47 protein-coding genes, 1 tRNA gene and 1 pseudogene (2 of these 49 cut by a window edge) are annotated in these 57671 nt (G+C 41.5%); 14 read left to right on the forward strand and 35 right to left on the reverse strand.

Annotated elements, in window-relative coordinates; all coding sequences use genetic code 11:
* From ACOYVE_RS08505 to apbC, 6 genes are all read right to left on the reverse strand, one after another.
* Positions 1–548, reverse strand: partial view of an MtnX-like HAD-IB family phosphatase gene (locus ACOYVE_RS08505; protein ID WP_422881550.1) — the 5' portion only. It extends 178 nt beyond the left edge of the window; only the first 548 of its 726 coding nucleotides appear in the window; the start codon lies at positions 546–548; its stop codon lies beyond the left edge, outside the window.
* Positions 548–4138, reverse strand: a complete 3591-nt coding sequence (gene smc, locus ACOYVE_RS08510; RefSeq protein ID WP_422881552.1) for a chromosome segregation protein SMC — start codon at positions 4136–4138, stop codon at positions 548–550. Before smc ends, ACOYVE_RS08505 begins: the two co-directional genes overlap by 1 nt.
* Before the next feature lie 9 nt (positions 4139–4147).
* A complete protein-coding gene (locus ACOYVE_RS08515; protein ID WP_422881554.1) occupies positions 4148–6646 on the reverse strand; it encodes a sugar-binding domain-containing protein in 2499 nt (832 codons plus the stop codon).
* Positions 6647–6731: 85 nt separating this feature from the next.
* Positions 6732–7490 carry a triose-phosphate isomerase gene (tpiA, locus tag ACOYVE_RS08520; protein ID WP_014856508.1) on the reverse strand — a complete coding sequence of 253 codons (759 nt, stop codon included), beginning with the start codon at positions 7488–7490 and terminating at the stop codon, positions 6732–6734.
* 29 nt (positions 7491–7519) lie between these two features.
* Positions 7520–7756 (reverse strand): NifU family protein, encoded by a 237-nt coding sequence (locus ACOYVE_RS08525; protein ID WP_014856509.1) that lies wholly within the window; start codon positions 7754–7756, stop codon positions 7520–7522.
* Positions 7757–7768: 12 nt separating this feature from the next.
* Positions 7769–8857, reverse strand: coding sequence for an iron-sulfur cluster carrier protein ApbC (gene apbC, locus ACOYVE_RS08530; RefSeq protein WP_041356041.1), 1089 nt, complete (start codon positions 8855–8857; stop codon positions 7769–7771).
* A 174-nt stretch (positions 8858–9031) separates the two neighbouring features.
* Here apbC and ACOYVE_RS08535 point away from each other — a divergent pair, with 174 nt between their 5' ends.
* The 3 genes and pseudogenes from ACOYVE_RS08535 (at position 9032) to feoB (ending at position 12890) form a co-directional block, all read left to right on the forward strand.
* Positions 9032–9703: a metal-dependent transcriptional regulator gene (locus ACOYVE_RS08535; RefSeq protein ID WP_014856511.1), complete on the forward strand. Its 672-nt coding sequence runs from the start codon at positions 9032–9034 to the stop codon at positions 9701–9703.
* Positions 9700–10704: a metal-dependent transcriptional regulator gene (locus tag ACOYVE_RS08540; protein WP_081489496.1), complete on the forward strand. Its 1005-nt coding sequence runs from the start codon at positions 9700–9702 to the stop codon at positions 10702–10704. The genes ACOYVE_RS08535 and ACOYVE_RS08540 overlap by 4 nt, the downstream gene beginning before the upstream one ends.
* A pseudogene (gene feoB, locus ACOYVE_RS08545) lies at positions 10701–12890 on the forward strand (ferrous iron transport protein B). Before ACOYVE_RS08540 ends, feoB begins: the two are co-directional and overlap by 4 nt.
* On the opposite strand, the gene ppk1 reads toward feoB, so the two are convergent.
* The 5 genes from ppk1 to ACOYVE_RS08570 all read right to left on the reverse strand — a co-directional run bounded on the left by ppk1 (position 12891) and on the right by ACOYVE_RS08570 (position 18753).
* Complete coding sequence (ppk1, locus tag ACOYVE_RS08550) at positions 12891–15020, reverse strand: polyphosphate kinase 1 (RefSeq protein ID WP_014856515.1); 2130 nt, start codon at positions 15018–15020, stop codon at positions 12891–12893. It abuts the pseudogene before it with no gap.
* 11 nt (positions 15021–15031) lie between these two features.
* Positions 15032–15520: a deoxycytidylate deaminase gene (locus tag ACOYVE_RS08555; RefSeq protein WP_014856516.1), complete on the reverse strand. Its 489-nt coding sequence runs from the start codon at positions 15518–15520 to the stop codon at positions 15032–15034.
* A 283-nt stretch (positions 15521–15803) separates the two neighbouring features.
* Positions 15804–17018, reverse strand: coding sequence for a sensor histidine kinase (locus ACOYVE_RS08560; RefSeq protein ID WP_014856517.1), 1215 nt, complete (start codon positions 17016–17018; stop codon positions 15804–15806).
* A gap of 27 nt (positions 17019–17045) precedes the next feature.
* Complete coding sequence (locus ACOYVE_RS08565; RefSeq protein ID WP_014856518.1) at positions 17046–18314, reverse strand: adenylosuccinate synthase; 1269 nt, start codon at positions 18312–18314, stop codon at positions 17046–17048.
* A 97-nt stretch (positions 18315–18411) separates the two neighbouring features.
* Positions 18412–18753 carry an STAS domain-containing protein gene (locus ACOYVE_RS08570; RefSeq protein WP_014856519.1) on the reverse strand — a complete coding sequence of 114 codons (342 nt, stop codon included), beginning with the start codon at positions 18751–18753 and terminating at the stop codon, positions 18412–18414.
* Positions 18754–18908: 155 nt separating this feature from the next.
* Here ACOYVE_RS08570 and ACOYVE_RS08575 point away from each other — a divergent pair, with 155 nt between their 5' ends.
* Genes ACOYVE_RS08575 through ACOYVE_RS08600 form a run of 6 tightly spaced genes read left to right on the forward strand, consistent with a single transcriptional unit; the run spans position 18909 to position 25128 of the window.
* The gene (locus tag ACOYVE_RS08575; RefSeq protein WP_014856520.1) at positions 18909–19496 is read left to right on the forward strand and encodes an RNA polymerase sigma factor; all 588 of its coding nucleotides are present in this window, start codon (positions 18909–18911) and stop codon (positions 19494–19496) included.
* A complete protein-coding gene (locus ACOYVE_RS08580; protein ID WP_014856521.1) occupies positions 19493–20626 on the forward strand; it encodes a hypothetical protein in 1134 nt (377 codons plus the stop codon). The genes ACOYVE_RS08575 and ACOYVE_RS08580 overlap by 4 nt, the downstream gene beginning before the upstream one ends.
* Positions 20623–22644 (forward strand): PP2C family protein-serine/threonine phosphatase, encoded by a 2022-nt coding sequence (locus tag ACOYVE_RS08585; protein WP_014856522.1) that lies wholly within the window; start codon positions 20623–20625, stop codon positions 22642–22644. The genes ACOYVE_RS08580 and ACOYVE_RS08585 overlap by 4 nt, the downstream gene beginning before the upstream one ends.
* Positions 22645–22670: 26 nt before the next feature.
* Entirely contained in the window at positions 22671–23030 is a 360-nt protein-coding gene (locus ACOYVE_RS08590) for an STAS domain-containing protein (protein WP_014856523.1), read from the forward strand.
* Positions 23027–23461, forward strand: a complete 435-nt coding sequence (locus ACOYVE_RS08595; RefSeq protein WP_014856524.1) for an ATP-binding protein — start codon at positions 23027–23029, stop codon at positions 23459–23461. Before ACOYVE_RS08590 ends, ACOYVE_RS08595 begins: the two co-directional genes overlap by 4 nt.
* Complete coding sequence (locus tag ACOYVE_RS08600; RefSeq protein ID WP_014856525.1) at positions 23461–25128, forward strand: GAF domain-containing SpoIIE family protein phosphatase; 1668 nt, start codon at positions 23461–23463, stop codon at positions 25126–25128. Before ACOYVE_RS08595 ends, ACOYVE_RS08600 begins: the two co-directional genes overlap by 1 nt.
* Before the next feature lie 42 nt (positions 25129–25170).
* Here ACOYVE_RS08600 and secF read toward each other — a convergent pair whose 3' ends face one another.
* The 10 genes from secF to ACOYVE_RS08650 all read right to left on the reverse strand — a co-directional run bounded on the left by secF (position 25171) and on the right by ACOYVE_RS08650 (position 32930).
* Positions 25171–26232 carry a protein translocase subunit SecF gene (secF, locus tag ACOYVE_RS08605; protein ID WP_226990942.1) on the reverse strand — a complete coding sequence of 354 codons (1062 nt, stop codon included), beginning with the start codon at positions 26230–26232 and terminating at the stop codon, positions 25171–25173.
* Positions 26233–26329: 97 nt separating this feature from the next.
* Complete coding sequence (secD, locus tag ACOYVE_RS08610) at positions 26330–28210, reverse strand: protein translocase subunit SecD (RefSeq protein WP_014856527.1); 1881 nt, start codon at positions 28208–28210, stop codon at positions 26330–26332.
* A gap of 85 nt (positions 28211–28295) precedes the next feature.
* Positions 28296–28739, reverse strand: a complete 444-nt coding sequence (gene rplI, locus ACOYVE_RS08615; protein WP_014856528.1) for a 50S ribosomal protein L9 — start codon at positions 28737–28739, stop codon at positions 28296–28298.
* Positions 28740–28750: 11 nt separating this feature from the next.
* Positions 28751–28963 carry a 30S ribosomal protein S18 gene (gene rpsR, locus ACOYVE_RS08620; protein ID WP_014856529.1) on the reverse strand — a complete coding sequence of 71 codons (213 nt, stop codon included), beginning with the start codon at positions 28961–28963 and terminating at the stop codon, positions 28751–28753.
* A 17-nt stretch (positions 28964–28980) separates the two neighbouring features.
* Positions 28981–29469, reverse strand: a complete 489-nt coding sequence (locus ACOYVE_RS08625; RefSeq protein ID WP_014856530.1) for a single-stranded DNA-binding protein — start codon at positions 29467–29469, stop codon at positions 28981–28983.
* Positions 29470–29495: 26 nt separating this feature from the next.
* Complete coding sequence (rpsF, locus tag ACOYVE_RS08630; RefSeq protein WP_014856531.1) at positions 29496–29876, reverse strand: 30S ribosomal protein S6; 381 nt, start codon at positions 29874–29876, stop codon at positions 29496–29498.
* A 131-nt stretch (positions 29877–30007) separates the two neighbouring features.
* The gene (gene pth / locus ACOYVE_RS08635) at positions 30008–30586 is read right to left on the reverse strand and encodes an aminoacyl-tRNA hydrolase (protein WP_014856532.1); all 579 of its coding nucleotides are present in this window, start codon (positions 30584–30586) and stop codon (positions 30008–30010) included.
* A 7-nt stretch (positions 30587–30593) separates the two neighbouring features.
* A complete protein-coding gene (locus ACOYVE_RS08640; protein ID WP_014856533.1) occupies positions 30594–31229 on the reverse strand; it encodes a 50S ribosomal protein L25 in 636 nt (211 codons plus the stop codon).
* A 24-nt stretch (positions 31230–31253) separates the two neighbouring features.
* The gene (locus ACOYVE_RS08645) at positions 31254–32195 is read right to left on the reverse strand and encodes a ribose-phosphate diphosphokinase (protein WP_014856534.1); all 942 of its coding nucleotides are present in this window, start codon (positions 32193–32195) and stop codon (positions 31254–31256) included.
* Between the two features lie 75 nt (positions 32196–32270).
* Entirely contained in the window at positions 32271–32930 is a 660-nt protein-coding gene (locus ACOYVE_RS08650) for a hypothetical protein (protein ID WP_157867373.1), read from the reverse strand.
* A gap of 128 nt (positions 32931–33058) precedes the next feature.
* On the opposite strand from ACOYVE_RS08650, the gene ACOYVE_RS08655 reads away from it, so the two are divergent.
* On the forward strand, positions 33059–33280 hold the full coding sequence (locus ACOYVE_RS08655) for an FmdB family zinc ribbon protein (protein ID WP_014856536.1): 222 nt from the start codon (positions 33059–33061) through the stop codon (positions 33278–33280).
* 35 nt (positions 33281–33315) lie between these two features.
* Here the strand turns inward: ACOYVE_RS08655 and ACOYVE_RS08660 are convergent, their stop codons facing one another.
* From ACOYVE_RS08660 to ACOYVE_RS08725, 14 genes are read right to left on the reverse strand one after another with little or no spacing between them, the layout of a single operon-like run.
* Positions 33316–36480 (reverse strand): peptidase MA family metallohydrolase, encoded by a 3165-nt coding sequence (locus tag ACOYVE_RS08660; protein ID WP_014856537.1) that lies wholly within the window; start codon positions 36478–36480, stop codon positions 33316–33318.
* An 18-nt stretch (positions 36481–36498) separates the two neighbouring features.
* Complete coding sequence (rnr, locus tag ACOYVE_RS08665) at positions 36499–38598, reverse strand: ribonuclease R (RefSeq protein WP_014856538.1); 2100 nt, start codon at positions 38596–38598, stop codon at positions 36499–36501.
* Positions 38598–43085, reverse strand: a complete 4488-nt coding sequence (locus ACOYVE_RS08670; protein ID WP_014856539.1) for a hypothetical protein — start codon at positions 43083–43085, stop codon at positions 38598–38600. Before ACOYVE_RS08670 ends, rnr begins: the two co-directional genes overlap by 1 nt.
* Complete coding sequence (gene rfaE2, locus ACOYVE_RS08675; protein ID WP_014856540.1) at positions 43085–43561, reverse strand: D-glycero-beta-D-manno-heptose 1-phosphate adenylyltransferase; 477 nt, start codon at positions 43559–43561, stop codon at positions 43085–43087. The genes ACOYVE_RS08670 and rfaE2 overlap by 1 nt, the downstream gene beginning before the upstream one ends.
* Positions 43558–44556 carry a D-glycero-beta-D-manno-heptose-7-phosphate kinase gene (rfaE1, locus tag ACOYVE_RS08680; protein WP_014856541.1) on the reverse strand — a complete coding sequence of 333 codons (999 nt, stop codon included), beginning with the start codon at positions 44554–44556 and terminating at the stop codon, positions 43558–43560. The genes rfaE2 and rfaE1 overlap by 4 nt, the downstream gene beginning before the upstream one ends.
* 10 nt (positions 44557–44566) lie before the next feature.
* Positions 44567–45625: a hypothetical protein gene (locus ACOYVE_RS08685; RefSeq protein WP_014856542.1), complete on the reverse strand. Its 1059-nt coding sequence runs from the start codon at positions 45623–45625 to the stop codon at positions 44567–44569.
* Between the two features lie 42 nt (positions 45626–45667).
* Entirely contained in the window at positions 45668–46435 is a 768-nt protein-coding gene (locus tag ACOYVE_RS08690; protein ID WP_014856543.1) for a lipoate--protein ligase family protein, read from the reverse strand.
* Positions 46432–47211, reverse strand: coding sequence for an acyl-ACP--UDP-N-acetylglucosamine O-acyltransferase (lpxA, locus tag ACOYVE_RS08695; protein WP_014856544.1), 780 nt, complete (start codon positions 47209–47211; stop codon positions 46432–46434). The genes ACOYVE_RS08690 and lpxA overlap by 4 nt, the downstream gene beginning before the upstream one ends.
* Before the next feature lie 5 nt (positions 47212–47216).
* A complete protein-coding gene (locus ACOYVE_RS08700) occupies positions 47217–48632 on the reverse strand; it encodes a bifunctional UDP-3-O-[3-hydroxymyristoyl] N-acetylglucosamine deacetylase/3-hydroxyacyl-ACP dehydratase (protein WP_014856545.1) in 1416 nt (471 codons plus the stop codon).
* Positions 48632–49687: a UDP-3-O-(3-hydroxymyristoyl)glucosamine N-acyltransferase gene (lpxD, locus tag ACOYVE_RS08705; protein WP_014856546.1), complete on the reverse strand. Its 1056-nt coding sequence runs from the start codon at positions 49685–49687 to the stop codon at positions 48632–48634. Before lpxD ends, ACOYVE_RS08700 begins: the two co-directional genes overlap by 1 nt.
* A gap of 6 nt (positions 49688–49693) precedes the next feature.
* The gene (locus ACOYVE_RS08710; protein ID WP_014856547.1) at positions 49694–50194 is read right to left on the reverse strand and encodes an OmpH family outer membrane protein; all 501 of its coding nucleotides are present in this window, start codon (positions 50192–50194) and stop codon (positions 49694–49696) included.
* A gap of 11 nt (positions 50195–50205) precedes the next feature.
* Positions 50206–50736, reverse strand: a complete 531-nt coding sequence (locus ACOYVE_RS08715; RefSeq protein ID WP_014856548.1) for an OmpH family outer membrane protein — start codon at positions 50734–50736, stop codon at positions 50206–50208.
* Between the two features lie 30 nt (positions 50737–50766).
* Positions 50767–53256 carry an outer membrane protein assembly factor BamA gene (gene bamA / locus ACOYVE_RS08720; RefSeq protein ID WP_081489497.1) on the reverse strand — a complete coding sequence of 830 codons (2490 nt, stop codon included), beginning with the start codon at positions 53254–53256 and terminating at the stop codon, positions 50767–50769.
* A complete protein-coding gene (locus ACOYVE_RS08725; protein ID WP_014856550.1) occupies positions 53225–54058 on the reverse strand; it encodes an isoprenyl transferase in 834 nt (277 codons plus the stop codon). The genes bamA and ACOYVE_RS08725 overlap by 32 nt, the downstream gene beginning before the upstream one ends.
* Positions 54059–54267: 209 nt before the next feature.
* On the opposite strand from ACOYVE_RS08725, the gene ACOYVE_RS08730 reads away from it, so the two are divergent.
* The 4 genes from ACOYVE_RS08730 to porU form a co-directional block, all read left to right on the forward strand.
* Positions 54268–54341, forward strand: a tRNA-Glu gene (locus ACOYVE_RS08730).
* 57 nt (positions 54342–54398) lie between these two features.
* Positions 54399–55046, forward strand: coding sequence for an endonuclease III (gene nth, locus ACOYVE_RS08735; RefSeq protein WP_041356502.1), 648 nt, complete (start codon positions 54399–54401; stop codon positions 55044–55046).
* Positions 55043–55609, forward strand: a complete 567-nt coding sequence (locus ACOYVE_RS08740; protein ID WP_422881565.1) for an HDIG domain-containing metalloprotein — start codon at positions 55043–55045, stop codon at positions 55607–55609. Before nth ends, ACOYVE_RS08740 begins: the two co-directional genes overlap by 4 nt.
* A 170-nt stretch (positions 55610–55779) precedes the next feature.
* Positions 55780–57671 carry the beginning of a type IX secretion system sortase PorU gene (gene porU, locus ACOYVE_RS08745; RefSeq protein ID WP_014856552.1) on the forward strand. The gene runs 2014 nt beyond the window's last position, so 1892 of the gene's 3906 nt are visible here — the first part of the coding sequence; the start codon lies at positions 55780–55782; its stop codon lies off the right edge, out of view.

A 57671-nucleotide genomic window follows, 5' to 3' on the forward strand; every position in this document is an offset into this window, starting at 1 on the left:
TCGCAATATTGAGCCGGGCATAAATCGGAATAGCCGTCTCCGATATAAACGGTATAATCTTCGTCGTCGGAATAATTAATTATATGATTCCTTTTGCAATTTGCGCAGCGGTCGCACTCTTCGTCCGTATAAGGAAATTCCGGATAAAAACCGCCGTTATCGTCGAACACAAGTTTGTTCGAAAAACGCTCGACAAAAGACAAACCATTCCTATTCAAAATCCTGTCGATGTAGTAGTCGAGTCCGTCGCTTACTATTCTGATTTCATGTTTATCTGCCTTGCAGAAGTCGACGAAAGTTTTGAACGATTCGTCGATTTCCTGCGAATCGATGAAACGATCGAATTCGTTTTTGTCGATCTTTTCGATAGTGCGGCAAAGAAGGCGCCACGACTCTCGGGAATTGATTTTCCGATCGATCCAATCCTGCACTATTTCCTTGGCTTTTTCGGCGTCTCCGAATTGAAGGAATAAAATTTCTCCTACGTCTTTTTTGGTTATTGTGCCGTCGAAGTCGACAAATATTTTGAATGTCTTATTCGTGTTCATCAGCTTTGCGTCTCCGGAATTTCTTCGAATCTCACGCCGACGAGTTTCGATATTCCTTCTTCCTGCATCGTTACGCCGTACATGGTTTCGGCGGCTTCCATAGTTCTTTTGTTATGAGTTACTATTATAAATTGCGTATCCCTGCTGAATTCTTTTAAGAGTCTGGTAAACCGGTCGATATTGGCGTCGTCGAGCGGCGCGTCCACTTCGTCGAGAATACAAAAAGGAGAAGGTTTAACGAGATAAATTGCGAAGAGGAGGGCCGTGGCCGTAAGAGTCTTTTCGCCTCCCGAAAGCAATTCAATCGAAGTCGGACGTTTACCTTTCGGTTTAGCCATTATTTCTATTTTTGCTTCGAGCGGATCGACGCCTTCTTCGAGTTTGAGATCGGCTTCGTCGCCCGGATTGAAAAGCGTTTGGAAAATCGTTCTGAAATTCTCCCTTATTTTTTCGAATGTATCGAGAAACAGGTTCTGCGCCGTGTCGTTTATTTCATTGATCGTATTGATTAGATCTTTTTCCGACTCGATTAAATCGTCTCTTTGTTTATGGAGAAAATCGAGCCGCTTCTTTTCTTCTTCATACTCGGAATACGCCAGCAAATTGACCGGGCCGAGATTCTTCAGCTTATCCTTGAGGTCGTGAACTTCCTTCGATACCTCGTCGAAGTTAAATTCATGGAGGTCTTCGAATTCTTTCAGCTCGAGTTCAATACTGTAATTTTCGCGGATATGCTCTTTAAGAGCGTCTATTTTATAGTTGATTTCGCTTTCTTTTATGTCAAAGGAGTGAATAGCGTCTGAAAGTTCCTGCCGTTTATTCCGTAAATCGCGCAATTGATTTTCATAAGAAGAAGCTTCGTCTTTGATTTTTTTCAGTTCTTCGGCAATTTTGTTCTCTTCTTCTTTTACAGCATTTCGCTCTCCTTCGAGAAGGTCGAGTTCCGAAATCAAATCTTCGATGCGAGCTTTGAGTTCTTCGGTTTCAATTTCGTTCTCTTTAATCGAAGCTTCTCTTTTCTCGATTCCTTTGGCGGCGTTGATAATATCGTTTTCGTAACGTTCGATAACGGATTTCGTGTTGTTAATTTCGCCTCGCAGCCGTTCAAGTTCGAGTTTCTTGTCGTTGAAAGATTTTGTTAGCTGATTATATCTGTTTTCAAACTCTTTTAAGCTGGCTTCGAATTCGGAAATTTGAGATTCGATCTTTTCTTTAGCAGAATATAATTCCTCCAGCGAGTTATTGGTTTCGGAAATTTGCGACTGGAGCATATTCGACTTTTCAGCCAGTTCGGAAATCTCGTGCCGGGAATTTTCTATTTCTTCGTCGGCTTTTTTCTTCTCGAATTCGAGCTGAGAAATTTGTTTGTCGATATTCAACAAATCGTTCGAGATAAGGCGTTCTCTCTCGGAAAGATGTTTTAAGTCGATATCGGAAATGAGCGATTCTACATTCTCGATTTTTTTCTTAATTTCTTCGAGTTCTTTTTCGTGCGAAGGCAGTTGCTCTCTAAGATTTTCGAGCAATTTGCGTCTGCCGAAGAGAGTTTCGTCTTCTTTGGGAAGCGAGCCAGCTTCGACAATGCCGTTGGGAAGTATAATGTCGCCTTCGAGAGTGGCCAATCCGAAGTCCGGATAAGCGTCATGGAGACGCAATCCGGCGTCGAGATCTTTAACAATCCCGATATTATTGAGTACCTGAATGAAATACGGTTCCCATTTTTTATCCGTTTCGACAAATTGGGCAGCCCATCCGAGAAAGCCGTCTTCCTTTTCTATTTTTTTCGCGCGTCTTTTCTGAACGAAATTATTGAGCTTTCCAATTAGCGAATTGTTGTTTGAATTGTTTTTCAACAGATAAAATGAAGCTTTTCCGAGCTGGTTGGTTTTTAGGTATTCGACGGCTTTAACAAGTTCGTCGGCGCTTTCAATCAAGAGATTGTTGAGAACCGATTTCAAAGCCGCTTCGAGAGCAAACCGGAATTCTTCTTTGGTATTGCCCACGTCGGCAAAAAGGAGTTTCTCTTTAGCGCTCCATTCGTCGTTTTCAATCAGAATTTTTGAGCCTTTCGAAAGCCCCTCGAGATTTGTAATAAGAGTTTGTATAAAATCGATTTTTTCTTTCAGCGAAACGAGCAAAGTTTTCTTTTCAATTTCGGATTCCTTGAGCGCATTGAGTTGGGTCTCGAGGTCGGCTTTTTCTTTCTGGCGAATTGTAAGCTCAAGACCGGCTTGGTTTAATTTTTTCTCTGCCTCTTCTTTCTCGTTGTTGAGTTCTTCGATGAATCCGACAGTTTTGGCAATTTTATTCGTAATATCCTGAATTTTAGAATTCAGCCGTTCAATATTGGCAGTGTGGTTATCGAGCTCTTTTTTGAGAGCGGCAACATAGTTCTCCTTGTCCGAAATTTCCCGGAGAATTGTAAATCTTTTTTCCTGCAGTTCCTTTAATTCTTTTCTTTTGGTCTCGAGTTCCGAGCGTTTCTCTTCGATCGTTTTTTCGGCGTTGTTGAGTTCGTCGGCTCCAATTTCCAGCTCCGACTCGATTTTTCCCAATTTTTCGCGGGCTTCTTCTTTTGAAAGTTCCGTATCTTCGATCAAATTACGGAACTCGTCAATTTCGTTTACCAGTCGATCGTGATTGGAAGAGAGGGAATTAAGGCGTTCCTGCGAAACGGACAAGCTTTTTTGATTGTTGTGAATCGAATCCGTTATTTCGGAAATTTCTTTTCTTTTTTTCTGAAGTTCGGAATCGACCTCGTTAATTTTATTTCTGTAAGCAATTAATTGATTTTCGATTTCGCGAATTTGTCTGTCGATTTCGTCTTTTTGAATCTTAAAGGTTTCTATTTCCGAACGGAGCTTGTTTTTCTTTTCATAGTAAAGAGCAAACTCGCGTTCGGCAAGGTCGAGTTCTTTATCTCTGAGAACAGACTGAATTTGTGTGTACTGATTTGCCCGTTTAGCCTGACGTTCGAGCGAACGAACCGTTTTTTCGACTTCCGAAACTATATCGTTTACTCTTGTCAGGTCGGCTTTTACATCGTCGAGTTTTTTAAGGGATAATCTTCTGCGAAGTTTATATTTGTTAACTCCGGCGGCTTCCTCGAACAATCGCCTTCTTTCTTCGGCCTTGCTGCTCAAAATCGTTTCGATCATCTTGAGCTCTATTACAGAATATGCATTTGCGCCGATGCCGGTGTCCATAAAAAGATTTGTAATGTCTTTCAGACGGCAGATGTTTTTGTTGAGAAGATATTCGCTTTCGCCCGATCTGAAAATACGGCGCGTAATCGTAACTTCGGAATATTCGGTAGGAAGAATGCCTTTGTCGTTTACAAGCGTCAGCGACACTTCCGACATTCCCATCGGTTTTTTGGAACGGGTGCCGTTGAAAATAACGTTTTCCATTTTATCGCTGCGGAGCGTCGTTGTTTTTTGTTCGCCCAAAACCCAACGTATTGCGTCGACTATATTGGTCTTCCCGCAGCCGTTCGGCCCGACTATGCCGGTTATTCCGCGATTAAAATTTATTACGGTTCTGTTTGCAAACGACTTAAAACCGAATATTTCCAGCTTAGATAAAAACAATTCCGCCTCTTAGTGTAATAGTGTTTCGTATTCTTTTAAAGTGTTTATAAAGTAATCTATCGTCGAATTTGTTATCTGCAAATAGATAATTATAACGCTCGCTGCAGCTATAACGGATACAAATCCGTAGAAGTAAACTTTTAACGGGTGCACTTCGAGCAATACATAGACCGCTTTCAAAATTCTTAATAAAATCCAAACGCAGAGAATTAACAAAACCGCAATTGCTGCCAGATTGATCGTATCCATTGCCAATATTTTATACAGCACAAGTTCGACCGGCAATACTATCGTAAAGGGAAGAAAAGACCATACAATTCCGTAAAACAAAGTCTGAAAGTCAACCTTGTTTTTTAATGGCAGCGAAAACAACTTCAGCACGATCGAAAGAAAAGCCATTTTAACAAGGAAAAAGAGATACAACCATATTAGCGCCTGCTCGGGGCGCCAGGCGAGATAACTAATGAAATCGATTAACCTGTCGGAGCCGATATCGACGAGCAATTTTTCAAATAATATATTCGTACGCAGGTAGTAGAGAAGTATTGTAAAAAGGAGAGACATTGAGCCGACTTCGATAAAGAGCAGCAAATAAGTATGAATGCCCGATAAGATTCTGTGGTCTCTCAGATCGGCAAAGAAGTTGTAACTTCTGAAAAGCGCGCGGCTGCAGTCTTCCTTGAATTTTTTGCGCCAGTTAATTACAAACGCCATCAATATCGAAAGAGCAAGGGAAATCAAAATGAATATCGGTTTGTTCTCGCTTACGCTTACGCCGATAGGAATCGTAACATTGGATAAATTTTTTAATCTGGATTCGATAACGCGGTAGCTGAGGCTATTGGCCGCATCTGGCCGGTTGAACAAAGCAATCCTTGTATAATAATCGTCCGAATAACCGCCGTAAAAAGACGAGTGAGCGCTCCTAAAATTAAATACGGTATTTACGACGAATCCGATATCTCTTTTGAGAGTAAAGTCCAGAAATTTGTCGAAATAGTATGCCTGCGCCTGCGTTGAATTGTTTACCAGATATCCGGAAACATTTCCGTAATAATCCGGATATGTTGCCTCGCTTATAAAGTAAGGATGTTTTAGTTCGTCGAGGGTTGCTTCGATTTTTTCAATGGGATATGAATATAATTCAATTCCGTATAGGTCGAGATTTCCGGAAAATATGTCCGGTATCCCTGCAAAAGACGCGTATGTAACGTAACCTTTTTGTTTTATGTAGGATGCAACTTCATCGAGGAAGTTTTTAGTTCTTTCCGCATTCGGTAAAAATGATCCTCCGAAACCAGCGATAAAGATGTTCGAGTAGACAGAATAACTTCGGATCATCTCGCCGAGAACTGATTTGTACCTCATTCGGTATTCGTCGTCTGTAAATATTTCTTCCGGGACGGAATTTAAAGGCATTTCGATAAGCGGCAGCAGACCGACGGTTCTGCATAATGCAACAGCATAAGGATTTGGATACTGTCTGGCAAAGCGAACGGAGTTGAAACCCGCGTTTTTAATTCGAATAAGCTGTTCGTTTATTATTTCTTGCGCCGTTGCGTTATCGTATTCGCCTTCGTTGAAATAATAGGTAGCGCCCCGGATTGTAAATCGATTACCGTTGAGAAAAATTCCGCTTGCATCGGTTTTCAAATCTGCAATTGAAAAATTCGTAAGCGTCCTGTCGGTCAGGGAATCGTTGATAAATAAACTTGCTGTGATTACATAATAATCGGGATTATCGGGCGACCAGACAGCAGGATTTTTCAATTTGATGTTAAATGAATTCTTATTCTCGCCTGATTTTAACGGAGGCAAAGCAAATGAAAATTTTTCGGCTCCGTTAGGATTACGCGCCGGAGTAAAATCTAATTCCAAACGGTAATTCGAAGATGAAATCCTGCTGATTGAGATTGTCGCGGCAACGTCGACCGATATTTCAGTTTGAGCAAAATTTGTTTTGAATTCAATCTCTTTCAAAAAATCTTTCGGTTTTGCGGTCAGATATACGTTTCTGACGATGCCGCTGTAACTGCGCGGAGTTAAGAATTGTTGTTTAACGGGGATCGAAGTTTTTGAATCGAGTCCGGAGTAGATTTTTAACTTAAGTGTATTTTCCCCTTCGCGAAGGATGTCCGACGGTAGTTCTACTTCGAAAGGAATCCCGCCGGCGGACTTTTTGTAAATCAAAGAATTATTTACCGTAATATCTGCCGAGTAGCTAATCCCTTCGAAAAAAAGTGAGTAATGCTTGGTATCCTTATCAGAGACGTTAAAACTTGTTTCGAAATTAAGAGCGGAAACGCCTTCGAATACTGCGGGAATATTGATTTCGGTTTTGGATTCCTCGTCGGTAAATACTTTCCAGTTTTTATTTAAAAATCGGACGTCGCGAGTCTCGATAGATTCGATGATTTTGGAGCTCTTTTCCGAATAGAGAGATTTTATTAGGACGCCGGAAAAGGCGTTGGAGCTAGCTATAAATAAGAATATTATAAAGATATTCAAAGTTTTAATCATTGTACGGAAAGTATAAAAAATAAACCCTCAAATATAAAAAAATAAGGGGGGCATATCAATTTTGATATGCCTCTTATTGTGCGGATTCGATAATTTTTACGAACGAGTCTGCTTTAAGGCAGGCTCCTCCCACAAGAGCTCCGTCGATATCGGGCTGGGACATCAATTCTGCGGCGTTTTCGGGTTTTACGCTGCCGCCGTATTGAATAATAAGTTTTTCTGCGAATTCAGTTGAATAGAGCTCGCCGATCAGCTTTCTGATAAAAGCGTGAACTTCTTCGGCTTGTTCCGGAGTAGCGGTTTTTCCTGTTCCTATAGCCCATACGGGTTCGTATGCAATTATAAGATTTGCCAATTCTTCCGCCGTCAAACCTTCGAGTCCTTCTCGCATCTGAGTTTCGATAATTTTAAATGTAACTCCGCTTTCGCGTTCTTCCAATGTTTCGCCGATGCAAAAAATAGGATTCAATTGGTTTTCGACGGCTGCTTTAATCTTCTTGTTGATTAATTGATTCGACTCGCCAAAGATAGTTCTTCTTTCGGAGTGGCCTAAAATAACATATTGGCATCCGACGCTTTTTAACATAAGCGGCGAAATTTCGCCGGTAAAAGCTCCGCTTTTTTCATAATACATATTTTGAGCGCCCAATTTAATTTGGGTGTCTTTGATTAAACTGTTCGCGGCGTCGAGAGAAGTGAAAGGAGGGCAAATTATAACCTCGGCATTTAATGATTTCGACGCCAATAAGTTTTTGATTTCCGATATAAGAGCAACTGAAGAATTTAGGTCGTTATTCATCTTCCAGTTACCAGCAACAATTTTTTTACGCATAGAACAACCTACAATTTATGAATGGAAAATTAATTGACAGCTTCAACTCTTCTGATGCCGGGCACTTCGCGAATCAAAGCCCGTTCGACTCCGGCTCTTAATGTCATTTGCGACATTGGACATTCGATACAGGCTCCGGTCAATTTAACTTCCACAATACCCTCCGGCGTTACCTGAACCAATTCAATATCGCCCCCGTCGGCGCGGAGATAAGGACGTATATTCTCCAATGCCTGTTCTACTTTTTCTTTTAATGTATCGCTCATAACTAACCTCTTTTAATTTCCTAAAACAATTTTAGGAATAGAATTTTGAGAATTGGCTTCCACTTGTTTTGACAGATTACGGGCAATTTCCCGGATAATTTTTGCTTCTTCGGCACCGGGATTCGAAATTACAATCGGTTTGCCGTAGTCGCCGCCAACGCGGATATCGGGATTAATCGGAATTTTGCCGAGCAACGGCGCCGAAAATTCTTTTGATAATTTTTCGCCTCCGCCGCTGCCGAACAATTCATATTTTTTACCTGTATCCGGCGCGATAAAATAACTCATATTTTCCACTATTCCAAGCACCGGTACGTTTACTTTCTGGAACATTCGTATCGCTTTTTTTACGTCTACAAGAGAAATATCCTGAGGCGTCGTCACAATTACCGCTCCGCTCAAAGGAATCGATTGAACCAGCGTTAACTGAATGTCGCCCGTTCCGGGAGGAAGGTCGAAAATCAAATAATCAAGTTCGCCCCAGTTGACGTCCGTCATAAATTGTTTGATTGCGCCGCTTGCCATCGGACCGCGCCATATTACGGGTGAGTCCTCGTCTATCAGAAAACCGATCGAAATTGTTTTAATACCATAACTCTCTAGCGGCAGCATTTTACCCGTTTGAGGGTCCTGATAAATTCTGGGATTCTTATCGATTCCCAGCATAAGCGGAATACTCGGTCCGTAAACGTCAGCGTCAATTAAGCCTACTTTGGCGCCGTCTTTTGCCAAAGCCACGGCGAGATTAACCGATACCGTGCTTTTTCCTACTCCGCCTTTGCCGCTGGCTACCGCAATAGTATTTTTTACGCCCGGCATTAAAGGATTGGCAGCGGCATTAGCCGTATGCGCCGCCGATTTATTTTGAATGTCGACGTTTTCTATATCGGGCGCCGCCTTTTTAATTTCTGCTATACAATCTTCCTTGATTTTATTCTGATAGCTTGATGTGGAAGGGGGAAAGTCGATTTCAATTGTTACGGTCGAATCTTTAATCTCGATATTTTTTATCATGTTTGCCGATACGATATCTTGTTTTGTGCCGGGATCCAGCACATTACGCAACGCATCGAGTATGTCTATTTTTTTGAGTTCCGACATTAATACTCCGTTTTTAAGATACAAAAATACTAATTTTTGATTAGACAACATAATAAACAAATATTCCCTCCCGAATGTTCTTAAAAAAGTTAAAAGAGCAACCGACACAAAAATATTCAAGGCGCTTGACAATATAGTTAAGTAAGCTTAAATTGTAGTAAAATTTTTAATCTTATGACTACGATCTCGAAAGAAAATTATCTGAAGTTAATATATAATTTCCATGCGCGCGGAATTGCCGCCGCAACGTCGCAGATGGCTAAGGAATTGAACGTGTCGAATTCTGCAATCAGCGATATGGCAAAAAAGCTTTCGAAAGAAGGCTTGATTGAATACGAGAAATACAAAGGCATGAAGTTGACTCGGCGGGGCGAGCTCGAGGCATTGAAAGTGCTCAGAAAGCATCGCCTTTGGGAAATGTTTTTACAAAAAGCGCTCGAAATTCCGTGGAGCAAACTTCACGACGAAGCCGAGAGGCTGGAACATCATACTTCGGAATATTTAATCGATAAAATCGATTCATATTTAGGCTTTCCGAGGTTCGATCCGCACGGTCATCCGATACCTAAAAAAGACGGCACGATAGAAGGCGCAGATATGTTAATTCCGATGCTCGAATGTATAAACGGCAAAAAATATAAACTCAAACAGGTGGACGACAAAGACGGCGGTTTAATAAAATATTTATCCGACATCGATTTAATTCTCGATACGGAATTCGAATTCGTAGACCGCATTCAATACGACAATTCTATTAAAATCAGATACGGGGAAAAAGAAATCATTTTAAGCGAAAAAGTCGCAAGCAATTTGCTTGTGAAAGAATTAACCGAAAAGGGGGTATGATGACTCTTTATTTAATTTTACTGGCGGTATTAATACTGCTTGGCGTAGTTGTCGTTAAAAAAATGCGGGGCAAGAGGTGGAAATTTTCCGAAAAGGAATTAATTGAAGACACTCTCAAACATCTTTATAATTCCGAAGAAGCCAAAACGGATACCGATGAGAATACCCTTTCCAAAGTTTTGTCGATATCCGTCAAGCAAGCCGCTAGATTAATCAAAAAACTGGAAGAAAGCGGACTTACGGAAAATGTGGACGGCAAACAAAAACTTACTAAGAGCGGTCGCGCCTATGCGCTCAAAATTGTAAGAATTCATCGGTTGCTCGAAAAATATTTTGCCGAAAACACAAGTATAAACGAGACCGAGTGGCATAAAATAGCCGAAGCCAAAGAACATCAAATCGACGACGACAAAGCTAGAGAGCTTGCCGCCCGATTGGGCAATCCTTTGCGCGATCCCCACGGAGATCCGATCCCTACCGCCGGAGGAGAAGTCTATTCTCATAACGGTATCCCACTGTCGAAATTAAAAGTAAATGACTTCGGCAATATCGTCCATATAGAAGACGAACCTAAAAATTTATACAAGGAAATTTCCGATTCGGGAATTTACCCCGGAATGCAAATTCAAATAAAGGATAAGAAGAAGGACGGCATCGAAATAAAAGGCGACGGCAAACGTCAGTATATTTCTAACGAGGCAGCCGGCAACATTACAATAGTGCCTTTGAATAAAGAGGAGGTCGTTAAGCAGGATTACCTGCCGTTGTCGAGCCTTGAAGTTGGCGAAGAAGCCGAAGTAGTCGGCATCTCGAAAGCATTGAGAGGAATGCAAAGAAGGCGTTTGCTCGACTTTGGAATTGTGCCCGGCACGCGTATTCGGGCGGTATTGAAAAGCGTGGGCGACGATCCGGTGGCTTATGAATTGAGAAATACTTTAATAGCATTAAGGAAAAATCAGTCGGATTATATTTTTATAAGAAAAATCGGGAATGAGAAATGAATCCTGCACATGATAAAAAAAATCTGGTGAAGCTCGGTATCGACATGAGTGACGTCGATTTTATTATTGCGCTTGCCGGGAATCCTAACACGGGAAAAAGTACGGTCTTTAACAGTTTAACGGGTTTACGGCAACATACGGGCAATTGGCCGGGAAAAACCGTCGGAAGAACAGAAGGCGCTTTCAGTTATATAGGACATAAATATAAAATTGTCGATTTGCCCGGAACTTATTCGCTTCTCTCTACAAGCGCCGACGAAGAAATAGCTCGTGATTTTATTTTGTTCGGCAGACCAGATGTTACGGTTATAGTTGCCGACGCCACTCGGATCGAACGTAATCTGAATTTGACTTTACAAGTGCTCGAAATTACCGACCGCGCCGTATTGTGTCTAAATTTGATCGATGAAGCTAGAAGGCATAATATAAACGTAGATCATATCAAGCTCTCGGAAATTCTCGGTATTCCCGTTGTTCCGACGGCGGCTCGTCAAAAGGAAGGTATTCCTGAATTGCTCGAAACTATCCATAAAGTTGCAACGGGCGAAATAAAGTGCAATCCGTACAGGGTTAATACGGATTTCAGAAGCGTAGCGCCCGCAGTGGAAAAACTCGAAAATAAAATAAAAAGTTTGTTCCCCGATTTGCCGAATACGCGCTGGATTGCCCTGCGTCTGCTCGAAGGCGACCAGAAAATAATCGACGCTGTCAGAAGCGGCGATATCGGCAAGTTAATTTCAGAAGAGATTGAAGGATAAAATATGAAAAACGAACGCGATTTACTTATTGAAGAAGCCGAAAAACTCCGTTGGGAAATCGGAGAAAATTTACACGACTCGCTCCTGGAAAGCATCTATAAAAGCGCTGAAGAAATTAGCGGCAAAGTTGTAACCAGAAACGATACGGGCAAATTATCCCAAAAGAATATCGACCGGTTAATCGATAAGATTGTTACGAACAAATGGACCGGATTTCCAATCATGTTCATACTGCTGGCTCTCGTTTTTTGGTTGACAATTGTCGGCGCAAATTATCCTTCTTCTTTTTTGGCGACTATTCTGGTGGATACTCTGCATCCGGTCATCAGAGATTTTTTCGTTTCGATCTCTTCGCCCCAATGGCTCACAGGAACTTTGATCGACGGCGGATACCTGGCGGTTGCCTGGGTGGTAAGCGTTATGCTGCCTCCGATGGCAATCTTTTTTCCTTTATTTACTTTTCTGGAAGATTTTGGGTATCTGCCGCGCGTGGCGTTTAATATGGACGGAATTTATAAGCGAGTGGGAGCTCACGGAAAACAAGCTTTAACAATGAGTATGGGATTCGGCTGCAATGCCGCGGGCGTTATTGCCGCGCGTATTATCGACAGTCCTCGCGAAAGATTGATAGCAATTATTACCAACAATTTTTCGCTTTGCAACGGGCGGTGGCCTACGCAGATTTTGATTGCATCGATTTTTATAGGGAGTCTTGCGCCCCCGTATTTAGCAGGAATAGCTTCTGCCGGCGCCGTCGTCGGAATTGCAATTCTCGGAGTAGTCTTCAGCTTGATTGTATCCTGGGGTTTGACTCGTACGGTCTTAAAAGGCGAGCCCTCCGCTTTCAGTCTTGAATTACCGCCATATCGTCCGCCGAGAATTCTTCAAATACTTTATACCTCCTTGATAGACCGTACTATATTTGTTTTATGGCGAGCTGTTGTATTTGCATTTCCTGCGGGAATAGTAATCTGGGCGGTGGCTAATATTAATGTGGAAGGCGTCAGCATTGCCGAACATTTTATTCATTGGGTCGACCCATATGCAATGTTTATAGGGTTGAACGGCGTTATAATACTTGCATATATAATTGCTATCCCCGCTAACGAAATCGTAATACCGACAATATTAATGCTGACCGTTTTGTCGTTGAAAGTAAGCGGAGTGGGCGCCGGCGCAGGCGTTATGTTCGAAATGGATAATCCTGCTGACGTAGCCGAACTATTGAAACTGGGCGGATGGACTGCTTTGACGGGGATTAATTTAATGTTATTCAGTTTATTGCATAATCCATGTTCGACTACAATTTATACGATTTATAAGGAAACCAAGAGCGTTAAATGGACGGCTGTTGCCACATTGCTGCCGATAGCTATGGGAATATTGGTTTGCTATGCCACGGCGCAGTTGTGGTATCTCTTTGCCTGATTACTTGTTCTTTGCCCTTATTGGTTTTTTATGTTTTTTGGATACGTATTTAATTAAATATTCCTGATGGTTTAATGGTTTTTCCGTATACACCGGATGATAGAACACATATTTGCCCGTTGGCAATAATATTCTTGCTTTTTGATTGTCGCGCAGGCATGTTTTGAGAATTTCTTCTTTAATAAATTTCCGCAACTGTGGATTTTCTACAGGGAATGTAACTTCGACGCGTCTGTCGAGGTTCCTCTGCATTAAGTCGGCGCTGCTCAAATAGATTTCTTCCTGTCCGTTATTGTAGAAGTAATAGATTCTGCTGTGTTCCAAAAAGCGTCCTACGATGCTGACGACTCTAATATTTTCGCTCAAGCCGGGCGCTTGCGGTACCAGACAACAAATTCCTCTTACGATCAGATCTATTTTAACTCCCTGATTGGAAGCTTCGTAGAGAGCGGCAATTATTACCGGATCGACCAATGAATTTAGCTTGAATATCAATCTGCCTTTGCCGCCCGATTTTACGTTCTGAATTTCACGGTTTATGAGTTCCAGAAATGTTTGCCTTTTGTTTACCGGAGCGACGGACAACTTCCTGTACTTTTTTTGCTCCGAATATCCGGTGAGATAGTTGAAAATTTCCGAAACGTCTGCGCATATTTCTTCGTCGGCTGTAAAGAGCCCCAAGTCGGTGTACAATTTAGCGGTCGAAGTATTGTAATTTCCCGTGCTCAGATGCACATAGCGTTTTACGCCGTCGAGTTCTTTGCGAACCACCAGAGTCATTTTAGCGTGCGTTTTCAGACCGACCAGACCGTAAACAACGTGCACGCCCGCTTTTTCGAGTTCCCGCGCCCAGTAGATATTATTCTCTTCGTCGAAACGCGCTTTGAGTTCAACCAATACAGCCACCTGCTTTTTACTCTCGGCGGCTTCAATCAAATATTTTACGATAGGAGAATTTTGCCCAATTCTGTAAAGAGTTTGTTTGATTGCAAGTACGTCGGGGTCCCTCGAAGCTTCTTTAATAAAATCCACAACGGGCGTAAACGATTCGTACGGGTGATGAAGAAGGATATCTCTTTTTGAAATCATCGAAAAAATATTTTCTTCTTCTTCAATATTTAATGAAGGCACGGGATAAAACGGTTTGTCCTTAAGATGCGGAAGGGAAAGGTCGTACAATATCATCACGTCTGCAAGCCCCAGATTCCCGTCGATTATATGAACGTCGTTGCGTGTGATTTCAAGATTTTCCACAAGCGTATCGAGCATATAATCCGGCATGTTGCTTTCCACTTCCAACCTTACTACCGAACCGAATTTCCTGAGGCGAATATTTTCTTCGATCAATTGTAACAAATCGTCCGCCTCGTCTTCCTGAATTTCCAGATCTGTATTCCTTGTAATTCTGAACCGATATGCCTCAACGGCGTCGAGTCCAGGGAAAAGCATGTTCAGGTTGGATTTAATAAGGTCTCCAATCCATACGTATTTAATACTATTGCTTTGCTGTGAAGAAGAATTTTTGTCAATTATATGGTCTATTCTCAGGAGTCGCGGCAAAATGCTCGGTATTTTAACTCTGGCAAAATGTTTCTCGCCGTTCGGTTTCTTTACGAGAATGGCAAAGCTGAGACTTAAATTGGAGATATACGGAAAAGGTCTTCCGGGGTCGAATGCCAGCGGAGTAAGCACTGGATAGATTTCTTTCAGAAAATATTGATTGAGCCCTTTTTTTTCTTCTTCAGACAATTCGTTTATGTCGCAAATAAAAATGTTGTTTTTTCTCAGTTCGGGAAGTACGATAGTATGCCAATAATCGTATATTTGTTTGACCATCGGCTGGACAGTCTCTTCGATTTTTGCCAGTTGATCAATCGGCGTAAGACCGTCTATCGAGGTTTCGAAAACTTTTGCCCTGATCTGTTCTTTCAAACCGGAAACACGAATCATATAAAATTCGTCGAGATTCGAAAAGAAAATGGAGATAAACTTTACTCTTTCGAGCAGAGGCAAATTCGGATTGGTAGCTTCTTCGAGCACTCGCCTGTTGAATTCCAACCAGCTCAGTTCCCGGTTGAAAAAATTTTCGCTCTTGAAGTATTTCTTTATATATTCTTTTGTAAGCTTCATGTCTCAACTTTTTATTTTTTAACGGAAGTATAATTTTCGATGTCGTATTTAATAATTTTTTCGGGCATCGGCAATCTTTTCAATTCGACTTTCGCGCGTCTGAAAAATTCCTCTGCAAGAGTATCGTGATAATCCGAGAAAATTACAACTTCTTTTATTCCCGCCGTAATTAGCGCTTTGGCGCAATTAGTGCACGGCATATTCGTTACATAAGCGGTAGCGCCCTGCGTGCTTATACCGTGAGAAGAGCACTGCAAAAGAGCGTTCATTTCGGCGTGAATGGTTCTTACGCAGTGATTGTCGATAACCATACAACCGACGTCTTCGCAATGGTCGTCGCCGGGGATTGAGCCGTTGTATCCCGTCGATAAAATTTGTTTGTCTTTAACCAACACGCACCCGCAATGCATTCTCGGGCAGGTGGCCCTTTCCGAAACAAGCATTGCAACTTTCAAAAAGTATTCGTCCCACGAAGGACGCCTTCCGTGATTGCTGCCCATATTTAATTCCGTAAGATGAATAATGAAATGACAAATTTAACCAAATTCTGTTTAAAAAAAACACTGCTATGGTGGAGGGCGACACCATAGCAGCGAGGTTAGTTTTTAGGAGGGTTGTGTAAGTTATGTGTACTTGCTTAATATACATCAATGAGCGTGCCAAATGAAAGGTCACGCTAAAGTGTAAAATCCTATTCTTAGTCCGAATATTTTTCAAAAGTTATAAAAAGTCGTAATATTTTTTCTTAGGAATGAAAGCGCTATAATATATGATAAAAAAAGATTAAATAGTTCTTTTTAGAATTATTCTGAAGGTTGTGCCTTTGTTTATAACCGACTCTTTGACGAATATCTTACCGTCGTGATAATTTTCGATAATTCTCTTCGAAAGACTCAATCCCAAGCCCCATCCTCTTTTTTTGGTAGAATATCCCGGTTTGAAGACTTCTTTTTTGTTGCCGGGTTCAATGCCTTTGCCGCTGTCTTTAATATCGATAATCAGGGAACCGTTTTTTTGTTTGATATTGAATTCGATAATTCCGTTTTGGCTTTCAATGGCGTCGAGCGCGTTTTTTATCAAATTTTCGATTACCCATTCGAATAATTCTTTATTGAGGAGAGCTTTTAAGGATGGGTCGCCCTTTACCGATAAATTTATATTTTTCCCGATTTGAGGAAGGCGTCTTTCGAAATAACGAATTACACTTTCAATTATTTCGTAAGGCGATTCAACTTTTAACTCGGGTTTGGAGCCGATTTTCGAAAAACGCATTGTAATTTTGTTAAGGCGTTCGAGGTCGTTCGAAATTTCGTCGGCTATGTCGAGAACTTTATCGGGATTGTCGTAATTGATTCTGAGAATCTCATTCCAACCCATAAGGCTTGAAATCGGGGTTCCGAGTTGATGCGCAGTTTCTTTCGACATGCCCACCCAAATGCTGCTCTGTTCGTTCTTGCGTATGAAGTTGAATCCGGTGTAAGCAATCAGTATAAAGACGAGGGCAAAGAGAATTTGAAGATACGGGTAGAAACGCAATTTACGAACAACGTCCGAATCTCCGTAATAGATCAACTGAATGACGGTGCCGTCGGGGGCTTTTATTTCGATAGGAGGGTGTTCGCTTTCGAGTTCTTTTAATTTTTCAGAGAGGAGTTCGAGCAATTTTTCTTTCGGAATATCGGGTTCGAAGTAGATGTTTTTGTATCCGATGCCGGCTTCAGTGGAAACGATCTTCCCATTGGCGTCCGTTAGAATCAGAGGAAAATCGATTCTTTGTATCAAATTCTGGAATATAAACGTGATGTCGCTTCCGGATTCGTCCGGTCGGGCGATATATTCGAGGCTGTTCGCATATAACTGAATTATCTCTTTCTCGCGTTCCTGTAATTTATTGACCAGATGCTGTGTATAATACCATGTGCCGAGCGCAATTAAAGAGCCGATAAAGAGGAGAGCAAACTTTATTTTTACGGTAGTGGAATTTCCAAATTTATTCATAAAGTTCTTCCGTAATTGGAAGAGAAATTATAATTCAATGGTTTGGCTACGCGCCGGTCCGACGGAAATCATTTTGATTTCGAATCCGCTCTGTTGCGAAATAAACGTTAAATACTCTTTCGCTTCGGAGGGAAGATCGTCGTAATACCGGACTTTGGAAATATCCTTCTTCCATCCTTTGAGAGTTTCATAGACCGGCGTTACGCTTTCGAGCCTGTTAACATCCGTCGGATACGATTTAAGCTTCTTTCCGTTTATCTCGTAACCCACGCAAACTTTAATTTCGTCGAGATAGCTAAGCACGTCGAGCTTGGTGATAGCGGCTCTTTCGATGCCGTTTATCATTCTGGAATAGTTGACCAGAAAAGCGTCGTACCAGCCGCAGCGACGGGGTCTTCCGGTAGTCGCTCCGAATTCGACTCCGGCTTTTCTCAATTCGTCAGCCTGAGTTCCATCTAATTCGGTCGGAAACGGTCCCAATCCAACGCGAGTGGTATATGCTTTAACGATGCCGATTACAGAATCGATTTTGGTAGGAGGAATTCCCGTGCCCGTTGCCGCTCCGCCGGATGTCGGATTGGATGAAGTTACATAAGGATAGGTGCCGAAATCGACGTCGAGCAGCGTTCCCTGAGCTCCTTCGAGTAATACTGATTTGCCTTCGTTAATCGCATTGTTTAAGAGCGCGGACGTGTCTGTTATATATTGGTCGATTATCCGGTCGAACTCGGTATATTCTTTAATGATTTCGTCGACGTCGAGTTCTTCGCGGTTATATATTTTCCGAATAATAGTGTTTTTTTCTGCGAGGTTCAATTTTATTTTTTCTTCGAGCGCTTTCTTGTCGAGCAAGTCGACTATTTTGATGCCTTTGCGCGCATATTTATCGATATAACATGGACCGATACCTCTGCCGGTGGTACCGATTTTTGAGGAGCCGCTCTCGCTGAGGGAATCGAGAAGCTTGTGGTATGGCATAATCAGATGAGCGTTGTGACTGATAAACAATCTGCCTTTAATATTGATTCCCATATTTTCGAGCAAATTTATCTCTTCGAGCAAAGCTTTAGGGTCGATAACCACGCCGTTTCCAATCACGCAAATAATATTTTCCCTCAATATGCCGGAGGGAATCAAATGGAGGATATACTGTTTCTCGCCAACCTGAACAGTATGTCCCGCATTTGCGCCGCCCTGATAGCGGGCTACAATGTCGAACTGCTCGGAGAGTATATCGACTATTTTACCTTTGCCTTCGTCACCCCATTGGCTACCAACTATTACGGTAACGCTCATCCCAATCTCCGTTAATTATAAAAAGGTGGGTAAACCACAAAATATTTTCTTTCCCCTACCCCGGGGAGTAAAAAATAAAGACTGTATAAGAAAATTATTATTCGGAAAAACTTTTTACGGCTTCTTCTACCGATGGATAATGCTCGAATATTGTAATCAATTTGGTGATTACCAGCAGACTTTCGATTTTATCTGTAGCGTTGGCAAGTTTAAAATTGCCGCCGCCGTTTTTCATCGTAGTGTATCCGCTGATTAGCATACCGAGTCCGGAACTGTTCATAAATTTACAACCCGAAAGGTCGACAACTACATTTTTCTTGCCTTCCTCAAGGAGTTTGTGCAACAAGTCGCTGAATTCCTGGGCTTCAGGACCGCCCATAACGTTGCCTTTTAACTCGATTACTACAGCGCCGTATTTTTCATATGTTTTGATTTTCATGGGTTCTCCTTAAATTTTTCGCTGCCTTTGTTCTTCGGCTTGCAGTTTATTCACTATTAATAATTATATTAGTAACTAAATTATTGAATACTATTGTAAAAATAAAGAAATATTTCCTCAAGAGGAACATTAATTTTTTTTGAACGTCTAAAACTATGACTTTGCTTAATAATAATGAAGAAAAGAATGACAATCTGCGCGATGAAGACTTTGAGCTAATAGAAAAGTTTATTGAAGGCGACGAATCGGTGTTCAGAATTCTTGTTCTTAAGCATAAAGACAAAGTTAGAAATTTAGTGTTCCTTACTCTGGGCGACAATGACTTTGTTGACGATATTTCCCAGGACGTTTTTATAAGCGTTTATAATAAATTAAAAGATTTCCGGTTCGAATCGAAATTTACAACCTGGATATATAGAATAACCGTCAACAAATGTCGCGACTATCTGAGGAAGAAAAAAGTGCGCAGTATTTTTTCGCCCCTTGGAGATACCGACCGTCAGTACGGCGTTAAATCTTTTTCCGAAAATATCGATTTACAGAAGATCGTCAGAAAAGCGATCGAACGCTTGCCCGAAAACTTGAAGGTTCCGCTTATTCTGAGAGATATCGACGGATTCACTTATAAGGAAATTGCCGAACAACTTAATACGGAAGTCGGTACAATTAAATCGAGAATATTCAGAGCGCGCGAAGCGCTGAAAGTTATTCTCGAACCATATTATAAAGAAATGAACGGATGATGAACGAACGTCTGATAGAAAATATTAAAAAATTCCTGCCCGTTTTGCCTATAATTTTACTTACAATTGTTCTTATGCTGGTCTTCAAATTCAACAAGGAAAATATAGACGTGTTTATCGAAGAAAGACAAAACGATATAATTTCTTTTTATGCTGGAAGTCTCAAGCCGCTCTTCTACAAAACCCAGATCAGCAACGAGGACATTTTCAACTTCGCTCTCTATAAATACCTCCCGATTGATAAAGTTAATAACGAAGTCGTCTTAATATCCGACGATACCGCCAAGCGCGATGTAGTATATGAAATTAAAACTTTACCGGCCGAAGCTGATCAAAACCATTATAAGCAGTTTGTCGACTATCTGCAGTTAAATGCTGCTCAGCGACGTCAGGTCGATTCGTTGCTCGAATTTTATAAAAAACAAATTTACTATTCGATTCTTACGGGCGACAATCAGACCCTGGCATTTAATTCGAGATTGGCTGACTTACAGAAAACGCTGCTGGCTGATCTGATCAATTTTGCCAGGAGAATCAATAAGAGCAAAATCGATATATTGCTTGCAAAGAACAGGAACATACCGCATGAGTGGGAATTCATCGACTTTGTGAAAACTACGCGAAAAGTAAGAGACGACAGATTTCTGTTTATAACTCCCGATACGGTCTTTTTCGCTAAAGGAAATATCGATACTCAGGCTTTGGACAATCAGTTTATGCATACAGGAACTAAAGGGATACCCGCCGCAGGTAATATCAAATTCGAATTATTGAAAGATCATTCCGTATTCAATATCAAATTCGACTCCAGTAATTTTAAGGTAAGCATACCGTATTCGGACGATTACTACGAGGGAACAAAAGAATTCAGAGTCAAACTGGATAACCTTAATAAAGAATTGCAACGAATTCAAATTGATCTTCCAAAATTACTCGAAGCGGAAATTTCAGTAGAGAAAAAATTTAAGTACGACCAACATAATATCGACCCTTCGGAAATTATTAAAGCGACATTAAAAGCCGTTGGAGAAAAAGGCGAAGTCGACTGGGAAGAATTCGGAAGAAAAATCGACTCGATGGCGCGCAGTTATGCCGATTCGGTTTCCAAACAGAAAAAAGTGAATCCATGAATCTTAAGAACGTAATTAAATTTACAAGAAGCCGTAGTCTCGAAAATGCCGCAGTTGTGTCGGTTCTTCTTTTAATTTATAATTTTATATTTCCGATCCATTCCAATCCTATTGTCTCTTTGGTTAACGAAGTCCTGGTATTCCTCACGATTTTCTTTATCTATAATTACATTTCTCCGTATACCGAATTAAGAAAAGACGCTCCGCTCTCTCTGGTTTTGAACGCGGGAATACTGGGCGCTTTGGTCTTTTTCGTAATTTCATTGGCGAATTCGGCTATCGGCGACGGCAACTCGATTAAATCCGATACCGGCGCCGTTAACACTCTTTTTACGACCGTTCTGAATTACATTTTTATAATCGTCCTTGCATATATCTTTTCGACTTTCCGAACGCTCTATTACTTGCGACAGAAGAAAGATCAATCTCTCTATTTCAACACGATGTTATTCTTTTTCGTGATGACTTTCTTCTCGGAGTTTGCAAACTTCAGTTCGTCGTTGGACTTTATACACGACGCATTCTTTATAGTTACAATCGTATTAATTTCTTTGAACTCTCTTAAAGTATCCTGGATTGCCTTCCTTACAAAAAAACAGAAACTTTATTTGCTCCTGATCTCAATCATACTTTCGATTTTGTTCGGCTTTAATTTCGGGCTTTTGAATGAAAGCAATGTAATAAAAATGATTTTATTCAAACTGTCGGTAGGGCTTTATACCGTTTTCAGTCTGGTTATGATATACGGCATGATTTATTTCGGAGTTATATTTTTCACTACGTTGTTTCATCTTCCGACAGCCGAGGCATTCGACCGCCGTTCCGAAGAAATCTCTTCGTTGATGGATCTAACTAAACTGATAACTCAGGTTTTTGATTTCAAGGAACTCGCCGACTCCATCATTAATTTTACTACGAAGATTTGCAATTCCAACGCCGCCTGGTTGGTTACGATAAGCGAAGACGGAATAGAGGTAACTGCCGTCAATAACATCGGTTATGTGGAAGCTAGGCTGGCCGCCGAATTGTTCCTTAAGGATTCGGTTAAAGGAGTTTATTCGATTACCACTGCGGATGAAATAGACGAGCGATTCAACTTCCGTACGGTGGCGGTTGCGCCGTTAAACGTTCACAATAAATTGAGCGGTTATTTATTTACAGCGAGATTAAGCGAAGTTGACTTTGACAAAGACGAAAAAAACACGCTGCAAACATATGCCGATTACGCTTCTGTCGCGCTTGAAAATGCAAAGCTGATAGCCGAATCGATCGAAAAAGAACGTCTTGAGAAAGAGCTCGATGTTGCAAGAGACGTTCAACGGAAAATTTTGCCGGTGAATTTTCCGGTTTCCGATAATTACGAGCTTTCCGCGCTCTTTATTCCGGCGTTCGAAGTGGGAGGCGATTATTACGATTTCTTCGAACTTTCAGACAACCGGCTCGGATTTATTGTCGCCGACGTATCAGGTAAAGGAATCTCCGCGGCGTTTATAATGGCTGAATTGAAAGGTATTTTCGAATCGCTTGCTAAAATCGTAAATTCGCCTACCGAGCTTCTGATAAAAGCAAATGAAATTCTCAAAGACAGTCTCGACAAAAAAAACTTTGTTACCGCCGTTTACGGAATACTCGATTATAAGAACGGAATTATGAAAATAGCAAGGGCAGGGCACACGCCGATTATTTATTGCAGCGCAGGAAAAATATCCAGACTCCTGCCGAAAGGGATTGGGCTGGGGCTCGACTACTCCGCAAAATTTGAAAATTCTCTCGAAGAGTTGGAAATTAATTTGAAAGATGGCGACGTTTTTGTAATTTATTCAGATGGAATTCCGGAAGCTAAAAATTCAATGAACGAAGATTTCGGCTACGACCGTTTTGAAAATATTATTTCTTCGAATTGCAAAAAAAATCTCGACGGAATTGCAAACGAAATTGTTAAGGAAATTACATTGTTTTCGAAAGACCACACACAACACGATGATATAACTCTTGTAATCATCAGATGGAGTTCATAAAAAATTATTAAAACGGAGAATGATAAATGGCAGATTTTAATGTCGGCTTGAGGGACGCCGGTTCCGTTAGTATTGTTGAATTAAAAGGGTATCTGGACGCTCATACCGCCCCGGAACTTGAAAATATATTCAATAAATTGATTCGGGAAAATAAATTCAAAATCGTCGTAAATTTCAATCAACTCAATTATATCAGCAGCGCGGGACTCGGCGTTTTTATGGCTTATGTCGAAACTATGAGAGAAAACAACGGCGATATTAAATTTGCCAATCTTAAGGAAAACGTATACAATATTTTCGATCTGCTCGGTTTTCCCCTCCTTTACGAATTCTATAAAGACGAAAACGAAGCTATCCAAAAGTTTAACGAGCCGGGTAAATCTTGAAAAACAACAGATTGCATAAACAACTTAAAATAAACAGCGGCACGGAAAATCTGGCAAATGTCAGAAAATTTGTGAAAGATACCGCCTTGGAATGCGGATTTGGCGAAGACGATATCGAACAGATTATCCTCGCAGTCGACGAGGCATGCACCAATATTATAAAACATGCTTACGGATTTTCGCCGGACGGTATTATCGATATCGATGTGAAATTTAAGGACGATAAATTTACTATCGCTATCACGGACGAAGGCAAGGGTTTCGATCCGAAACAGATTCCGATTCCGGACGTTCAGGAATTTTATAAACAGAAAAAAGTAGGCGGGCTCGGGATCTACCTGATGAGAAAATTGATGGACGAAGTAAACTATTCCATTGAAAACAAAAACAAGAATCGGGTAACATTAGTCAAATATCTTAAGAACGCCTAATGGACAAGACCGATAATATCGGGTTGTTGAGAAATCTTTCGGCTTTGGTCGATTTCAGCAACCTTATTAATTCCAGCCTCGATATCAATTTTATCCTGAATAATATTCTTTTGACATGTATGGGAAAATTCCATACTACCAAAGGCTTGATTGTACTGTTCGACAGGGCAGGGAAGCCTAATATAAATATTTCAAAGGGTTTTCTAAACGCTCCCGAAATTCCGGAAGATTTATATACAAACGACGAAGCGCTCGATAATTTTATTCAAGATTGTCAATTCTCTATCCGAAAAGAAATCAATTCAACGACGGGCGCAATAGGAGTAATTTTTCTGGGTAGAAAATTAACCGGCAAAGAGTACGATAAAACTGATTTGGAATTTTTAAGCACTATTATAAATATCGGAGCAACCGCAATCGAAAATTCTTTGACTGTAGAAGAATTGAAAAGAGTCAACAGAGAACTCGATTCGAAGGTCAATCAATTGAGTTCGCTCTTCGACCTGAGCAAAGAATTCAGCGGACTCCTGAAAATCGAAACTATCGGCAAGCTGCTGGCATTTTCGTTAATCGGTCAAATGACCGTTTCGGAATTTGCGATAGTAATTTGCAGCGGGGAAAAACACAGGATACTCGAAACAAAATACGATCGAAACAAAATTGCTTTATTTCTCGACAAATGCGATGCCCGCAAAATAAACACGGTTATTACCAAAAGGCAATTTACGGAAGAGTTGATGCTTCTGACCGAGTTGGGCGTAGAACTGATAGTGCCAATGCAAATAAAAGGCGAAACCAAAGGTCTGATTATGCTGGGGGAGAGGAAGAATCGAAAAAAATATGAGCAGACGGATATAGAATTCATTTCTTCGCTGGGAAGCATTGCCATAATATCGATTGAAAACGCTTTGCTGTTCGAAACGGCGCTCGAAAAGCAAAGAATGGAAAAAGACCTGGAGACCGCAAGAACGATTCAAAAAAATCTGTTGCCCAAATCGATTCCAAAATTCGATACAATTGAAATTGCCGCTTATAACGAATCGGCAAAAATTGTAGGAGGAGATTATTACGATGTAATTCAACTCGATGAGGATAATGTGTTGATTGCAATTGCCGACGTATCGGGCAAAGGAGTCCCCGCATCGCTGTTGATGGCGAATCTTCAAGCGTTCCTCAAAACAATTTGCAAAATGAAATTGCCTCTCGATAAAGCGACTAATTTAATCAACGACCTGATTGCGGAAAATACTACTATGGGGAATTACGTTACTTTCTTCTGGTCGGTGTTTAATACCGAATCGAAAGAATTAACTTATGTCAATGCCGGGCATAATCCGCCGTTTTTAATTCGCAATGGAAAGATAACCAAATTAAAAAAAGGGGGCATGATTATCGGATTCCTGCCTACTACAATACCTTACGAATCGGAGACGGTTAAACTTCAAAAGGGAGATTACCTAATTTTGTACACGGACGGAATAACGGAGGCGATGGATAAGAATAATAAAGAATTTACGGATGAAAAATTCGAAGAGCTCGTTTGCCGTATGAAGGAAGAATCGCCTTACGAGGCAATGAAGATTATTAAAAAAAGTATCGACGAGCACGTTAAAGGCGCCGAGCAGAGCGACGACTTAACTTATATTGTTGCCAGAGTGACGAAATAAAAAAGCCGCCCGAATGAGCGGCTTATTGAATACCTACCATCGTTAGAATTCAATTTTTTTATCTGACCGGTTTACAGCTTCAAGCACAAATGCGCTTGCTATAAAAATCGACGAGTAAGTACCCGTAATCATACCTATTAACAATGCAAAGGCGAATCCTCTCAACACTTCTCCGCCAAAGATCAAGAGAACTAAAGTTGTTAATAAAGTAGTAAACACGGTTATCAACGTACGGCTCAACGTTTTATTTATTGCTCTGTTTATATTATCGATAATAGGGAGCGATTTATGTATTTTTATTTCCTCCCTGACCCTGTCGAATACGATCACGGTATCGTTTATCGAATAACCGACCAGCGTAAGGAATGCGGCAACAACGCTGATCGTAATTTCTAGATTTATACCGGGTAAGATCCCATATAGTGCCGCAAACAATCCTAATGTTATCAGAACGTCGTGGAACAATGCAATAACTGCTCCGAGCGCAAATACAAATTTAAAACGGAAACCCAGATAAATCAGAATAACAACCAGCGACAGCATCACCGCTATAATAGCGTCGGTTTTTAGTTCCTGACCGATTTTGGGTCCAACCTTGTCTTCTTTCAATACACTGAACGGGTTGTCGGCAAAATGTTCCGAAAGATTTTCTTTTATCCAATCGGCAATGCCGAGTCGGACAACAACGGCAGTGTTTTCCGGTTCTACAGAAGCTTTTGCCGTTTGGAAGCCGGCTTCAAAAAGCTTATCATAAATCAGGTTTGCGGATTGAGCATCGGGGAAATCATAAGTCAATGCCGTGTGAGTGGAATCAATCAATTTAATCTCAACGCCCGGCGCCGCTTTTTGAATTAGAGATTCGATTTTATCTTTAACAGTTGGAATTACTTCGGGCGGTAATTGTTGCAATTCGGTCCTTAATAATATTCCAAGAGAACCGCCGAATGTTTTTACTTCAACGTTGCCTAAACCGATATTTTCTACTGCATTTCTAACTTCGGCAATGTCTATCGGATTGCTGAATTCCAGCGCTACTTCTGTACCGCCTTTGAAATCAATGCCAAATTGTAATCCTCTTACAAGAATACTGATTAATCCGAACAATAATATTACCGAAGACACGATATAAAACGTTGTCCGTTTTGACATGAAGTTGATATTTAAATTCTCGAATAGTCGCATCTATTTGACCTCTCCTCAATTAACCAATATTGATTTTTTGTCCTTTGTTTAACATGTAATCGAACATCATACGCACAACAATCAACGCTGAGAACAAGCTAGTCAGAATACCTATCATTAACGTAAGCGCAAAACCTTGAATGGGTCCGCTACCGAATTGGTAGAGGATTATGCCGGTAAAGAAGGTAGTGATATTCGAGTCGATAATAGCCGAGAATGAATTTCTGTAGCCAGCGTCAACCGCGGCTCGAGCGGTTTTGCCCGTGTTCAATTCTTCCCGGATTCTCTCGTAGATAATCACATTTGCGTCTACCGCCATACCCATCGTTAAAACTATACCTGCAATACCCGGCAAAGTGAGCGTTGCCTGGAAGCCTGCCAAAACGCCGAGTATCAACAGTACGGTTACAATCAATCCGATATCAGCCAGCGTACCGGCTCTTCTGTAATAGAATATCATAAAAATTGCAACGAGCGTATAACCTAACCATAATGAATTGAAACCCTGGCGAATTGAGTCCTGACCCAAAGACGGTCCAACGGTTCTTTGCTCGATTATTTCCACCGGCGCCGGCAATGCGCCTGCTTTCAATACGATTTCGAGCAATTTAGCTTCGTCCAGATTCGGGATGCCGCTGATTTGAGAATTACCCGAAGGGATTTTGCTCTGGATGACCGGAGCCGAATAGACCACTCCGTCCAATACGATCGCGCACCTTTTGCCGATATTCGAACCGGTAATTCTTGCCCACTCGCGGGCTCCTTCGGCGTTCATTTGCATCGAAACAACCGGAGCGGAAGTAGTCGGATCGATATTTGCCTGAGCGTCTACTATAACTCCACCCGTCAATTCGGGAGTTTTGTTTACCATATACATGCGATAATATTTTTCCCCGTCGTCGCCTACTATCGGTTTGGCGTCGAAGAGGAATTCTACATTGTCGGGCATTACTTTTTTAACTTCTTCGCGTTGCAGATACGCATTTAATTTCGGTTTATCGCTTTCTTTTACGTATGCGTCGGGTATCCTTCCCTGAGGATCAGCCAATCGGGCGATTGCAAAGAAGGGGTGCTGTTTTGCAAATTCTTCTTCGGTTAACTGTTGGGTCGTATCTGCAACTTGCGCAGAATCAATACCTATCGATTTTGCGAGCACTTCGTCGATTCTGTTCATTATAGGAATAGCAAAGTCAGCATCTTTTACGAGTTTGAATTCGAGCAAAGCTCTGCCTTGCAATAGTCTCTTTGCTTCTTCTTCCCTTGCGACTCCCGGCAATTCAATTACTATCCTTCTGGAGCCCTGTTTTTGAATGTTTGGTTCCGATACACCGTACTGATCGACTCTGTTGCGAATAATTTCAATGGCTCGGGTAACTGCGTCGGATTCCTGTTCCTGGAGTCGGGCAATGATTTGTGCATCGTCTTCGCGTATAGAACCGAAATAGCGGCTCAGACGAATATTCTTTTCTTGCATTAACCTTGCCAGAATCGTCACTACATTTTCATCGGAAAGTTGAGATTCGGCTTCGGCTTGCTTGAGAATTTCAAAGAATTGTTCGTCGGGATCTTTTGCAAGCCTTTCGAGCAATTTGGCGGTGTTCACTTCCATAACGAGATACATACCGCCCTGAAGGTCGAGACCCAATTTAATTCTTTTTTCACGAGCGGAACGATATTCGGGAGTATTTGCCAGAATACTGTCTTTTTTAGCAGTAATTAATTCTCTTATTTCAGTTGGAGTTAAATTCGGGCTGCTCTCTTTAAGGCTATCTTCCAGATGAACCAGTGTTTCGGAAACGTCGACGTTGTTTTTATAATCCTGGTAAGTAGGGTAGAGGAGATAGAGCGAAAGAGCAAAAGCGCCGATTACTAGGAACAGTCTAAATCTTATTTCTTTCATCACGAGATCTTAAATTAGTTGATGAATTAATTTTAGTTAACGAACAAAATGTAGAAAGCCGGCTAAAAACGCCGGCTTTCAAAAACTATTCTCTTACTACCCAGGTTTTTACTGTTGCGGTAACGCTGGGATGCAGTTTAATGGAAACGCTGTAAATGCCCAAAGCTTTAATCGGTTCGGTAATTTCGATTTTGCGTTTATCTAGGTCGAAGCCCTTTTCTTTAAGAGCGTCAGCAATCATTTGCGTTGTTACCGAGCCGAATATTTTTTCTTCTTCTCCGACTTTTACAGGGATTGAAATGGATACTTTTTCCAATTCGGCAGCCAGCGCCTGGGCGCTTTCCAATTCCTTCGCTTCTTTTTTGAGAATTTGTTTTTTCTCTTCTTCGAGCGCTCGGATATTGCCTTTGGTTGCTTGATATGCAATCTGACGAGGAATCAGATAGTTGCGGGCGTATCCGTCTTTTACATTAACAACGTCGCCCACGTTACCCAACTGACTGAAATTTTTTCTAAGTATTACTTTCATCATTATCTCCTTTACTTAACAGCTTCGGATACAAATGGTAAAATAGCCAAGTGTCGCGCTCTTTTGATAGCTCTGACCAATTCTCTGTGTTGCTTTGCACTGAGACCTGTAATACGGCGGGGTATAATCTTTCCCTGATCGGTCAGGAACTTCTGGAGCTGTTTGGAATCTTTATAATCGATGTATCCTTCAATTACGCGTTTAACTCTTTTTGTAGTTTTCATTTTCTAATTAATAACTCCTAATTTTCTTCTCCGTTGATTAAATCCGATTCTTCATCGGTTAAGAATTTGTCGAAAGAATTGTCCTCAAAGCTGGAATCGTCGTTGTCGTCAACAATGCTGTCGTTGTCGGACGTATCTTCGCCGTTGTTCTGAGCCTTGTTAAATTTATTAAGAAATTGAATTCTCTTTGCTTTGATTTCGACGATGGTTCTGTTGCGGCCGTCTTCCGTTTTGAAAGTTCTGCTCTGCAACTCGCCGTCTATTAAAACGGCGCTTCCTTTTCTCAATCTGTCTCTGCAACTGTCTGCCAGTTTGTTCCAAGCTACTACACCTACATAACAAACATCTTCCTGCCATTGATTGCTGCTGTCTTTGTATCTTCTGTTGGCAGCTATGTGAAAATTAACAACAGGTGTATTGTTGGATGTTTGTCTGAAAACAGGATCCTTGGTTAAATTTCCTGCAACAATTACACTGTTAATTTCCGGCATCTTTAATTCAGCCATCGTAACCTCCATACTTAACTTGTTTTTTATTCTTTACTTTCATTGTTAGTTTCGGAGTCTCCGGAGTTTTCGTTCTCAGCAGACTCTTTTTTCTTGGCAATTGCTTCGAGAGCAAACTTATCGAGTAAAATAGTAAGGAAACGAATAATATTTTCGTCCAAGCGATAATTACGCTCGAGTTCTTTGATTAATTCAGTAGGAGCTTTAAAGCGGAAAATGGCATAATAACCGCTCTTGGCTTTTTGGATCGGATATGCGAGGCGTTTTCTGCCCCACTTGTCGATATCGAGTATTTCACCACCGTTGGATGTGATGATTTCTTCGATACGTTTTAAAATAGATTCGATTTGATCATCTTCTAGTGCGGCATTAAGAACAACCACACTTTCGTATGTTCGTATACGCATCTTTTCACCTCCCTTTGGACTTTTATGGCCCCTTAATTCTTTTAATTAAGGAGCAGGGTTAACAATTAAAATCAATTAGGCTTCAAAAATACAATAATTTTTTGAGCCGGGCAATATTTTTTTGCCCTGCGCTACTTTACATCTCCCCCGGAAGAGATTTTACTGAAATGGTCGAGCATGGCTTTGTATCCTCCCGCAACAAAATATTCGAGCAGTTGAACGGCTTTTTCGACCGATATATCGATAATTTTCAGTTCATTTTCGGAAAACGGGGAAAGGACATATTCTGACAGAGTCGATTCTGCCGGGTCTCCGATTCCGAATCTTAAACGGGGAAAATTAGTTGTTTCCAGATGTTCGATTATCGATTTCAAGCCGTTGTGCCCGCCGTCGCCGCCGCTACGGCGTATGCGCAGTTTTCCGGATTCGAGATAGATATCGTCCGTAATAACGAGCATTTCTTCTGTCGGGATTTCGTAGTTGCTCAGGAGATTTTTGGCGGCGAGACCGCTCAGGTTCATAAACGTAGTCGGTTTTACCAAAATAAAATCGGAAGACCCGATTGAGCCTTCCGATTTCAAATAGTTGTATTCGGGATTAAAATTGAGCTTTTGCAGTTTGGCAAAACGGTCAAGAACAATAAAGCCAATATTATGTCGCGTATTTTCGTATGCCTTACCCGGATTGCCGAGACCTATTACTGCGCGCAATTGAGATCTATTCCTCAGTTTCCTCTGATTTGCCTTTCGAAATCACTTCGGGTTCCATTGCTTCTTCTGTCTCTTCAGCCGGCGTTTCTTCCTGAACTCTTGCATGGACTATTGAAGCTATCACAACGTCGTCATTATGTTCGATTTTGTATTTATCCGTGACGATATCTTTAACATGTACGGATTCCCCGATTTTAAGATTTGTAATATCCACGCTAATATGTTCGGGGATATTTCCCGGCAGACATTTAATAGTAAGTTTATGCAATAACTGCTGGAGAATGCCGCCTTCTTTTACGCCGATTGAAGCGCCTTCGAGAACAACGGGTACTTCGACCTGAATTTCGTGGTCGAGAGAAATTCCCATTATGTCGCAATGAATCATTTTGTCGGTAACGGGGTCAAATTGAACGTCTTTAACAATTGCCTTGCGGGGCTGGTCTTCATCGATAACCAGATTGATAATGTGAGTTTCTGCAGTGTAGACTAACGGTCTAAGCGCCGACTCGGTTAAATAGACAGGAATCGGTTCCTGACCGCTGACATAGAATATTCCCGGTACGTTACCTGCTTTGCGTAATTTATTCACCGCGCCTTTGGTGGTAAGTACTCTGCGTTTTGCTTTGATTGTGAGTTCTGACATCGTTTATCACTCCTTTGTACTAATTTATTTATCTTTATCTATTTCGAATAATGAACTGATCGATTCGTTTCTGTTTGACCGGATTATAGCTTCGGCAAGAAGTTCCGAAGCCGTTCTTACTTCGATTTTGTCGCATTCGCGTTTTAGCGGAATACTGTCGGTTACGTATAATTTATTCAAAGGGGACGATTCGATTTTGGCAATGGCTTCGCCTGATAAAAGTGCGTGAGTTACCGCGCCGTAGATATTATTAGCGCCGTTGTCTTTCAGCGCTTTTACAGCCGAAACGAAAGTTCCTCCCGTATCGATTAAATCGTCAACAATAAGCACATTTTTCCCTTTCACATCTCCAATGAGGTGCATTACTTCAACCACATTGTGTTTTGGTCTTCTCTTGTCGATAACCACTAGTCCAGCGTTTAACCGGTTGGCATATGACCTTGCCAGTTTAATTCCTCCAACGTCGGGCGAAACCACTACTAAATCATCAATTTGATTCTTGAATAAATGAGTGAAAATCGGAGACGCATATAAGTGGTCGAACGGGATATCGAAAAAGCCCTGTATCTGCGCCGCATGGAGGTCCATCGTAATTACGCGGTCGGCGCCTGCAACGGTAATCAAGTTGGCAACCAATTTTGCCGTAATTGAAACCCGAGGCTGGTCTTTTCTGTCCTGCCGCGCGTAACCGAAATAGGGCAAAACCGCAGTAACCCGTTTAGCCGACGCTCTTTTAGCGGCATCGATCATGATCAGTAATTCCATTAAATTTTCGGCAGGGGGCTGCGTCGATTGCACAATATAAACGTCCTGTCCGCGGATATTCTGGAGAAATTTCACCCAGATTTCCCCGTCGCTGAATCGCCGGATATCGATTTTACCTTCCTTTAAGTGAAGATAATTGCATATTTTTTGCGTAAGCTCCGGATTCGATGTGCCGGAAAATATTAATGGTGCGTTTTCCAATTTCTCAGATTCGATTTATTCTTCTAAAACAAGCCACAAATATAATTAATTACTTAAGGTTAGTCAAACCGGGCATTAACGGACTCTTTTTGTAAATAGAAAAACAATCACAGTCAGCAAAACGAAAAGCGCTGCATAGTAAATCCAGGGCGGAGTTTCTTTTAATTTAAATGGTCTGTAAGTCGCCGTAATATATTTCCCGGTTCCGATTTCGTCGAGAGTATACCTCCAAGTAAGTTTATTTCGAGTAATTTCGGTGGCATTGTGGTTTAAAATTTCTCCCGGCAGGTAATAGATGAACGTCAGGGAAAAATTACCGCTTTCAAATCCGAAACCGGTAGCCACAGGTTTGATAAACTGAGAAAATACTTTTGTATTGTCGTCTATTTCTTTTATGCTAAGTTTTGAATCTCTGAATACAGGCGTGGCATTGAGTGAATCGAGATTAGTAAATTCAAATTCAACCTGGGCGTGGATTGTACTGTCGTTGTAATTACGATATGTTACCACGCTGGTCAACTTATTGAAGCCCGATGTAAATACCTTGCGCACGGAGTCCGGATTGAAAAGTCCCAACTGCTCTACGATTATCGAGTCCCTTTGAGAAGTCCATTTCATCCAATAATGAATGAACATTTTACCCGAGCCGTCCGTTTTAATTGTAGTTACCTGGGTGTAATTGAGACACCCGGTCGTCAAGAGTGATATAAACAGGAGCGCAATGGTTTTTTTCATAAATCCGGCAATTTTTTTCAGAATCAAATATGCAAAAATTCTATCTAATAAGTATAGTGTTTTTATCGGGCAATGTTTTTATTTTTAAAAGTTAATTTCACGGATTTTATGACAAATCGGGAGTAAATATGCCAACTTACGAATATAAGTGTAATGACTGCGGTTATTTGTTTGAAGAATTTCAAAAAATTTCAGACGAACCTCTCAGTACATGCCCAAAGTGCGGAGGCGCCGTAAAACGGCTTATCGGAGCCGGCGCTGGTCCAATCTTTAAGGGAAGCGGCTTTTATCATACGGATTATAAAGTCAAATCCAATTCTTCGGGAAAAGACAATTCGAAAAAAGACTGACGGCAAAGAGCTGCCTGTATAAAAGGCAGCTCTTTTTAAAAGTCTAATCCGATCGATAGGTAATATCTCGGTTTGGAGAAACCTTCCAGGTTCCATTTCCAGGCAATATCAATTTTCCAAAGGAATAGCATATAAACTCTGAATCCCACGCCGGCGCCGAGCAACAGATCGTCGGTTATCAATGTTCCTTCCTGGTTACGACCGAATAATTTTAAATTGGAATTGTCCGTCCATGCAGCGCCGGCGTCGAGAAACGCAGTTCCCAAAATATTCTGGAAAAAGAGGGGAAGAGGACCCGTAAGCAGGTATCTGATAATCGGCATTCTCAATTCCAGATTCAGAAGAGAATATTTTGTGCCAATCTGCTCGGCATAATCGTAACCTCTCATCGGCATGGCGGGCGATAAAAATGCAAAATCGGAAGCCGATTGCACGGGCACATCCTGCGTTGCGAAACTTCTGTTAATCCAGTTTTCCGTACCGCCCATAAAAAATCGCTGCGGATTGGCTCCGCCTGAATATCCGCCTGACAAACGTATTGCAAAAGAATTGTCGAAAAAGAACCTGAAATATTTTCTGTAATCCCAGTTAATCGAATAAAAACTCTGTTTTGTATTGAAAAATCCCGTATTACCGAATAATGTGACCGAATATCTGGCACCTTCGATCGGGGATGTGTAGCCCCATAAAGAATTGTCATGGACAAAGCTGACAGCCGGCACCGTATATGTCGATTTATCCACCGGTTCGAAATAGTTATCCAGATTCTCAGCCGAAACGCTCATTATGCTGAGTGAACCGTCCAGTCGATAAAAACGGTTGAACGGATAACTGAACGACGTAACCAATCCGAAATTGCGGAATCTGTATAATTCGTATCCGAAAAAGGTTGTTCGGTAAAGAAACCGCGCTGTATGAAAAGCTTCTATTCCGAAATCCATACGCTTTTCGAGGTAATAGTATGCAAGACCGTAATCGCTGTTTTTTAAGTCGACTTGCAAACTTGTAATGCCGATCAGACGGTGATTGCCAAGCACATCGCTGAATGAAAGAACAGTTGTGCCCAACAATCCGTAAAGCGTACTGTAGCCTGCGTTTGCGTAAATTAAATCGGGTGTGAAATTAACTTTATACCGGTTGACAAGATAATTGCCTTCGTCGTCGAGTTTTTCCGTAAATAATTTTTGCCTCATAATTACCTGCGTACTGTCGTTATTGTCGATTTGTCCGAAAACGTATCTGCTTAAATCATAAGAGGCAGTGTCTTGATCCTCGTTTTCTTTGTACTGTCCCACAAAAAATTTGGGAGAAGTCCGCTCGTCTGCGGAATCCTGCCGGGCTTCTTCCGCTAAATTGAGAGAATCGACTGCGACGGAATCTGTCAATACAAACACGTCCTTCCTGAACAGCGATTCCATATATTTCGTCGGTTTTAACGAATCTGCAGCTGGATTCATGTCAAAGGGATTATTCAACATAAAAAGATTATATCCCTGTTTATAGAGCGCGGTGAACACGAGTTTTTTACCGTCGTAAGAAATGGAAGGCTGACTGATTTCGCAAAGCGAATTCGTAATCGGATAGGCTTTTATATCGACAATCGATTCGGTAGAATCCGGCACAATTTTTTTACGGTAAATATTGTTGATACCGTTTCTGTCGGAAATGAAAAGAATTTCTTTGCCTTCGGGCGATACTTCGGGATACCTTTCGTTGCTTAAATCCCAGTCCGTAATTCTCTCAATTTTATATGAATCGACGTCGACCATGTAAATGTCGAGTTGATTGTAGTTATGACCGCTCATCATAAAATCGTCGGGAATCATATCGGGTTCTGTAAATTCCTGCCGGTCGGAAGAAAAAATTATTTTTGTGCCGTCGGGTGTCCATTTGGGATCCGTATCGCTGAATATGTCGTTGGTGACGTTTATCAGTTGTTTCTTTTCGAAGTCGTAGACGTAAATGTCGGATTGTTTTTCATTATGCGCCGAGAAGGCAATTCTGGAACCGTCGTGAGACCAGTCGACCGATTCAATGCCGGGGAGTCGGAAGGGTAGTTCTTCGGTTTCGCCCGTTTCCGTATTGATAACTGAAATTACGTCGTATCCGCTGCTCTTAGTCGAAAGCGCTATACGGATATTATCCGGCGCCCATGTCAGTGAAGGGTACAAAATATTCAATTCTTCGAAATCCGCCGCTTTACCGCTTTCGACCACTTTCTTTATAATTTTACCTTCGATTGCGTCCATAATATAGACATCGAGGAAAATATCTCTGTCGGAAATAAAAGCGATCTTATCGCCCTGAGGGGAAAGAGCGGGACTGGTGTTATAAAAACCGTACTGTTTCTTGTTGTCGGTTAATCTTTTGGCGAATTCGTCGGGATCTTTATAATAGGCAATATCGGGCCAATAATCTTTTTTGAGGCTTTTTTTCCATCTTTCATTCAATTCTTCCAGGTCGATACCCAGAGAAGCTTTCATTGCCGCTTCGAGCGAGCCGAGTCCCTGAATTTTATTTATTAACTCGCCAAGTTTTTCTCTGCCGTACGTATCGGCGATATATTTAAAAACCGATTGACCGCCTCTGTAGCCGAGGTATCCGCTTAATCCCTGTATATCCGGTAATACTTCGCTGATAATTGCATTTCTGATGAACATGTCGGTATAAGTTTCCCATCCCTGGGAAAAGTATTCGGCGGATCCTTCCATAAACCAATGCGGCAATTGGAGCGTAATTCCTTTGGAAATTATGTTTTGAATGGAGCCTCCGTAATACATATCCTGCATGACTGCGTGAACCAATTCGTGATGAATTACATGTCTGAATTTTTCGTAAGAACCTTCAAACGGAATAACGACTCTGTTTTTAAACGGCTCCGTAAAGCCTCCGACGCCCTGGCCGGTGTATTGATCGGTGACGTTGGTTTCCTGAAAATCGTTGTGTGAATTATAAAGTATTAATATAATCCGGTTGTTGATCTGATAATTGAAATCGTCTTCGATTCTTTTGAGCGCATCTTCCGCCGCATAAGCGGTAAATTCCGCAATTGTTTCTCCGCCGACGGCAAAATAGATGTCGAAATGTTTCGTTTGAATGTAGTACCAGTCGTATGTTTTATATTGAACCTTGTTTTGCCCGAATTGCGGGTAAACCACGGCTTGTACGAACAGCAGGAAAAAAAACATAAATTTTTTCATTGTCTCAGCTCCGGACAATTAATCGATTAAAATAAAATCAATTTCGCGTTTTTCTTCATCGAGTCGAATAAGTTGCACTTTTATTTTATCTCCGAGACGAATGCTTCTGCCTGTGCGTTTTCCGATGAGCAGATAATTCTTCTCGTCGAAGATATAGTAGTCGTCTTCCATATCTCTCAATTTTATCAGGCCTTCGGCCAGGGTGTCTTTTAATTCGACGAAAATGCCGAAGTTGGTTATACCGGATACAACTCCTTCGAATTCTTCTCCGAGTTTACCTTTCAGATACTCGATTTGTTTCAATTTAACCGACAATCTTTCGGCGCTTAATGCGTCGCGCTCTTTGGCGGAAATATGTTCGCAAATTTCCTCCAACTCGTCGATATGAAATTTTGTCTTTTTGTTTTTTAAGAAATCATAAATAAGCTTGTGCACCATCAGGTCGGCAAAACGTCTGATAGGAGAAGTAAAATGTGTGTAATATTTAAAGCCCAAACCGTAATGCCCTATATTATTGGTAGAATAGACTGCTTTAGCCATCGATCTGATTGCGACTTCGTTTATAACCGCTTCTTCTTCGCTTCCTTTGGCTGCATCGAGAAGTTTCTGGAATTCCATCGGTTTATTTGCCGCATTGGGGTCAAAAGAATATCCGAGTGATTTGACAAATCGAGCGAATTCATTAATCTTGTCAGGGTCGGGTACGTCATGAACCCTATAAATAAACGGATACTCGTCCGATTTTTTATGACGCGACGGTTTTACGTGACGAGCTACTATCTGATTAGCAAGCAACATGAATTCTTCCACCAGATTATTGCTCTCTTTTATCTCTTTGATAAGTATATCTACAGGTTTGCCGTTTTCATCCAGTTTAAAGACAACCTCAGGCTTGAAAAAGTTTATGCTTCCTTTCCTTATTCTTTTTTGCTTCAGTTTTTTTGCCAGTTTGTTCAGCAAAAGAAGCTCGTCTTTAAAGTCTCCTTTTCCGGTATCCAGAATTTCCTGCGCTTCGTCGTAAGTAAATCGTCGTTTGCTGTTGATGACAGTTTTAACAATTTCGTAACTCTCAATTTTTGCATTGGGAGTCATTTCAACTATTACGGAATAGGTAAGTCTGTCGGCGCCGGGATTGAGCGAGCAGATTATATTGGATAGTCTTTCCGGCAGCATCGGAATAACTTTACCTACGATATAGACGCTGTTGCCTCTTTCCAGAGCTTCATCGAACAGGAAGGAGTCGTCGTGGATGTAATGACTTACATCTGCGATATGAATGCCCACTTCGTAATTGCCGTTGGGCAGTTCTTCTACGGAAAGAGCGTCGTCGAAATCTTTCGCGTCGTCGGGATCGATCGTAAAAACGTTCTTGTTTCTGAAATCGACCCGTCTGGCAATTTCTTCCTCCGGAATTGTATCGGTTATGGAATTGGCTTCTTTGATTACTTTTTTCGGGAATTTGTATTTAAGTCCCAGCTCTCTGGCAATCGAGGCAATTTCGGTGTCGTACAGACCCGCTTTGCCCAGAACTTCAATAACCTGTCCTTCGGGATTCAGATTGTGGGATTTCCATACGATATTTCCGACAACAACTTTATCGCCGATTTTCGCGCCTTTTAGTTTCGCCTGCGGAATGTAGACGTCGCGGTGTATAGTCGGGTCGTCGGGTTCCACAAAAAAGAAGGAGTCGCTTTTTTTCAAAACCCCGACTATCTGATTGCGTTTCCTTTCAATAACCTTTGTAATTATTCCTTCAATATTTTTACCACGTTGCTTTTCGAGCAATTTAACCTCTACGAGATCGCCGTTCATGGCCGTATTGAGGTTTTTACCGGCGACGAAGACGTCGTTTCTTTTAATGTTTTTCAGAATAACGAATCCGTAGGCTCCGCTGTCGACTATTTGAAGTGTGCCAACCAAATTTTGGGGTTCGGAGGAATTGAGCAAATAGCGTTTACCCAATTTGGTTAAATATCCTTCCTCCGTAAGTTTGAATAAAATATGCTTTAATTCGGCATATTCGTGTTCAGAGGAAATATTTAATTTTTTTGCTAGATCCTTGGCTTTAATTTTAAGCCCGGGATGCTTCTTAAAGAAGGCTTTGATTTTGTTTTTCATTAGAATTCGAATTTATATTTGAGTGCCAGTTCATTAACTTTTTCGTCCAGTCCAGGAGTTTGAATGATCGGATCTTTTCGTTCCAATCGAATAAGGAAACTAGGATTGAACGGGTATTCTATTTTTATGTTTGCTTTATTAATGTTTTGGAAAATCTCTGTAGTTCCGCCAAAACTATAACGCAAGTTCTGAATTTTTCCGGAAAAACGAAACTTCGTTTGATCGCCGGTTCTGCTAATTTGTATATTATTAACCAGATCACCCACCGCCGAGTTCACAAAATTGGTCAGGAGCGAACCGAGGAATGAGGTGGCTGTGCTCTGGAAATCGCTCAGAATTCCCGCAGTCTCGGCTCTGTCCTGCGCGGTTAAGTCATTCTTGAATTTTCCGAAAAGTATAAAAGAAAAGGCGTCCGAGTAATCGTATTTGGTTTCCCTAACATTATTTTGAATGTTCTTTTTGCCCACGTAGATTGCAATGCTTTCCGGATTGTTTACCAGGTTTTTGCCGATTGCGGAGATGGGTCCTTTTATGAAAATTTTAATTGCCACTTCTTCCGGAGTTGCATCCGGGTCGGAGGGCGGTATGTAATCGTTAATATATGTCGCGGTAATATCCAGATAAGGTTCTGAGATGCTGCTTTCAAACCGGATAATTCCTTCGGCGTCAAAGGTTTTGAAGAATTCCAGTTTGGAGCCGTTTAAGAGTTCAAAGACTCCCTGGGCGCGCGTGTTGCCGGAAATGCTCTCGTAAGTCATATCCCCCCGCGTTTCAACAATCAGTCTTTGATTTGCAATTTGGGACAGAATAAAGACCATCTGAGCGCGGTCGGACACTCTGATCCCCAATGAATAGTCGACGTCTATCGAGGATTTCCGACCGCTCATTAAATCTTTGCGAAGTTTTTTCTCCTGTTCCAGAACTTCCTGAAATTTCAACAGTTCTTTGTCGATTTTCGATGAGTCGACCAGGAAAACAATTCGATAATCGTTGTTTTGCGTTCTTCCGGTTTCTTCACCGAGCGTGTAATATAAATTGGCATTATTAACCAGAACGTTTCCCCTTATGAAAATACGGTCGTCGCGCCACGTTAATAGCCATTCCGGATCGGTTTCGATAGTAAGGTTGCCGTACATTTGAGGGCTAACGGTTTTGGAATTCTCATTCAGTACGGCTAATTTACCCCTGGCATTGACGGATAAGTCTTTCAATGAAAATCCTTGCATCAACATGGTTCCCTTGCCGTTAATAGTACCACCGTCCTTGACGCCGCCGGCATTCGAGATATAGAGTGTGTCGATTTCGATTTTTTGATCCTCGAGCCGGAAACGAAGCCCGAAAGAATAGTTGATATTGTTGGCCATAAATTTAAACGAGCCGTCGTTCACGGATAAATTACCGTAGTAGCGTGGATTGTCAATACTGCCTCTGAGTTTAATATCCGATAGAAGCAATCCGTCCTGATTTTCAATGCCCGGAAAAATTTTACCGAGCGTTTTCAGATTAAAATTATCGGAGTAAATATTTATTTTCATTTCCTTATCCGCCGGCACTCGCTCGTCTACCTTCGTAAAAGCAAGGTCGTATGGTATCGTTCCATTAATGGTCATTGCGGGCTTATTATAATTATAAGTAGAATCCGTAAATATCAAATCGGCGCTAATAATTTTATTTCCGTAATTTAATTTGCCTTCCATCTTACCTAGATTATAGCCGGAATAATAGATCGATTTAAGATCAATTTTCGAATCGATTAACGGGGAATTGAGATTGCCCCGGATATCCGCGTAAAGACTGCAATTAATATTAAGAAGCGGGTCCTCGCCCCCGAGAAAATATGCGCTCATTATTTTCCCGGACAGTTTATTGAGCTCGATAGAGATATTCTGATTGCGTTCGTTGTCGATATATCCTGAAGCGGCGAGGTATGTGGTGTCGCTCCATAAATTCAGATTTTCAAAACGGAAATTTTTATCGTCATAAACGGCTCGGATTGTGTCTTTGTTTTTCCACTCAATATCTTTATACCTGATCATAAGGTTGTCTATATTGAAATATTTGGTGGTAGGCGACGTAGTAAGATAGCCTTCGGCATGAGCCGAAGCGTAATCCTCAATGTCTGCCGATAAATTATAAAACAATTTGCTCTGATTGAATACGAGGTCGGTTGTAATATTTTTGACATTCGTGCCGCTGTAAAATCTTTTCGATGAAAACGACGCTATTCCGAATAATTTATCGAACGAATTGTAATAATTATTCCTGATGAAATTGACGTCTGCTTCAACATCCGACAGATAGATTGTCGATTCTTTGTCCAGTAGAATAATATAATCGAGATTCATCGACGTGTTGATTGAAAAATTCGGGGAGTTATTTTTTACAGCGCCGTAGCCCGTTCCTGAAATGTCGAGATTTTCCTTGCCTATGAGCGCGGCTACAATTTCGAAATTCTTGAATGTGAAATTAAAATCGAACTCTATATTTTTCTTGATTACGTCCGGCAATTCAATTTCCACCGAATCCGTAACTTCTTCTTCGTAGACTATATTTATCGGATTTACGTTTTCAATTTTTTCTCTGAAGATTCGTATGATTGTATTAGTCTGGTAATTTACGAGCTCGATGGCGTCGTTCAACGAAAAATTGCCTTCGATATTGAAATCCAACAAATCTGAGTTGATGTTTATCGCGCGGTAATCTTTCCTGTTGACAAGCTTCAAATCCAAATTGGCATAATCTATGAACTTGTTATTAATCGAAGAAGAATCGATTCCGAACGAGAATGTGCCGGTTATGCTGTCTGGATTAAAATTCATGCCGTCGGCTCTGAAATAAAAATTGAGATCGCTTTTGTAATTTTCGTCGTTGTTGAATTGGGATAAATCCAGGTTATTCAGCCTTCCGACTAAAAAGTAGCGGGGTACGTAATCCTGAAGAAAAGTAAGATTGCCTTTGATATCGAGCCGCGCCGCCGCGCCCGAGGCGGTCGCGTCGAGTTCGATTTCGCCATTGGAAGCCGTAGAGCTTATTTTGAAATCGGATACGGGAACGTTGTTGATGTACGAGTCGCTCCCTTCCAACTTTAGCATAGTATTGAGCTCCTTAAGGCTAAATGAACTGCCTGCGATAGCTCCTTTGCCGTTTATGCGCGTCGGCATATTTATAACAGGCTGCAGGTTGAGATTCTTTACGATAAAATTAATATTGTATTGCACCGGAGATTTACTCAGGTTCAACGCGCAATCGAGTTCGAGGCCTTGACCCCTTCCCGTTTCGGCGGCAAGTTTTGCCTTGAAATTAGCAGGATAGCCGTGATAATCAACATTGAGATTTGTAAGTCTTAGTTTATTAAAACGGGGAAGCTTGAGAGAGGGGAGCAGCCTCAAAACGTTTTCGTAAACTATCGAAGAATTCTTAATGTTCGCGTCGATATATAATTCAGAAGGGCGATGCAAATTTCTGAGGTATCCGCTGAGATTTAAATCCGTGTCCGAATAATTGAGTGAAAGTTTATCGATCCTGATGTTGCCGAATTCTCCTTTTGCATCGAGCGCGAGCGACGGTCTCCCTTTTAGTATTTCGGTGCTCTTGATGAACGACGAAAGATCGTCGAAGTCAAACGCTTTGATATCGGCTTTAAGCTCTACGGGGTACGACTTGAAATTCTCCAGATTAATATCGCCGAAAATATTCAGACTGTCGAGTCGCGCGCTGATAGCGATATCGGAACGTTCAGTGACAAGATTAAAATTCGTTACCGAAGCGTATTTACTCGTCGCTTCGAATATGCCGCTCAGATTTTTAATCGAAAAATTATTGAAATTACTCGTCAGCGACATCGACTTTACATTCAGCATATAAGCTTTTTCAGAAGGGGAGAGGAACGCCTCGGCTTCCAGATTCATGTTTGCAATTCTTAAATCGTCGGCGTTAAATTTTTTATAAACCGAAATCGATCCCCGGCGGTCGTATCTCTGCATTCTGAAATTGAAGTTTACCAGACTTATTTTGGGCGCTATTATTTTGAACGTAAACTCGGACGAAGTAGCGTCTTCTTTCTCTTTCGGCTTGAAGAGAGCCGAATAATTCCATGCGCCGGTTTCGTTTTGTAATAGATTGACTGAAGCATTGTTTAATTCCGCTTCCCTAATGTAAATCCGTTTCAATAAAAGTTGTAAGGGACTTGTTTTAATAATTAATTTGTCCGCATACAATAGGGTATCCTTGTCGACGGTCAAGAGAGGTTTGTTGATAAAGAGCGAGGTTAATATTGTGCCTTCAATGTTTTCAATCGATAATTTTGCATCTGTATTCGAATTGACGATATCAATCAGATTATCTTTGAGATAATCCCTGAAAGTGCGGGTTTGCGAAAAACCGATGAAAAGAACAATCAGTCCAACAATAAGCAATGCGGCGGCAATAAAAAAATTTACAATCCTTCTGAATAAGGATTTTTTCGATTTGTTCTTTTCAGCCGGCATTATTTATACCGATCTAAAATAGTATTTATAATGTTCGATGTAGATTGAATGTTGACGAATTCGATAGTTTCAACTGCGCCGCCGTTGTTTTCCACAATATCCGCGCCTACGATTTTATCCTTTGACCAATCCGCTCCTTTAACCAGAATATCCGGCACAAGTTTTTTTATTATCTCGTAAGGAGTGTCTTCTTCGAACACAGTCACATAATCGACCGGTTTGAGATTCGAAATAATAAAAGTTCGTTCTTCCTGTTTTAGTATCGGTCGTTTTTCGCCTTTAATTCTTCTTACAGATTCGTCCGAGTTGACGGCTACAATCAAAATATCGCCCAATTGTTTTGCTTTAATTAAATAATCGATGTGACCGGCGTGAATTATATCGAAACATCCGTTTGTGAATACAACTTTTTTGTTCTGAGCTGCCAATTGCTCTCTGATTTTTATAAGTTCTTCCTGCGATAAAATTGCGTTCATTTTTTTAATTCTTCCTTAACTGCGTTAATCAAGTCGTCGATATTTATCGGAACTATGCCTACTTCCTGGCATACAATTCCGCCGGCGTAATTTGCCAGGTAAGCCGCGTTGTAGATATCAATCCCAGCGGCGAGCGCTATTGTTATTGTTGAGATTACGGTATCGCCCGCGCCGGAAACATCCGCAACTTTCCGGGCTTTGGTAGGCACGCGTTTCTCGGGTTTTCCTTTTTCAAACAACGCTATGCCGGCTTCGCCTAAAGTTAATAAAATATAACGAGCATTTAAATTGTGGAGAAGTTTTTCGCCTGCTATTGATATGTCGTCGTCGCTCCGGAGCTTCATACTCAATGCGTCTTCGGTCTCTTTTCTGTTGGGTTTGAATACCGTTACGTTTTTGTATTCGAAAAAGTTATTGAACTTGGGATCTACGGTTATAATTTTGTTCTCTTCGTTAGCTTTCTTAATAACTTCTCTTATAAGATTCTGAGTAAGTACGCCTTTGTTGTAATCCTGCAGAATTATAGCGTCGATGTTGGAAAAGTCGTTTTTGATATAATCGATAATTTTCTTTTCTATCGATTTGGAAAGGGGAGCGGTCGATTCTTTATCGATACGCACAACCTGCTGACTGTGAGCGATCACTCTTGTTTTGGACGTGGTCGGTCTCGATTTGTCGGTGAAAATTGCTTCGTCGGAAATTCCGGTGTCGCGCATCAATTTTTTGAGGAGTTTGCCTTCGGAGTCGTCGCCGATTATTCCTATTGGCAGAGGCGTTCCGCCGAGCGTTAAAATATTGTACGCTACGTTTAAGGCGCCGCCGAATCTAGAAAATTCGTTGTCGACTTCGACTACCGGCACCGGAGCTTCGGGAGATATTCTGCTGACTTTCCCTTTGTAATAACTGTCGAGCATCATGTCACCGATAACCGCAATTCTTTTGTTTTTGAATTTTTCTTTCAAGGACAGCAGTTCCTTGTGGGAAATATTTAACATTGTCAATCTCCTATTTCCATAGCGCTAATTCGTTAATGAAATTTATTCTAATCAAACCGTCGTCGGTTCCGAGCCATAAATATCCGCCGTCGAAGAACAATTTGTTGACGGTAGACGGAATCCTGTCGTCGCGAACGGGAAGTATCTGATTATTTAATCTGTTAATCAATACAAGTCCCCTGCCGTAAGGCTCTTTTGTTTGAATGCCGAACTGATAAAGCGAAGCGCAGATGTAATTTCCTATCAGTGCAAGGTCGTAGACCCCGTTTCCCGTCAGTCCGTTTGTAACGTCGAAGCGAAGCCAGTTGTTGATCCTGTCGTATCTGAACAGTCCGCCTGTATTGAATTCCGGGCGTTCTTCGGTTATGAATTCATCGAGTCCAATCCATAAATAATCGCGTTCGGATAGAATCGATGATATCGAAATTTGTTCCCCTTCGCCGTTGAAATAGTTATATCTGTTGTCGAAAAAAACGATTGCCGAAGGATCGTTCAGGTCTTTCGATTTATAGTATCTGTGCAATCCCGCTTCGGTTCCGAACCAGACGAGGGAATCGCCTTCAAGTTTTATTGTCTTAATCATATTCGACTGATTGTTGCCCCCGACGGTCAAATCGTAGTCGGTATATCGACGCGTTTTCAAATCGTATTTTGTCAGATATTTGAACCTGCCGATCCAAACTGAGTTTTCGTAAGGATCGTATTCAATGGAGCGAATCCAGTTGGCTAATTGCCCGCCGAGTCCGAATTTTCTTTTCGACCAGTTTTTCCTCCTTTTGTCGTAAGTGAACAATCCGTCTATCGAACCCGCCCATACGTAGTCTTTATTCGATGTAACGCAAAAAAAGTAGTCGTGTTGAATGTTGCCTTTTGATGTCGAAAAATGCTGCCATTGACCGTTTTGGAACAGAAAAATGCCGCTTCCGTTTGTAGTTACCCATAAATTCTGTCCGTCTTTATGGATATCGGTAATGTTAGCGCCTTTCAAAAAAAAATCGAACTTGTCGCCGTCCTGTTGCGCGACAATAAGCGATGCATAAAATAGAAAATATAGAATAATTTTTTTCATAGTCGCATGGAATTTACGAAAATTACGAATGGAAAAATAATATTATGATTGTTGGAATAAAAACGCGCTTTTAGAATTTTTTACCGATTCGAAATTAATTCCCCAGAATTTTGAAAAGCCTTCTTTAAGACATTCGCTTAGTCTGCCGTAATCCGTTTTAGTGTTAGTGATCGATTCTATTTCGATGGTCTTATCGTCCATTTCTTTAGATAGCGATCTACGCGTCGGATCGTCGACGGATACAAATTCCGGAAGCCGCCGGTGAAACCGCCCGCATAAAATTGAGCCGTGCTGCAATATCACTTTATCCATTTTGCGTTGAGCGCTTCCTACAATTTTTTTTCCGCGGAATTTTATTTCGTTCTTTGCCGCGCTGCCGAAGCAGAGGACGCCTTCCGGTTGTCGAAGCAAGGAAGGGAAGTGAGGATTTTCGTCTTCCAGCTTAAGCTCCTCGAAAACCGGATCGTATAGTTTCAGCCCTTCAATCAGAGCGAGCGAAACCGCTTTGTATATTTTTTTCGGAGTTAAATCGTGCGAGTAAGGTATAATTACCGAATATGTAATTTCTTCGGCATGTAAAATAGCCCTGCCGCCCGTAGGTCTTCGTACGATATCGATCGATTCTTTAGAAGTTCTTTCCGTATCGATATCTTCGAATTTCTGATTGGCGCCCAGAGAGATGCAGTAAGGATTCCATCCGTAGAGTCTGAAAAATGCTTCGTCCTGGCCGCAGGAGCGGGCAAGAGAAATATCGATGTCCATGTTTTCTCTTCCGGTCTGAACGCCGTATTCAATCAAATGCCACTTCATCTTCGCAATATTCCACGCTTGGAAGTTTCGATGAATTTGACAATCGACCCGACGTATTCATTGGATTGAAATTCGGATTTCAATTTATCGAGAGCGTTACGAAAAGTAAGCCCCGACAAATAGAGAATTCTGTACGCTTCTTTGATGGCGTTTATCGAATCGTTCGAAAAATTCCTTCGGCGCAAACCGACAATATTGAGACCCATATAGCGAGCCGGATAGCCGCTGGTCATTACAAAGGGCGGCACATCCATATTGACCATCGAGCCGCCGCCGACCATTGCATGTTGACCGATTTTACCGAATTGATGAACGGCGCTCAATCCGCCTATTATAACATTGTCTTCTATCGTAACGTGGCCTGCTATCTGAACTCCGTTTGAACAAATTACTTTATTGCCGATAATGCAGTCGTGAGCTACGTGTGTGTATGCCATCAATAAACAATTCTGACCTATTACAGTTTTCCCCCTAGCCGTGGTGCCTTTGTGGAGCGTGGCAAATTCGCGCACTATCGTGTCGTCTCCGATAAAGAGAAAAGTTTCTTCTCCGTTGTATTTCAAATCCTGCGGTAAATTGGATACGGAAGCGCCCTGAAATATCTTAACTCGATTGCCTATTCTTGCTCCGTTATAGATGCATGCGTTTTGCCCGATTATTGAATCGTCGCCGATAATAACGTCGTCTTCGATTACGGCAAAAGGGCCAATGCTTACATTGCTGCCGATCTTAGCGTTCGGACTTACAATGGCAGTAGGATGAATGGTTGCTGGCATAAAATTTATGAATCTTGTTTTTTGTTTTCTTTGTCGATAATAGCTCCCATAAATTCGGCTTCGGCAACGAGCGTGCCGTCGACGTAGGCAGCCGCTTTAATCGAAAAGTATTTCGATTTTTTAGATATCAGTTCGGCTTCCATTACCAGTTGGTCGCCCGGGACTACGGGTTTTCTGAACTTTGCATTGTTAATGCTCATAAAATAGACCAGATGATTGTCGGGATCGATGAAAGAATTGAGCACCATTATTCCGCTTACCTGAGCCATTGCCTCTACAATCAAGACTCCGGGCATAATCGGTTGTCCCGGGAAATGTCCCTGGAAGAACGGCTCGTTAATCGTAACCGATTTTACGCCGACAACTCTTTTATCGAGCTCGAGATCGATGATTTTATCTACCAGAAGGAACGGATATCGGTGAGGCAGTATACGTTGGATTGCATTGGCGTCGAAAACTACGCCTTCTTTTTTTACGAACTGATATTTTTTTACGAGTTTTTTCTGTTGATAGAGCGCTCGTATCTTCTTTGCAAATTCGACATTGGCTCTGTGACCGGGACGCGCTGCAAGTATTTGAGCTTTTATCGGAGCTCCTATTAGTGCCAGGTCGCCCAGCATATCGAGCAGTTTATGACGAACGGGCTCGTTCTTGAAACGTAATTTATTATGGGAAAGAAATCCTTCGTGCGTAACCGATACGTCTTCCGGAAGTTTGAGTTTTCCTTTAAGCCGCTTGAGTCCTTCTTTGTCGAGATCGTGATCCACAATTACAACGGCGTTGTCGATATTTCCGCCTTTGATAAGCCCCTGATCGGCCAACATTTCGACTTCGCTTAAAAAGCAGAATGTACGAGCCGGAGCAAATTCTTTCACAAATTCTTTTTCGAGATTGAACATGCCTGTATGTTGACTGCCGAGCGCCGGATTTTGATAATCGACCATAATGGTGATACGGTAATCGTTTAACGGCAGGGCGACTATATCAATTCCGTTTTCTTCGTCATGATACATAACTTCCTGGTCGATAACAAGGTAATCTTTGGGAGTGTCCTGAGTGACAAATCCCGCTTCCAATAATTTTTCAACGAAAGGCATTGCGCTGCCGTCTCCGACAGGCGGTTCAATGCCGTCGATTTCAATGATAATATTGTCGATTTGAAGACCGACTATAGCGGCCAGTACGTGTTCGACGGTGTGCACTTTGGCTTCGCCTACGGCTAAAGTGGTTCCTCTGGAAAGATCTACCACATAGTCGACAGTCGCCGGAATTTCCGGATTTCCTCCGAGATCTACTCTTACAAATTTGATTCCGTGATTGTCAGGAGCCGGTTTGAAAGTAATGGTGCATGAAGTTCCCGTATGAAGTCCCGTACCGGAAAGAGAAACGGGCTTTGCGATGGTGCGCTGGAGTTCGAGCATTAATTACCTTTCATTAATTCTGAAATTTGACTCTCCAAAAATGCAATTTTTTCTTCTAATTTCTTAATTTTTTCTGCATACTTCGGCAGGTTTCTCATGTGGGCTTCCATATGAAGCTGATGGGACATTTCCTGGGCGGGAGTTCCTCTGTATTTACCGGGTGTTTTTATCGATTTGGATACTCCGGATTGCGCTCCTATAATCACTCCGTCGGTTATTTCAATATGTCCCACAAAGCCTGATTGGCCGGCTATCATGCAATGCTTACCGATTTTAGCGCTGCCCGAAATACCGGCTTGCGCGGCTATGGCGGTATGCTCGCCGATCTGAACATTGTGAGCGATTTGTACAAGATTATCTATCTTTACTCCTCTTCTTATTAAAGTGGAGCCGATAGCGGCTCTGTCGATCGAAACGTTCGAGCCGATTTCCACGTCGTCTTCGATAACCACGTTTCCAATTTGCGGAACCTTTTCGTATTCGTGCTTTTGATTCATTACGTATCCGAATCCGTCGGAACCGATGCATGAGTTCGAGTGAATTATTACGTTATTGCCTACGGAAGTATTTTCACGAATAGTTACGTTCGGGTAAATCAGGCAATTATTGCCGACCGTGGAATTTTCCATAACCACAGTGTTGTGCAGAATGACGGAATTATCTCCGATTTTACATCCGGAAGAAATCACTACATTTTTCCCGAGCGTAACATTTTTCCCGAGAATGGCGGTATTGTCGACCGATGCAGAAGGATCGACGCCCTGAACGTGTATTTCGGGTTTTAGGAAAGTCGAAATGATTTTTTGTATAGCGACATTCGGATTGTCAATTTCGATGTAACTCAGGTCGGAGCGAGATTTTTTGAATTTCGGACTGATGATTACAGCCGAAGCTTTCGTCGTTTCGAGATATTTTTCGTAAGCCGGCAGGTAGAGAAAAGTGAGGTCGCCTTCGCCGGCTTCTTCTATCTTTGCGATGTTAGATATTTCCAGGTCGGGATTGCCAATAACAATGCCGCCGACAAAGTCGGCGGCGTCTTTCAATTTTATTTTCATAATGACTTATTTTAATTTTTCTAAAACTAGATTAGTCACGTCGTATTCTTCTTTTGCGTAAAGGAACATAATGTCGCCGCTTTTATCGAAAATAAAGTCGAAATCATTTTCTTTTGCCACTTCTTCGATCGCATTGAAAATTCTGTTTAAAATCGGTTTGTCGAGCTCCTCTTTCTTCTGGAAGAGTTCGCCTCGTACGCCGAATTTTTCTTGTCTGAATTTGGAAATCTGTTCTTCCAATTGAACCAACTCTTTTTCGATTTCGACCCGCTTCTGTTCGCTCAAAATTAATTTGCGCTTTTCGTAATCTTCGTATTTGGTTTTCCAGTCTTTTTCCATTTTGTTCAGCTCTTCCTGCCATTCTTTAATGATGGCGTCGAGTTTTTTCTGAGCGTCCTGAGCTTCCGGTAACTGGCTCATAATTGCTTCACTGTCGACATAACCGATTTTCAGTTGCGCAAAAGAGACCGTAGAGAAAGCAAGTATTAATAATAATATTTTCTTCATAACCTTAACTTTTATTTTTTGCCTCTTTTAAGAAGATCGAGCACTTTGAACGTAATATCGAACTGCGGATCGGCATAGAGAACCACTACGTCGCCCGCTTTGTCGAGTACGTAATGCATTCCTTCTTCTTTGGCAATCTGTTCGATAGCCTCGAATACTTTTTCTTTAACTGGAGCCATAAGCTGTTCCTGACGCAGGAAGTATTCTCCGTTCGGTTGAGAGAATTTTTGTTCTCTGAATTGCTGTATTTTTTGATCTTTTTCGACGAGTTTTTGCTGAGCTTCTTTTTGTTTGTCGGGAGTCATGGTTTGCGCTTGTTTCTGAAATTCGGTGTAAGCTTGTTGAAGGTCTGCGGTCATACTGTCCACTTGTTGTCTCCACTTTGAAACCAATGCTTCCAAGTCGCTTTTGGCTTTGATTGCCGCAGGATACTGAGCGAGTATAGTTTCGGAATCGACATATCCAACCTTTAATTGAAATGGCTGCGTTTGTCCAACTGCCACAGCCGCCGAAATGAGAAGGAGTAATAATACTTTTTTCACGATAACCTCATTGTTTTATTTATTGATAGATTATAAACCTTGTCCGAACTGAAAATGGAAAATCCACTGCGGGTCTTTCCCGTCGACGCTTCTGCGGTCGAAGCCGTATCCGTAATCGAAGCCGATCAGTCCGATCGGATTAATTAAAATTCGGGCGCCGATGCCGACAGAGCGTTTCAAATCGAATAAATTCGTTTGTTTAATGTCGAAATATACATTACCCGCTTCGGCAAATGCCAAAAGATAAATAGGAATCGGCTCCAGCGCAAGAGCGGCTCTCAATTCCAATGTATTTTTAAACATAACTCTGCTGCCGATAATATTGCCTCCGCTGCTGACGACTCCAAGGCTTCTGTCTTCGTATCCGCGCAGCGGCACCGTGGCGATAATCATTCCGCTGCCGCCCATATAATAGAAATCGAACGGATTAATGTTTCTGTAATCGCCCAAATTATGAATGTATCCGAGCCGCAATCCGTTATAAAGAACTATTCTGTTCGTGTTAAAGAGCGATTTATACCAATCCGTGTTCAATTCCACTTTATAATAATCGACGTTTCCGGGTAAAATGGGACCGCCCGAGAGTTCCAAATTCAATGCAAATTTTGACCCGCGGGAAGGGAATATTGGATTGTCGATATCCGTACGGGATAAAACGGTACTCAGAGTGTATTGCCTGGTCAAACCTTCGGGATAGATTCCGGCTCCGTCAATAATGTTGTTGTACTGAAATTTAAAACCGCCTTGTATATAGAAATAATCATCGGGCCAAGTAAGGCGTCTTCCGACCCGGAATGAAATACCGGACTGCCGCATGTCGTAAACATAACGTTGGCGTGTGTCGTAAAGGTCGAAACCGACGGAAGTGGGCGTATCCATCAGCCACGGCTCGGTAAAACCGAGTGTAAATGTTCGGTAGAAATTTCCGACGCCAAACTGCCAGTTGAAATTCAGAATTTGACCGCCGCCCATCTGAAACGGCTCGGTAATCGAAAAGTTCGTTAGAGTAAATCCGATTGCGCCGCTGAATCCGAAAGCGCCGCTGTAGCCGACCGACGCATTTAAGTAATCGCTCGATTTTTCCTGTACCTTATAAATCAAATTTACAGTGCTGTCGTTTGCCGGTCGATAATCGAAACCCGATTTATATAGTTCTTCGGCGTTAAAGTATTGAAGGTTGGCTAATTGCTGCAGACTTCTCAATATTAGCGCGCGGCTGAAATAATTCCCCGGAATTGTATATAACTCGCGCCTGATTACTTTGTCCTTGGTTTTGTCGTTTCCCTGAATATCCACCTTGCCTATCTTAAATCGATTGCCTTCGTTGACCGTAATAATTATATCGACCGAATCTTCGGCAACTTTAACTTCTTTTGCCTGAAGATTGAATCCGAGATAACCGTTGTCCTGGTAGAGCGACGAAACGTCGGTTTGTTTTTCGTTATAATGCAGATTTGTGTTGAATTTTTCGTAATCGAAAATATCGCCTTTGCGAAAGTCCAGACGCGTCGAAAGAACGTTATCGCCGTAAACGGTATTGCCTTCCCAAACCAAATTTCGGACTTTATACTGAGGACCTTCGTAAACGTCGATGACAATGTGAAGGTCTTTCTTGTCGTTCGAGTAATATATCGAATCTTTTAGGATGACGAAATCGCGGTAACCGTTTTTCTGGTAGAATTTGGTAAGCAGCGTTTTGTCTTTTTCGTAGTCTTCCTTTTTGAAATTTCCCGAAGACCAGAATTTCCACCATTTTTTGATTTTGGTTTCTTCAAATTCGCTTATTAAATCGTCGTCGTCGAAAGCTTCGTTGCCGTTAAATACGATGCTTCGCACTTTGACTTCTTCGCCTTCGTCTATGTCGAGGACTACTAAAGTTCTGCGTTTGATTCTCTCTACGGAGTTAATCGAAACCGCTTTTTCCAGGTCGTACGCGGTTTCGTAAAAATCGTCGGGGTCGTCTCTGTTTTGCCAGGTAATAGTAATCTCGTCGTCGGAAGTATCGGCGTCGAAAAAGTTAAAATAGAGCGGTTTGATGCTGGCGTTTAAATGTCCTTCGTCGACGTAGAGATCGTAAATTTTTGTTATTATTTTTTGTACTTCCTGAGGTTTGAGAGTTTGTCCCCGGACTATAGTAATTACTTTGTTGATATCCGATTCGCTCAGTTCGTCGTTGCCTCGGATTTCAAACTTTTCGAGCCGGGGATATTCTTTAACAATAATTTTCAGAAAAATCCCATTGTCAATTTTCTTTTCGGTAATGATCTGCACGTCTTCAAAAATGCCGAATTTCCATAAATTCTGGATGGCATTGTTCGTTTGATCGCCCGGAATTGTAATATCGTCGCCCACTTTAAGACCGCTGCTTGCGATTATAGTATTCGGGTCGGCGGTATTGTTTCCTTCTACGGTTATACCCAAAATTTTATAGGTGTTTCTTTGATACTGAGGATAAATTAAGGACGACGTAATCGCCAGAATAAAGAGACTAAGCTTCAATAATTTTTTTGTTATCGCCATTATTATTTCTGTTAATATTAAATAAACCGTTATTTTTGATTTGCTCGCTTACCATACCGAATCTTCTTTCTCTCGATTGATAATCGGTAATGGCTTCGAGCAGATGCCTGCATCTGAAGTCGGGCCATAGAACTTTGGAAATGAAAATTTCCGAGTAAGCAATCTGCCATAACAAAAAGTTGCTGATGCGGAATTCGCCGCCGCTGCGAATCAACAAATCCGGGTCAGGCAAACCTGCGGTATTTAAATAATCGGATACCAGTTTTTCATCTAGTTCGTTTTTATCGACTTTTCCGTTTTCAACCTGCTCGATTATAGTCTTTATAGCTTGAACAAGTTCCCATCTGCCGCTGTAACTGAGAGCAAGATTGAGAGTCATTTTGGTGTTGCCGGCGGTTTTGGCAATTGCGTTGTCGAGTTCGTTTCTTACAATGTCCGGCAGAATGTCTTTATTTCCGATGGTAGTAAGACGAATATTGTTTTGATTGAGTTCGTCGGTTTCGGTCTGAAGACTTTTAACTATGAGCCTCATCAAAGTGGAGACTTCGTCTTTCGGGCGGCGCCAGTTTTCGGTCGAAAAAGTATAAAGCGTAAGGACGTCCACGCCGAGCGCTACGCAAGCTTCTACTACTAAACGAACTATCTCGACGCCCTTTCGATGACCTGCTACTCTAGGTAAATTTCTCTTCTTCGCCCATCTACCGTTGCCGTCCATAATAATGGCTATGTGCCGGGGAATGTTTCCTTTACTCTTGACCTCTTCGATAGCCTGAAGTTCTTTATTTGTCAGTTTTTTTCTCAAAACGGATTTTCAACCCCCAGTTTGAAATAAAAAATAATCGCAGTTTATACAATTATCAAGGTAAATAGTTATCATTTCATTTCTGTAATTTTGTAAAAAAGAGCAAAAGCAAAGATATTAATTTTTTAACGATATATCGACGCTAAATAAAATTTAATTTAAGAAGGGCAAAAGATATAAAAAAATTTTATTTTTGGTGCCTGAATAACGGCGCGTTCGTCTAGCGGTCCAGGACGCCGCCCTCTCAAGGCGGAGATCACGGGTTCGAATCCCGTACGCGCTACAAATGTTTTTCGAACAAATTATACCTTTATTCCTCTATCTTGTCAATCGAGGCGGAATGAAATCCGAGAAAAAAAGAGCCGAAAAAATTTTCCAGATTTTGAAAGAAGAATATCCGGAGGCAAAACCGGCTCTTAATTACAAAACTCCGTTTGAACTGCTGATTGCAACTATATTATCCGCGCAATGCACCGACGAACGAGTGAATATAGTTACCGATAAACTATTTAAAAAGTATAAAAAACCGGACGATTACATTAAAGTAAAGAGCGAAGAGCTCGAAAAGGATATTTATTCGACCGGCTTCTATAAACAGAAAGCAAAAAGCATAAAAAATTGCTGCAGGGAATTGATAGAGAAATACGGCGGCAAAGTGCCTGCCGATTTTGAAGCGCTGACCAAATTGCCCGGAGTCGGCAGAAAAACAGCCTCGGTGGTAGCCGGAAACGCTTTCGGTATTCCTTCGATTGCAGTCGACACCCATGTTATCAGATTGACAAATCTTCTCGGTTTTGTGGAGACGAGCGATCCAAAAAAAATTGAATTCAAGCTGAAAGAATTGTTGCCCGAAGATTTATGGATTGTTTCGTCGCACCTTTTAATGAGTCACGGTCGTAAAATCTGCATTGCGCGTCGTCCCAAGTGCGATGAATGTTCTATATCGAATTATTGCCCTTCGAAAAATAAAAATACGGTGACAAAATGAACGATAAAATGAGAGACAGAAATTATTGCCTCGATTTGTTGAAACAGTATACTAAAAGCGAAAGCCTGATAAAACACGCTTTGGCTGTGGAATCGTGCGTAAGGGCATATGCGGAAAAATTCGGCGAAGAGGCGGAGTACTGGGGCAACGTAGCCCTGCTGCACGATTTCGACTATGAAATGTATCCGACCGCCGAAGAACATCCTTACAAAGGAGCGGAAATTTTAAAGGACCTCGGTTTCGATGAGGAATTTGTAAATGCCATCCTTTCGCATGCCGATTATACGGGTGTCGAAAGGAATAGTCTATTGAAAAAAACATTGTATGCTTGCGACGAGCTTGCCGGATTTATCACGGCGGTTACGTATGTGCGCCCTTCTAAATCGATCGACGAGGTGGAAGTAAAATCGGTCTTGAAAAAAATGAAAGACAAAGCGTTTGCCCGAGCCGTCAACAGGGAAGATATTAAGAAAGGCGCCGAAGAATTGGGCGTTCCGCTTAACGAGCACATTCAGTTTTGTATCGAAGCGATGAAAAAAAACAAAGAAATTCTCGGTTTGTGAAATATTGTCCTCGATTTTTACACACTGAAAATATTTCATTTAAACTTGACAAGTTGATAATATCTTCCATAAATTTGACTTCAAAAATATCAGGGAGAAATATTATAGAGAATTTTCGCTACTTTAATTTTGTTGGCTTTTAATGTTTATCTAAAAAAATAAGTAATCTGATGAAAACAAAATTCTCTGTAATATTTCTCTTAATACTAACGTCGGTTATAACAGCTCAGGATATTCGTATTCTGAGTTCAACCCAATCAGAGTTTGTCTTCGATTACGTCCCCAATATAAAAGACACCAACTTTTTTGTTTATAACGGAAAAAATTACGTCTATCTGGACATCGAGGGAGCTTATATCGAAAACGAGAATTTTCCTGATTCAATACAGCTGCCCGTAAGAGAGTTCAAACTCGGAGTGGACGGCGAAACAGGGAATACGATTCAGGTTTTGTTTATCGAGGAAAGCCAGATAGAAGGAATTTATTCGTTTGATAAAACTCCGTCAGCTTTGCCGCGGCAAAACAAGAAGGAATATGTTACATTCGGCGAATACGGATTAATCAGAAATTTACCATTTCAGTCGTTTTTAATTTATCCCTTACGCGTCGACGGCGAAAACGGTATAACGCACGTGATAAAAAGAATGAGAGTGCGCATTAGCTTATCCTCTTCGAACCGTGAAAAAATTCCCGTCGAAGAATCCGTCTTGCAATATTCGGTACTAAACTGGAATGTGGCAAAAAATTGGGGAATCAATCGGAATCGTCTTTCCAAAGTAAACGTCCCTATTTTTTCGACCGGTAAATGGTACCGTTTCGAAGCAAACGAGGAAGGAATTTATAAAATTGATAAGTCGTTTCTCGAATCGATGGGAATTAATTTGTCCGAAGTAAATCCCAAAACGATTAAAATTTATTCTGTTAACGGGTATGCGCTGCCGGAAAATATCGACGACGAATCGATCGGCTTCAATGAAAATGCAATTTATGTAAAAGGCGAGGAAGACGAAGTATTTAACGAAGGCGATTATATTTTATTCTATTCTAGGGGAATTCAAGCATGGGAATACGACGAAAGCCGCCGCTCTATTCAGAGAATCAAAAATCCATTCACGAAAAAAAATTATTTCTGGCTTACTTTCGGCGGAAATCAAGGGAAAAGAATGCCGGCAAAATCTTCGCTCAACTCTTCCAATGTTTACATGCAAAACACTACTCCATCGTATGTTTTTAACGACAAAGACAGCGTCAAAATAGGGGCTTCGGGCAGAGAATATTTCGGAGATGTGTTTTCAGGCGCTCGCAGGGAAAGAGTTTATCTGAATACATTATACGGACTGGCGCCCGGTACGAAAATAAATTACAAATTCAGACTTATCAGTACGTCTTCGGAAGTTATCAGTTATTCCGTTAGGGAGAGCAACCAGCTGATCTATTCGGGTTCGATACCGCTGAATTCCAAGCTCTCATACACATACGGCACACAGAGCGCCGGGATGGCGTCTTATTCGAGCCAATTGACCGACAACAGGAGCAATCTGAAATTCACAATCAACACGAATATTTCTTCGGCAAGCGTTTATCTCGATTATTTCGAAATTGAATATCAAAGGTATCTGAAAGCTACGATGGATTACCTGATCTTCTTTTCGAAAGATACCAACGCGACTATTGAATACAGAATTACCGACTTTTCCAACAGCAATATATTTGCGTTCGATTTAACAGAACCATACTACGTTAAGATGATTACAGGAGCCTTTATTAGCGGCGGAGAATTCAGATTCCAGTCCCAAGAAAACGAAAACAGAATATCGAAATATATGGCAATAAATTCGTCCGCATTTAAGAGTCCGTCCGGAGGAGCTCAAATGACACCTGTTGATATTCTTAGCAATACTTCCGGCAGCCGGATGATTGTTATAACAAATAAATATTTCAAAGAACAAGCGGAAAAATACGCCGCTTACAGAAGCTCGGAATCGCCCGATCCTCTTTCTACTTCGATATATTACGTCGACGATATTATGAATCAGTTCAGCGGCGGCATGCTCGACCCGAC

The organism is Melioribacter sp., from assembly GCF_049325435.1.
GTDB lineage: Bacteria > Bacteroidota > Ignavibacteria > Ignavibacteriales > Melioribacteraceae > Melioribacter > Melioribacter roseus.

What these genes read in the sequence shown, in the direction of transcription:
- ACOYVE_RS08525 (WP_014856509.1), bottom strand. Translation starts at nt 7,756, where the DNA reads ATGAGCGATACATTAAAAGAAAAAGTAGAACAGGCATTGGAGAATATA.
- rfaE2 (WP_014856540.1), bottom strand. Translation starts at nt 43,561, where the DNA reads ATGAACGCAATTTTATCGCAGGAAGAACTTATAAAAATCAGAGAGCAA.
- ACOYVE_RS08540 (WP_081489496.1), top strand. Translation starts at nt 9,700, where the DNA reads ATGATGACTCTTTATTTAATTTTACTGGCGGTATTAATACTGCTTGGC.
- ACOYVE_RS08570 (WP_014856519.1), bottom strand. Translation starts at nt 18,753, where the DNA reads ATGAAAATCAAAACATATGAAAAATACGGCGCTGTAGTAATCGAGTTA.
- ppk1 (WP_014856515.1), bottom strand. Translation starts at nt 15,020, where the DNA reads ATGAAGCTTACAAAAGAATATATAAAGAAATACTTCAAGAGCGAAAAT.
- ACOYVE_RS08640 (WP_014856533.1), bottom strand. Translation starts at nt 31,229, where the DNA reads ATGTCAGAACTCACAATCAAAGCAAAACGCAGAGTACTTACCACCAAA.
- rplI (WP_014856528.1), bottom strand. Translation starts at nt 28,739, where the DNA reads ATGAAAGTAATACTTAGAAAAAATTTCAGTCAGTTGGGTAACGTGGGC.
- ACOYVE_RS08535 (WP_014856511.1), top strand. Translation starts at nt 9,032, where the DNA reads ATGACTACGATCTCGAAAGAAAATTATCTGAAGTTAATATATAATTTC.
- apbC (WP_041356041.1), bottom strand. Translation starts at nt 8,857, where the DNA reads ATGTCGGAACTCAAAAAAATAGACATACTCGATGCGTTGCGTAATGTG.
- rpsF (WP_014856531.1), bottom strand. Translation starts at nt 29,876, where the DNA reads ATGCGTATACGAACATACGAAAGTGTGGTTGTTCTTAATGCCGCACTA.
- ACOYVE_RS08585 (WP_014856522.1), top strand. Translation starts at nt 20,623, where the DNA reads ATGAATCTTAAGAACGTAATTAAATTTACAAGAAGCCGTAGTCTCGAA.
- ACOYVE_RS08555 (WP_014856516.1), bottom strand. Translation starts at nt 15,520, where the DNA reads ATGGGCAGCAATCACGGAAGGCGTCCTTCGTGGGACGAATACTTTTTG.
- bamA (WP_081489497.1), bottom strand. Translation starts at nt 53,256, where the DNA reads ATGGCGATAACAAAAAAATTATTGAAGCTTAGTCTCTTTATTCTGGCG.
- ACOYVE_RS08560 (WP_014856517.1), bottom strand. Translation starts at nt 17,018, where the DNA reads ATGAATAAATTTGGAAATTCCACTACCGTAAAAATAAAGTTTGCTCTC.
- ACOYVE_RS08740 (WP_422881565.1), top strand. Translation starts at nt 55,043, where the DNA reads ATGAACGATAAAATGAGAGACAGAAATTATTGCCTCGATTTGTTGAAA.
- tpiA (WP_014856508.1), bottom strand. Translation starts at nt 7,490, where the DNA reads ATGCGTAAAAAAATTGTTGCTGGTAACTGGAAGATGAATAACGACCTA.
- ACOYVE_RS08690 (WP_014856543.1), bottom strand. Translation starts at nt 46,435, where the DNA reads ATGAAGTGGCATTTGATTGAATACGGCGTTCAGACCGGAAGAGAAAAC.
- ACOYVE_RS08670 (WP_014856539.1), bottom strand. Translation starts at nt 43,085, where the DNA reads ATGCCGGCTGAAAAGAACAAATCGAAAAAATCCTTATTCAGAAGGATT.
- ACOYVE_RS08580 (WP_014856521.1), top strand. Translation starts at nt 19,493, where the DNA reads ATGATGAACGAACGTCTGATAGAAAATATTAAAAAATTCCTGCCCGTT.
- ACOYVE_RS08600 (WP_014856525.1), top strand. Translation starts at nt 23,461, where the DNA reads ATGGACAAGACCGATAATATCGGGTTGTTGAGAAATCTTTCGGCTTTG.
- lpxA (WP_014856544.1), bottom strand. Translation starts at nt 47,211, where the DNA reads ATGCCAGCAACCATTCATCCTACTGCCATTGTAAGTCCGAACGCTAAG.
- ACOYVE_RS08685 (WP_014856542.1), bottom strand. Translation starts at nt 45,625, where the DNA reads ATGAAAAAAATTATTCTATATTTTCTATTTTATGCATCGCTTATTGTC.
- ACOYVE_RS08625 (WP_014856530.1), bottom strand. Translation starts at nt 29,469, where the DNA reads ATGGCTGAATTAAAGATGCCGGAAATTAACAGTGTAATTGTTGCAGGA.
- ACOYVE_RS08575 (WP_014856520.1), top strand. Translation starts at nt 18,909, where the DNA reads ATGACTTTGCTTAATAATAATGAAGAAAAGAATGACAATCTGCGCGAT.
- rfaE1 (WP_014856541.1), bottom strand. Translation starts at nt 44,556, where the DNA reads ATGTTAAATATTTCCCACAAGGAACTGCTGTCCTTGAAAGAAAAATTC.
- ACOYVE_RS08710 (WP_014856547.1), bottom strand. Translation starts at nt 50,194, where the DNA reads ATGAAGAAAATATTATTATTAATACTTGCTTTCTCTACGGTCTCTTTT.
- secD (WP_014856527.1), bottom strand. Translation starts at nt 28,210, where the DNA reads ATGAAAGAAATAAGATTTAGACTGTTCCTAGTAATCGGCGCTTTTGCT.
- ACOYVE_RS08660 (WP_014856537.1), bottom strand. Translation starts at nt 36,480, where the DNA reads ATGAAAAAATTTATGTTTTTTTTCCTGCTGTTCGTACAAGCCGTGGTT.
- ACOYVE_RS08655 (WP_014856536.1), top strand. Translation starts at nt 33,059, where the DNA reads ATGCCAACTTACGAATATAAGTGTAATGACTGCGGTTATTTGTTTGAA.
- ACOYVE_RS08590 (WP_014856523.1), top strand. Translation starts at nt 22,671, where the DNA reads ATGGCAGATTTTAATGTCGGCTTGAGGGACGCCGGTTCCGTTAGTATT.
- ACOYVE_RS08565 (WP_014856518.1), bottom strand. Translation starts at nt 18,314, where the DNA reads ATGAGCGTTACCGTAATAGTTGGTAGCCAATGGGGTGACGAAGGCAAA.
- ACOYVE_RS08700 (WP_014856545.1), bottom strand. Translation starts at nt 48,632, where the DNA reads ATGCTCGAACTCCAGCGCACCATCGCAAAGCCCGTTTCTCTTTCCGGT.
- lpxD (WP_014856546.1), bottom strand. Translation starts at nt 49,687, where the DNA reads ATGAAAATAAAATTGAAAGACGCCGCCGACTTTGTCGGCGGCATTGTT.
- rpsR (WP_014856529.1), bottom strand. Translation starts at nt 28,963, where the DNA reads ATGAAAACTACAAAAAGAGTTAAACGCGTAATTGAAGGATACATCGAT.
- rnr (WP_014856538.1), bottom strand. Translation starts at nt 38,598, where the DNA reads ATGAAAAACAAAATCAAAGCCTTCTTTAAGAAGCATCCCGGGCTTAAA.
- ACOYVE_RS08650 (WP_157867373.1), bottom strand. Translation starts at nt 32,930, where the DNA reads ATGAAAAAAACCATTGCGCTCCTGTTTATATCACTCTTGACGACCGGG.
- nth (WP_041356502.1), top strand. Translation starts at nt 54,399, where the DNA reads ATGAAATCCGAGAAAAAAAGAGCCGAAAAAATTTTCCAGATTTTGAAA.